Source organism: Ornithinimicrobium carbonis (genome assembly GCF_050703245.1).
Taxonomy (GTDB): domain Bacteria; phylum Actinomycetota; class Actinomycetes; order Actinomycetales; family Dermatophilaceae; genus Ornithinicoccus.
Genome location: NZ_CP192647.1, coordinates 285464 through 342501, shown reverse-complemented (window position 1 = coordinate 342501; position 57038 = coordinate 285464). Strand labels below are relative to the sequence as shown.

At 75.0% G+C, this 57038-nt stretch carries 48 protein-coding genes and 9 pseudogenes (2 of these 57 running past the window's edge); 32 read left to right on the top strand and 25 right to left on the bottom strand.

Annotation, left to right across the window (positions count from 1 at the left end; genetic code table 11):
* A protein-coding gene (locus ACQ95T_RS01735; RefSeq protein ID WP_431473445.1) for a glycosyltransferase crosses the window boundary here: on the bottom strand, window positions 1-2795 show its 5' portion. The gene continues 343 nt to the left of window position 1, outside the view; only the first 2795 of its 3138 coding nucleotides appear in the window; it begins with the start codon at window positions 2793-2795; its stop codon lies beyond the left edge, outside the window.
* Window positions 2796-2858: 63 nt separating this feature from the next.
* On the opposite strand from ACQ95T_RS01735, the gene deoD reads away from it, so the two are divergent.
* Window positions 2859-3581 (top strand): purine-nucleoside phosphorylase, encoded by a 723-nt coding sequence (gene deoD / locus ACQ95T_RS01730; RefSeq protein ID WP_425943081.1) that lies wholly within the window; start codon window positions 2859-2861, stop codon window positions 3579-3581.
* Between the two features lie 747 nt (window positions 3582-4328).
* Here deoD and ACQ95T_RS01725 read toward each other — a convergent pair.
* The 11 genes and pseudogenes from ACQ95T_RS01725 to ACQ95T_RS01675 form a co-directional block, all read right to left on the bottom strand.
* A pseudogene (locus tag ACQ95T_RS01725) lies at window positions 4329-4535 on the bottom strand (alpha/beta fold hydrolase); the annotation flags it as partial.
* A 210-nt stretch (window positions 4536-4745) separates the two neighbouring features.
* On the bottom strand, window positions 4746-5033 hold the full coding sequence (locus ACQ95T_RS01720; RefSeq protein ID WP_431473444.1) for an ASCH domain-containing protein: 288 nt from the start codon (window positions 5031-5033) through the stop codon (window positions 4746-4748).
* A gap of 252 nt (window positions 5034-5285) precedes the next feature.
* Window positions 5286-7028: a substrate-binding domain-containing protein gene (locus ACQ95T_RS01715; RefSeq protein ID WP_425943079.1), complete on the bottom strand. Its 1743-nt coding sequence runs from the start codon at window positions 7026-7028 to the stop codon at window positions 5286-5288.
* Between the two features lie 192 nt (window positions 7029-7220).
* Window positions 7221-8054 (bottom strand): NUDIX hydrolase, encoded by an 834-nt coding sequence (locus tag ACQ95T_RS01710; protein ID WP_431473443.1) that lies wholly within the window; start codon window positions 8052-8054, stop codon window positions 7221-7223.
* Between the two features lie 52 nt (window positions 8055-8106).
* Window positions 8107-8343 carry a hypothetical protein gene (locus tag ACQ95T_RS01705; RefSeq protein WP_431473442.1) on the bottom strand — a complete coding sequence of 79 codons (237 nt, stop codon included), beginning with the start codon at window positions 8341-8343 and terminating at the stop codon, window positions 8107-8109.
* The gene (locus ACQ95T_RS01700) at window positions 8318-9811 is read right to left on the bottom strand and encodes an aldehyde dehydrogenase family protein (RefSeq protein WP_431473441.1); all 1494 of its coding nucleotides are present in this window, start codon (window positions 9809-9811) and stop codon (window positions 8318-8320) included. The genes ACQ95T_RS01705 and ACQ95T_RS01700 overlap by 26 nt, the downstream gene beginning before the upstream one ends.
* A 4-nt stretch (window positions 9812-9815) precedes the next feature.
* The gene (locus ACQ95T_RS01695) at window positions 9816-10493 is read right to left on the bottom strand and encodes a hypothetical protein (RefSeq protein ID WP_425943076.1); all 678 of its coding nucleotides are present in this window, start codon (window positions 10491-10493) and stop codon (window positions 9816-9818) included.
* Window positions 10490-11428 carry an MSMEG_6728 family protein gene (locus tag ACQ95T_RS01690; RefSeq protein WP_431473440.1) on the bottom strand — a complete coding sequence of 313 codons (939 nt, stop codon included), beginning with the start codon at window positions 11426-11428 and terminating at the stop codon, window positions 10490-10492. The genes ACQ95T_RS01695 and ACQ95T_RS01690 overlap by 4 nt, the downstream gene beginning before the upstream one ends.
* Window positions 11429-11507: 79 nt before the next feature.
* Window positions 11508-11981, bottom strand: a complete 474-nt coding sequence (gene paaI / locus ACQ95T_RS01685) for a hydroxyphenylacetyl-CoA thioesterase PaaI (protein ID WP_425943074.1) — start codon at window positions 11979-11981, stop codon at window positions 11508-11510.
* The gene (locus tag ACQ95T_RS01680) at window positions 11978-13306 is read right to left on the bottom strand and encodes a 3-hydroxyacyl-CoA dehydrogenase NAD-binding domain-containing protein (protein ID WP_425943073.1); all 1329 of its coding nucleotides are present in this window, start codon (window positions 13304-13306) and stop codon (window positions 11978-11980) included. Before ACQ95T_RS01680 ends, paaI begins: the two co-directional genes overlap by 4 nt.
* Before the next feature lie 28 nt (window positions 13307-13334).
* On the bottom strand, window positions 13335-13676 hold the full coding sequence (locus ACQ95T_RS01675; protein WP_425943072.1) for a DUF2200 domain-containing protein: 342 nt from the start codon (window positions 13674-13676) through the stop codon (window positions 13335-13337).
* Window positions 13677-13853: 177 nt separating this feature from the next.
* Here ACQ95T_RS01675 and ACQ95T_RS01670 point away from each other — a divergent pair, with 177 nt between their 5' ends.
* From ACQ95T_RS01670 to ACQ95T_RS01555, 24 genes and pseudogenes are all read left to right on the top strand, one after another.
* Window positions 13854-15101, top strand: coding sequence for an AMP-binding protein (locus ACQ95T_RS01670; RefSeq protein WP_431473439.1), 1248 nt, complete (start codon window positions 13854-13856; stop codon window positions 15099-15101).
* Between the two features lie 170 nt (window positions 15102-15271).
* Window positions 15272-17743: a hypothetical protein gene (locus ACQ95T_RS01665; RefSeq protein ID WP_431473438.1), complete on the top strand. Its 2472-nt coding sequence runs from the start codon at window positions 15272-15274 to the stop codon at window positions 17741-17743.
* Window positions 17653-18894 (top strand): FtsX-like permease family protein, encoded by a 1242-nt coding sequence (locus ACQ95T_RS01660; RefSeq protein WP_431473437.1) that lies wholly within the window; start codon window positions 17653-17655, stop codon window positions 18892-18894. Before ACQ95T_RS01665 ends, ACQ95T_RS01660 begins: the two co-directional genes overlap by 91 nt.
* Window positions 18891-21683 (top strand): FtsX-like permease family protein, encoded by a 2793-nt coding sequence (locus ACQ95T_RS01655; RefSeq protein ID WP_425943069.1) that lies wholly within the window; start codon window positions 18891-18893, stop codon window positions 21681-21683. Before ACQ95T_RS01660 ends, ACQ95T_RS01655 begins: the two co-directional genes overlap by 4 nt.
* Window positions 21680-22585 carry an ABC transporter ATP-binding protein gene (locus ACQ95T_RS01650; RefSeq protein WP_425943068.1) on the top strand — a complete coding sequence of 302 codons (906 nt, stop codon included), beginning with the start codon at window positions 21680-21682 and terminating at the stop codon, window positions 22583-22585. Before ACQ95T_RS01655 ends, ACQ95T_RS01650 begins: the two co-directional genes overlap by 4 nt.
* Window positions 22582-23300: pseudogene (locus ACQ95T_RS01645) on the top strand (ABC transporter ATP-binding protein). Before ACQ95T_RS01650 ends, ACQ95T_RS01645 begins: the two are co-directional and overlap by 4 nt.
* Before the next feature lie 97 nt (window positions 23301-23397).
* Window positions 23398-23904 carry a hypothetical protein gene (locus ACQ95T_RS01640; protein ID WP_425943066.1) on the top strand — a complete coding sequence of 169 codons (507 nt, stop codon included), beginning with the start codon at window positions 23398-23400 and terminating at the stop codon, window positions 23902-23904.
* A 9-nt stretch (window positions 23905-23913) separates the two neighbouring features.
* Window positions 23914-24932, top strand: a pseudogene (galE, locus tag ACQ95T_RS01635) (UDP-glucose 4-epimerase GalE).
* Window positions 24933-24966: 34 nt separating this feature from the next.
* Window positions 24967-25347: a BlaI/MecI/CopY family transcriptional regulator gene (locus ACQ95T_RS01630; protein ID WP_425943064.1), complete on the top strand. Its 381-nt coding sequence runs from the start codon at window positions 24967-24969 to the stop codon at window positions 25345-25347.
* A 4-nt stretch (window positions 25348-25351) separates the two neighbouring features.
* Window positions 25352-26284, top strand: coding sequence for a M56 family metallopeptidase (locus ACQ95T_RS01625; RefSeq protein WP_431473436.1), 933 nt, complete (start codon window positions 25352-25354; stop codon window positions 26282-26284).
* A 378-nt stretch (window positions 26285-26662) separates the two neighbouring features.
* Window positions 26663-28126, top strand: coding sequence for a cytochrome ubiquinol oxidase subunit I (locus ACQ95T_RS01620; RefSeq protein WP_431473435.1), 1464 nt, complete (start codon window positions 26663-26665; stop codon window positions 28124-28126).
* A gap of 28 nt (window positions 28127-28154) precedes the next feature.
* Window positions 28155-29249, top strand: coding sequence for a cytochrome d ubiquinol oxidase subunit II (gene cydB, locus ACQ95T_RS01615; RefSeq protein WP_425943061.1), 1095 nt, complete (start codon window positions 28155-28157; stop codon window positions 29247-29249).
* Entirely contained in the window at window positions 29246-29617 is a 372-nt protein-coding gene (locus ACQ95T_RS01610) for a hypothetical protein (protein ID WP_431473434.1), read from the top strand. Before cydB ends, ACQ95T_RS01610 begins: the two co-directional genes overlap by 4 nt.
* On the top strand, window positions 29608-30432 hold the full coding sequence (locus ACQ95T_RS01605) for an ABC transporter transmembrane domain-containing protein (protein ID WP_431473433.1): 825 nt from the start codon (window positions 29608-29610) through the stop codon (window positions 30430-30432). The genes ACQ95T_RS01610 and ACQ95T_RS01605 overlap by 10 nt, the downstream gene beginning before the upstream one ends.
* Window positions 30342-31502: an ATP-binding cassette domain-containing protein gene (locus tag ACQ95T_RS01600; RefSeq protein WP_431473883.1), complete on the top strand. Its 1161-nt coding sequence runs from the start codon at window positions 30342-30344 to the stop codon at window positions 31500-31502. Before ACQ95T_RS01605 ends, ACQ95T_RS01600 begins: the two co-directional genes overlap by 91 nt.
* A complete protein-coding gene (locus tag ACQ95T_RS01595; protein WP_431473432.1) occupies window positions 31459-32922 on the top strand; it encodes an ATP-binding cassette domain-containing protein in 1464 nt (487 codons plus the stop codon). The genes ACQ95T_RS01600 and ACQ95T_RS01595 overlap by 44 nt, the downstream gene beginning before the upstream one ends.
* 10 nt (window positions 32923-32932) lie before the next feature.
* Window positions 32933-33268, top strand: coding sequence for an LPXTG cell wall anchor domain-containing protein (locus ACQ95T_RS01590; RefSeq protein ID WP_425943059.1), 336 nt, complete (start codon window positions 32933-32935; stop codon window positions 33266-33268).
* 148 nt (window positions 33269-33416) lie between these two features.
* A pseudogene (gene purB / locus ACQ95T_RS01585) lies at window positions 33417-34867 on the top strand (adenylosuccinate lyase).
* On the top strand, window positions 34864-35280 hold the full coding sequence (locus ACQ95T_RS01580; RefSeq protein ID WP_425943057.1) for a barstar family protein: 417 nt from the start codon (window positions 34864-34866) through the stop codon (window positions 35278-35280). Before purB ends, ACQ95T_RS01580 begins: the two are co-directional and overlap by 4 nt.
* The gene (locus ACQ95T_RS01575; RefSeq protein ID WP_425943056.1) at window positions 35277-35903 is read left to right on the top strand and encodes a ribonuclease domain-containing protein; all 627 of its coding nucleotides are present in this window, start codon (window positions 35277-35279) and stop codon (window positions 35901-35903) included. The genes ACQ95T_RS01580 and ACQ95T_RS01575 overlap by 4 nt, the downstream gene beginning before the upstream one ends.
* A 166-nt stretch (window positions 35904-36069) precedes the next feature.
* Window positions 36070-36297, top strand: coding sequence for a hypothetical protein (locus ACQ95T_RS01570; protein ID WP_431473431.1), 228 nt, complete (start codon window positions 36070-36072; stop codon window positions 36295-36297).
* A gap of 36 nt (window positions 36298-36333) precedes the next feature.
* Window positions 36334-36625, top strand: a pseudogene (locus ACQ95T_RS01565) (metal-sensitive transcriptional regulator).
* Window positions 36626-36655: 30 nt separating this feature from the next.
* Entirely contained in the window at window positions 36656-36901 is a 246-nt protein-coding gene (locus ACQ95T_RS01560; RefSeq protein WP_425943054.1) for a heavy-metal-associated domain-containing protein, read from the top strand.
* A gap of 121 nt (window positions 36902-37022) precedes the next feature.
* Window positions 37023-39236 (top strand): heavy metal translocating P-type ATPase, encoded by a 2214-nt coding sequence (locus tag ACQ95T_RS01555; protein ID WP_425943053.1) that lies wholly within the window; start codon window positions 37023-37025, stop codon window positions 39234-39236.
* Between the two features lie 366 nt (window positions 39237-39602).
* Here the strand turns inward: ACQ95T_RS01555 and ACQ95T_RS01550 are convergent, their stop codons facing one another.
* The 8 genes and pseudogenes from ACQ95T_RS01550 to ACQ95T_RS01515 all read right to left on the bottom strand — a co-directional run bounded on the left by ACQ95T_RS01550 (window position 39603) and on the right by ACQ95T_RS01515 (window position 46751).
* Window positions 39603-40253, bottom strand: coding sequence for a VOC family protein (locus tag ACQ95T_RS01550; RefSeq protein WP_431473430.1), 651 nt, complete (start codon window positions 40251-40253; stop codon window positions 39603-39605).
* Between the two features lie 30 nt (window positions 40254-40283).
* The gene (locus ACQ95T_RS01545) at window positions 40284-41045 is read right to left on the bottom strand and encodes a TrmH family RNA methyltransferase (RefSeq protein ID WP_431473882.1); all 762 of its coding nucleotides are present in this window, start codon (window positions 41043-41045) and stop codon (window positions 40284-40286) included.
* Between the two features lie 51 nt (window positions 41046-41096).
* On the bottom strand, window positions 41097-41570 hold the full coding sequence (locus tag ACQ95T_RS01540) for an HAD family hydrolase (RefSeq protein ID WP_431473429.1): 474 nt from the start codon (window positions 41568-41570) through the stop codon (window positions 41097-41099).
* Window positions 41571-41743: 173 nt separating this feature from the next.
* Window positions 41744-41827 (bottom strand): annotated as a pseudogene (locus ACQ95T_RS01535) (hypothetical protein); the annotation flags it as partial.
* 178 nt (window positions 41828-42005) lie between these two features.
* Window positions 42006-43115: pseudogene (locus ACQ95T_RS01530) on the bottom strand (ABC transporter permease); the annotation flags it as partial.
* A gap of 188 nt (window positions 43116-43303) precedes the next feature.
* Window positions 43304-44189 (bottom strand): annotated as a pseudogene (locus tag ACQ95T_RS01525) (ABC transporter ATP-binding protein).
* A 223-nt stretch (window positions 44190-44412) separates the two neighbouring features.
* Window positions 44413-45069, bottom strand: a complete 657-nt coding sequence (locus ACQ95T_RS01520; RefSeq protein ID WP_425943114.1) for a response regulator — start codon at window positions 45067-45069, stop codon at window positions 44413-44415.
* Window positions 45070-45122: 53 nt separating this feature from the next.
* Window positions 45123-46751: a sensor histidine kinase gene (locus tag ACQ95T_RS01515; RefSeq protein ID WP_425943047.1), complete on the bottom strand. Its 1629-nt coding sequence runs from the start codon at window positions 46749-46751 to the stop codon at window positions 45123-45125.
* 150 nt (window positions 46752-46901) lie between these two features.
* Here ACQ95T_RS01515 and ACQ95T_RS01510 point away from each other — a divergent pair, with 150 nt between their 5' ends.
* Window positions 46902-47411 carry a hypothetical protein gene (locus tag ACQ95T_RS01510; RefSeq protein WP_425943046.1) on the top strand — a complete coding sequence of 170 codons (510 nt, stop codon included), beginning with the start codon at window positions 46902-46904 and terminating at the stop codon, window positions 47409-47411.
* Here ACQ95T_RS01510 and serS read toward each other — a convergent pair.
* Window positions 47392-48679: pseudogene (gene serS / locus ACQ95T_RS01505) on the bottom strand (serine--tRNA ligase). The gene ACQ95T_RS01510 and the pseudogene serS sit on opposite strands and share 20 nt — an antisense overlap.
* A 54-nt stretch (window positions 48680-48733) precedes the next feature.
* Here serS and ACQ95T_RS01500 point away from each other — a divergent pair.
* Together ACQ95T_RS01500 and ACQ95T_RS01495 are read left to right on the top strand one after the other, a co-directional pair.
* Window positions 48734-48928: a hypothetical protein gene (locus ACQ95T_RS01500; RefSeq protein ID WP_425943044.1), complete on the top strand. Its 195-nt coding sequence runs from the start codon at window positions 48734-48736 to the stop codon at window positions 48926-48928.
* Window positions 48925-50004 carry a diacylglycerol/lipid kinase family protein gene (locus tag ACQ95T_RS01495; RefSeq protein ID WP_425943043.1) on the top strand — a complete coding sequence of 360 codons (1080 nt, stop codon included), beginning with the start codon at window positions 48925-48927 and terminating at the stop codon, window positions 50002-50004. The genes ACQ95T_RS01500 and ACQ95T_RS01495 overlap by 4 nt, the downstream gene beginning before the upstream one ends.
* A gap of 25 nt (window positions 50005-50029) precedes the next feature.
* Here the strand turns inward: ACQ95T_RS01495 and ACQ95T_RS01490 are convergent, their stop codons facing one another.
* Window positions 50030-50479, bottom strand: coding sequence for a DUF4446 family protein (locus tag ACQ95T_RS01490; RefSeq protein WP_425943042.1), 450 nt, complete (start codon window positions 50477-50479; stop codon window positions 50030-50032).
* Window positions 50480-50701: 222 nt separating this feature from the next.
* Between ACQ95T_RS01490 and ACQ95T_RS01485 the strand changes: the two genes are divergently transcribed.
* Both ACQ95T_RS01485 and ACQ95T_RS01480 read left to right on the top strand, forming a co-directional pair.
* Window positions 50702-52111 (top strand): hypothetical protein, encoded by a 1410-nt coding sequence (locus ACQ95T_RS01485; protein ID WP_431473428.1) that lies wholly within the window; start codon window positions 50702-50704, stop codon window positions 52109-52111.
* A complete protein-coding gene (locus ACQ95T_RS01480; RefSeq protein ID WP_431473427.1) occupies window positions 52066-53175 on the top strand; it encodes a hypothetical protein in 1110 nt (369 codons plus the stop codon). The genes ACQ95T_RS01485 and ACQ95T_RS01480 overlap by 46 nt, the downstream gene beginning before the upstream one ends.
* Here the strand turns inward: ACQ95T_RS01480 and ACQ95T_RS01475 are convergent.
* Window positions 53092-54006, bottom strand: coding sequence for a glycosyltransferase (locus ACQ95T_RS01475; RefSeq protein WP_425943040.1), 915 nt, complete (start codon window positions 54004-54006; stop codon window positions 53092-53094). The two genes, ACQ95T_RS01480 and ACQ95T_RS01475, sit on opposite strands and share 84 nt — an antisense overlap.
* Window positions 54007-54036: 30 nt before the next feature.
* Between ACQ95T_RS01475 and ACQ95T_RS01470 the strand changes: the two genes are divergently transcribed.
* Window positions 54037-54237 (top strand): hypothetical protein, encoded by a 201-nt coding sequence (locus ACQ95T_RS01470; protein WP_425943039.1) that lies wholly within the window; start codon window positions 54037-54039, stop codon window positions 54235-54237.
* On the opposite strand, the gene ACQ95T_RS01465 is transcribed toward ACQ95T_RS01470, so the two are convergent.
* Window positions 54224-55126: a DUF5926 family protein gene (locus ACQ95T_RS01465; RefSeq protein WP_431473426.1), complete on the bottom strand. Its 903-nt coding sequence runs from the start codon at window positions 55124-55126 to the stop codon at window positions 54224-54226. The two genes, ACQ95T_RS01470 and ACQ95T_RS01465, sit on opposite strands and share 14 nt — an antisense overlap.
* 37 nt (window positions 55127-55163) lie before the next feature.
* Here ACQ95T_RS01465 and ACQ95T_RS01460 point away from each other — a divergent pair, with 37 nt between their 5' ends.
* On the top strand, window positions 55164-56225 hold the full coding sequence (locus tag ACQ95T_RS01460; protein ID WP_425943037.1) for an enoyl-CoA hydratase/isomerase family protein: 1062 nt from the start codon (window positions 55164-55166) through the stop codon (window positions 56223-56225).
* Window positions 56226-56370: 145 nt separating this feature from the next.
* Here ACQ95T_RS01460 and ACQ95T_RS01455 read toward each other — a convergent pair whose 3' ends face one another.
* Window positions 56371-57038, bottom strand: partial view of a UDP-N-acetylmuramoyl-L-alanyl-D-glutamate--2,6-diaminopimelate ligase gene (locus ACQ95T_RS01455; RefSeq protein ID WP_431473425.1) — the 3' end only. The gene runs 841 nt beyond the window's last position; the window shows 668 of its 1509 coding nt (coding positions 842-1509); the start codon falls outside the window, past its right edge — the gene reads right to left on this strand; the stop codon is at window positions 56371-56373.

Here is a 57038-nt window from a genome sequence, read left to right as displayed (position 1 = left end):
ACCAGGTCCCCGTGCGCCCACGAGACCCGCAGGGTGTCCTCCCGGGCGAGCAGGTCGGCGACAGCGCCGACGACCCGGTCCGGGACGACCCCGGTGTCCACCGTGGCGGTCCACCGGTCGGCCAGCCCCGCACCCCACCGCTGGCGCACGGTGGTGCAGGTCGTCCCGTACCCGGCGTGCAGGCGGGCCAGCGCCGTCAGCAGCTCGGCCGCCCGGGCGTCCAGGGCCCGCGCCCCACCCAGCGGCCGTCCCTCCACGAGCTCCTCCACGAGGTAGCGCACACCCGAGTCCGTCTCCCCGTGCGCGACCAGCCGTGGAGCCAGGCCGGGCACGTGCCGGTCGACCACCTCGTGGGCCCCGACCGACCGGGTGATCCCGCACTGCCCCCGAGGACCTGCCGGCTGGGCCGCCAGGACCAGACCCGCCTGCGGGTATGCCGCCCGCAGCTTGGTCCCGTCCGCCAGGTCCAGCTTGGCGAGCACCACGACGTCGGCCGCGACGGCCACGTCCACCGCGCCCACGGCCGGGTCGTCGACGGTCCAGGCCCCCCGCAGGGGCGCGGGCACCATCGCGGCGACCCGGGGGTCCAGGTCGCAGGTGCGCGCGACCCGGTCGCGCAGCAGCAGCCGGCGCGGCGTCCCGCGGTGGGGCAGCGCCGGGTCGCGGCGCTCGATCTCGGCGACCAGGTCGAGCGCGGCGACGAGCCGCGGGGAGGGCGCCGCCGCACCCCCCCCGACGTCCGGGTCACCCGCCGCACCCACCGGCCCCGTCGTCCCCGTCGTGCCCGTCGTGCCCGTCGTGTCCACGACCGGCGCAGACACCCCCCGGGCCGCCAGCACGTCCGCGAGCAGGGGCAGCCCCCATCCGTCGACGGCCCACGCCGCCTGCTCGGCCACGGTGCGCGCGACCCAGACCGGACCGTGCCCCGAGAGCGCGCGCGCTGCCGCCCCGGCCTGCTCGAGGTCGCGCACGCGTTCGGCCAGCGACGGCGGCACTGCGGCCACGACGACCTCCTCCGCCCGCAGCCGGGGCAGCGGCAGCGCGGGCGGTCCGAGCAGCGCGGGGTCCAGGACGAGCAGGATGCCGGCGGCGACCTCGTCGGCGTCGGTGAGCAGCTCGACCTCCCCCCGGGCCGCGCCACCGAGGAGCTCCGCGTCGTAGGGCGCGGGCTCGGTCCCGGCCCGGGTGAGGTCCTCGCGCACGAGGACGGCCGGGATCGCGGCACCGACGGCCGGCGGCTCCAGCCGCAGCCCGAGCGGGGCGGGGACGGGGCGGGCTGCGTCGGCGAGGAGGACGAGCGGGAGCGCGCAGGGTTCCGGGTCCCGGTCGACCCGGAACCGGCGGGGCACGGCGTAGGGCCGGGAACCCTCGCGCCGGAGGGGCAGCGACGCCTCCCCCTCCCGGACGCGCCGTTGCCAGTCGCGGAAGGCGTTGCGGAAGAGCACGCGGTCCGGGTGGTGCCACCCCCACGCGAAGTCGGCCCGCGAGAGCGACCCCGCCGCCAGGCGGGTGACCGCCAGCGGGGCCACGACGTCCTGGACGGGTCCCACCAGGCGCAGCCGCTCGGCGAACTCGGAGTCGGCCCCCTTGCGGAGGGTGTCGAAGGGGCCCACGCGGTCGAACACCTCGCGGCGGACGAGGAGGGAGCTGGCGTTCATCCGTTCGGGCCGGTAGCCGAACCACTGCCGGGTCAGGTCGGGCCGGGCGCGGACGGCGGCCGAGCGGCTGGCCACCGCCTCCGGGTGGTCCGCCAACGCCGCCACCTGCAGGGCGAGCCGTTCCGGGTGCGACCAGTCGTCGGCGTCCTGGGTGGTGACCAGTGCCCCACGTGCCTGCGACACCGCCCGGTTGCGTGCCACGTAGGCACCCCCGTTGACCTCCTGCCGCAGGACGCGGACCCGGTCGTCGAGCGCGGCGCAGGCCGCGAACACCTCGGCGTGGTCCGGCCCGGAGGCGTCGTCGATGAGGAGCACCTCGAGGTTGCCGTGGGATTGCGCGAGCACCGACCGCACGGAGGCGACCAGCCCGGCGTCCGGCCGGAACGCGGGCACGACGACCGTGACGAGCGGACCGTCCACCACCGAGCGCCCGGGCTCCAGGTGCAGCCCGTCGAAGAGGCAGGCACCGGTCGGGTCGACCTCGGGCCCCTGGAGGTCGCGTGCCCGGAACCGCGAACCGAACGCCTCCACCCAGGCCCGGTGGGCCTCGGCGTCGACCTGGCCGGGCACCACGGCGTCGACCTGGCCGGGTACCACGGGGTCGACCTCACCGGGCACCGCAGGGTCGACCTGACCGCGAGCCGGCGCGTAGGGGTTGAGCAGGTCGGCCCGCAGCCCCTCGGCCACGTCCGCGGTCAGTCCCTCCAGGAGTTCGAGCCCCTCGCGCACGAGCCCGGTGCGGCCGGCGAGGTAGGCGGCCTGCAGGTAGTACCGCTGCTCCACCCCCCTCAGCCCCGTCGGGCCGTGCCGGTCCACCACCTGCCGGAACGCCTCCACGGCCGCGGCGAGAAGGTCTGCCTCCCCCGTCGCGGCCCACGCGGTGGCCAGTGCGACGGTGAACGGCAGGGTCCGTCCCGGCACCGTTGCCGACGTGGGCAGCGGCTCGCCGGCGAGCAGCGCCGGCACCAGCGCTCCGGCCGGACGCCCGACCCCGGCCGCGAGCGCCAGGGCCTCGACGCCGGCGGGGTGCCTTCCCCGCAGCGCCACCGCGAGCAGGCGTGCGGCCCGGTCGCGGGGCGGGCCGTCGTCGTCGCCGCCCAGCAGCAGGTGCGCGGACAGACCGGTCCCCACCTCCACCCGTGCCCACCTCCTCGCGTGCCGACGTCGCCGGTCAGCCTAGTGCCGCATACCCTGGGTCCCGTGAGCACGCACATCGCCGCCCAGCCCGGTCAGATCGCCCCCCGCATCCTGCTGCCGGGGGACCCCCTGCGCGCCCGGTGGATCGCCGAGACCTTCCTCGACGACGCCGAGTGCTACTCCGAGGTGCGGGGGATGCTCGGTTTCACCGGCACCTTCCGCGGGGAGCGGGTCTCGGTGCAGGGGACGGGTATGGGGCAGCCGTCCGCCTCGATCTACGTCAACGAGCTCATCGACGAGTACGACGTGCAGCAGCTGGTGCGGGTGGGGTCCTGCGGGGCCCTGACCGAGCGGCTGCAGGTGCGCGACGTGGTGCTGGCGATGGCCGCGGCGACCGACAGCTCGATGAACACGCTGCGCTTCCAGGGCTACCACTACCCCGCGACGGCGGACTTCGCGCTGCTGCGGGCCGCGGTCGAGGCGGCCGAGACCCACGGGGCGCGACACCTCGTGGGCACGGTGTTCAGCTCGGACAGCTTCTACCACTCCCGCCCGGAGCTGACCGCGAAGGTCGTGGAGTACGGCGTCGCGGCGGTGGAGATGGAGGCGGCCGAGATCTACACGCTCGCAGCCAGGGCCCGGCGGCAGGCGCTGACGGTGTGCACGGTCTCCGACCACATCGTCACGGGTGAGGAGACGAGCGCGTCGGAGCGCGAGCAGACCTTCGGCGACATGGTCACCATCGCCCTCGAGGCGATGCTGGCCACCCCGCTGCCCCAGGCCTGAGCCGCACCCCTCCCCCGCGAGGCGGGGGGCGTTCCCCCTCCCCAGGCCAGGAACCCGCGCACGTCCGCGGCGAACCGTGCCGGGCGCTCCAGGTGCGGCGCGTGCCCGCACCCCTCGTAGACGACCTCGGTGAACGGGCCGGCCGCCTCGAGCACCGCCCGCACCTGGGACACCATCGGCTGGGTGGGGCAGACCTCCTCGCCGGGGTACCCGGGGACGGCGCCGAGCCGGCCCAGCTGCGCGAGGTCGAACATCGAGGTGTCCGAGACGATCTGGTCCAGGTCGCCCCGGACCCACAGCACCGGCGGGGCGGGGTCCAGGCCGGTGAAGGCGCTCTGGTCGAGGTACTTCGGCGACAGGGCGTTGTTCATCCCGGTGGTGCCCGGGGCCACGCCGGGCCAGTTCGAGGACGTGGTGAGGTCGCCGGGGTAGACGTCCTCCCCCACGGAGGTCTTCAGCATCCCGTCCAGGTAGCGCTGCTCGACGTCGGGGTCGAAACGTGAACCCCGGTGCGACGTAGAACTGGCGCAGGGTGGTCAGCGGGCTGGTCGGATCCTCGCCGCGGTCGCCGGCCCCGAGCGCCTGGCAGAACGCCGGGTTGGCTGTGCCACCCCCGGACCCCGCGAAGTCGTCGGCCACCGGACGTCCGTCCAGGCCGGTGGAGCCGCCGAAGCCGTAGGGGCTCCCGGTCGCCTCGAGGACCAGCCGGCGCACGCGGTGCGGGTGGTCGATCGCCAGCTGGAGGACGGCGTTCCCGCCCGCCGACCACCCCAGGGCGTCGACGGGCCCGTCGACGCCGAGGGCGTGGAGCAGGGCGGCCAGGTCGTCGGCGAGGTCGCGCACCCCCCGGGTGGCGTCGATGGGGAGCCGCTCGGAGTCGCCGTACCCACGCAGGTCGGGCGCCACCACGTGGTGGTCGGCGGAGAGGTCCTCCATCAGCTCGTCGAAGAACACCGACGAGCTGACGTTGCCGTGGACGAGGAGCAGGACCGGACGCGCCGGGGTCTCCCGCCCGCCGGACGAAGGTGGACAGGCGGTCGGTCCGGACGGTGCTCGTCTCGATGGTCATGCCGCGCATCCTGCCAGCGCCCGACCACGCCTGTCAGGGGTGTGCAGCAGCAGCGCGGGTCGGCGCCGACCTGCGGGACGCAGGGGCAGGGGGGGTCAGGTCCCGGGGTCGGCGTGCTCGGGCGGCCACACCACGACGAACCGCTCGAGCACGATCTCCTGGTCCTGCGACCAGGACTCGCCGCGCGCCGCGCAGCTGCGCGTCCAGTAGCGCCGGTGCTCGCGCCGCCAGCTCTCCAGCGACAGGTCACCCTCCCCCTCGTCCGCGGCGTAGGCCGGGTCGACACCGTCGAAGGTGCCGATCCGCAGCTCGGTGCTGCGGATGACGATGCGCGGCCTGCCCCGACCGTCGCAGGCGATCCAGTGGGAGCCGACCCGTGGCAACGGCTCGCCCTCGGCGAGGAAGTCGGCGACGAGCGCCGAGGCGCCCGTTTGCCGCCGGCCAGCACCAGGCCGAGCAGCTCGTCGGCCAGCTCCTCGGAGTCACCGAAGTGCTCGACCGTGTGGTCGGGGCAGGCGGCGACGACGTCCGGGTGGGTGGCGGCATACCCCTCCCAGAGCTCCGCCGCGGCGACGAGGTCCGGCGGGCCGGGAGGTGTGCGGTGCTGCCCCGTCACGGCGGTGCCTCTCCCCGCGTCAGGCGGCGCGGCGGGCGACGACGTCGACGAAGACCTGGGGCAGCTCGCGGGGGTCGGTGAGGACCAGGGACTCACCGCCGGCGGCCGTCGCCAGCCGCTCCAGCGCGTCGGCGTCGACGTCCGGACCGACGCCGATGAGGACGACGGTCACCTGCCGGTCCCCCTCCTCACGGGCCTGCTGGAGCAGGGCCACGACCTCGTCCTCCGACAGTCCGCCGGTCGAGTCGTCGTTGATGCCGTCGGTCAGCATGAGCACCGAGCTGATCGCGTCGTCGACGTCCTCGTCCTGCATGGCGCTGTACGCCGCCCAGAGCGAGTCGTGCAGGCCGGTGTCGCCCTGCAGCGTGTCCACCCCGAGCTCCTCGGTGACCCCGAGCAGCACCTCCTGCTGGGTGGCTCCGTCGCCGACCTCGTCGGACAGCGGGCGCAACGGGGCTGCCTCGACGTGGTCCTGGTCCCCGTCGAGCGAGGTCGCGAAGTACCAGACGCCCACGGCGGTCTGCTCGGGGATGACGGCCAGCGCCGTCTGGGCCGCCTGCCGGGTGAGGTCGATGCGGGTGAGGTCATCGTCGACGGGCGCCGCCATCGACCCGGAGATGTCGATGAGCGCCAGGATCCGCGACTGCGGGGCGATGACCGCCCACGTCCCGGCCACCGTGGCGGTAAGCTCCTCGTCCGGGACCTCGGCGGTCGTGCGCACCCGGTCCGGAACGCCGTCGACGCCGGGAGCCTCACCCTCCGTGCCCGGTCGCAGGTGCAGGGCGGCGAGGTCGTCGGCGGCGGTCTCGGAGGTCAGCTCCTCCTGCAGGGCCTCGACCGCCTCGGCGGACCCCTCCTGCCCGACCCGCACGACCGGCATCTGCACGGTGCCCAGGTCCCCGCCGAGCTGCACGCCCTGGAGCTGCTCGCCGTCGGCGACCGCAGCCCCGATCTGCTGCTCGGTGGCCGGGACGAGCGTGTCGGCGTCCGAGCGCAGGGCCGAGAGCGGGTCGCCCTGGACGGCGGTCTGGGCGAGCACGACGAGCAGGCTGCGACCCGGTCCTCCCGGCTCGTCGAGGGCACCCAGCTCGTCGGCGGTGGCCGACAGCAGCGCCATCGTCGCCGGGTCGTTGCGGGGGTCGCCCAGGCGCATGCTCAGCTGGGCGTCCCCGGTGGACGCCTGCTCCTGGTAGACCTGCGCCAGCTCGGCGAAGCTGCTGTCGGGGGTCAGCCCCAGGCTGCCCATGCCGCCGATCGTCTCCGGGGTGCCGGTGAGCAGCACCGGGCTGCTGGCCACCGTCGGGCCGACCTGCAGCTCCACGCCCTCCTGCGCGGCCAGCTGGGCCCACGCCACGGAGCTGGGCAGCCAGACGTCGGGCGCCTCGCCGGAACGGATCTCGGCCTGGGAGGTGGCGGTCTCGCGCTCCTGGACGTCGTAGCTGAAGCAGTCGTCGCCGGCCCGCTCGGCCGCCGCGGTCACGGCCGGCAGCAGCTCGGGGGCCGACCAGACGGTCACCGGGTCGCAGCTGGCCGGGGCGGCTGCGGGGGGCGCGCTGGTGGCCTCCCCGTCGTCGGGAGCAGCGGTGCCCGGGGCGTCCTCGGTCCGGGACGGCGCGTCGGCCGCCGGGTCGTCGGCACCGTCGTCGTCGCCGCCGAGCAGCCAGAAGGCACCCGCTCCCACGGCGGCGACGAGCAGGGCGAGCAGGATCCACAGAAGTCCCCTGCGGTCGTTGTCCTCCGGCGGACGGCTGTGCTTGGCCACCAGCGAAAGGTAGCGCACGACCGCCTGGCGGACACCACGACGGTCCCCCGGGAGGCGGTGGCCGGCTGCCCACGGAAGGCGCCGCGGGCCGCCCACGGAGGGCACCGCGGGCCGCCCGTCGACGGCACCACACGCCGCCCCGGGAAGACACCGTGGGCCGCCCCGGAAGGCACCCCCGGACCGGCCCGCCGGTCAGTCCGGGAGCGTCCCGCGGGGGACGCCGTCCTCCAGGAACAGGGTGCCCGGGCTGCTCCGCATGAGGGCATCGTCGAGCGACCTCAGCAGGCGGGCGACGTACGGGGCGACGTGCTCGGCGGCCTCCTCGAGCGTGCACCAGTGGACGGACCGCAGCTCGGTCCGCTGCAGGACGGCCCGGTCGAGCAGGTCGGCGTGCACGCCCAGGTCGAAGACGAGCAGGAGGGCGTCGGTCCACTGCTTGTAGGGCGGGAGCCAGTCCACGGCGAGCAGGTCCCCGACGGGCAGCTCGACCCCCAGCTCCTCGCAGACCTCGCGCTCGAGGCTGGCCACCGGGGTCTCGTCGGGCTCGGCCACCCCGCCGACCAGGTCCCAGTCGCGCTTGTACGTGAGCTCGCACAGCAGCACGCGGCCCTGGTCGTCCCGGACCAGCCCCTGGACGATGAGCCGCTTGGTGGGCAGCGTCGCGTTGAGCATGCCCAGGAACCCGGCCGGGGTCCCGGGCGAGGGGTCCTCCCGCACCCGACCGAGCCGGAGGGCGTCGCCGGGCGGACCGTCGTCGGCGGCGAGCCGCCCGCGGGCGACCCCCTCCGGCCGGAGCCCGGCGCGCTGCAGCACGCGTCGCCTCCCGTGGTCGTCCGCCCCGACCTCGGCCTCCACCCGGTGGTGGCCGTCGGCGAACGACCGCTCGACCAGCTGGACCACGAGGTCGGTGGCGTCCGTCGGGTCGGCCGGAAGGTGGGTCAGGCCGACCAGCTCGACGACCCCGGGAGCGACGGTCCGGCGCCGGACCCGGCCGGGCAGCCCGGGCTCGACCGGCTCACCGCCCACGGCGCCCGGACCCTCGCGGGGAGCGGCGGCATACCCGTCCCGTGGTCCGTGCTCAGACGTGCCGCCGGCTCGTGATGACCCGGAACCGGTTGGCCACGAACGCCGCGTCCGCGTAGGCGGCGTTGGCCGCCGGGTTGGCCCCCGTCCCGTGCAGGTCGCTGAAGGCCGCCGTCTGGTTGACGAAGATCTGCCCCGTCAGGTTCTCCGACAGGGCGACCCCGGCCTCGACCGCGGCCTCCCGGGCGTCCTGGAGCACCTGCTCGTCAGTGGAGTAGACGGAGGCCGTCATGCCGCCGTGGGTGCGCACCGTCTCGGCGAACCGCCGCAGCGACTCCGGGGTGTCGGCTGTGCGGACGACGAAGGCGACCGGGCCGAAGCACTCCTGGGTGTAGGCCACCTCGTTGCCCGCGTCCGTGGTCACCAGCGCCGGGGTGCGCACGACGGCGTCGGGGTAGAGGGGGTGGGTGACGGGGCGGGAGTCGAGGAGGACGTCGCCGCCCAGACGCTCCGCCAGGGGCGGGGACGTCGGTCGCCCGGCCGCGGACGTCGTCGTTGACGGTGGCGCCGAGCACCTCCACGGCACGGGCGTCGTCGGCGGTGAACCGCTCGATGGCCCCGGCCAGCCTCCGACCGAACTCGTCGGCGTCCAGGTGGCCCTGGTCGGTGTCGACGCCGGTGGCGGGGACGTAGACGTTCTGCGGGGCGGTGCACATCTGCCCGGAGTAGAGGGAGAAGGAGAACGCCAGGTTGCCCAGCAGCCCCTTGAGGTCGTCGGTGGAGTCGACGACCACCGAGTTGAGGCCGGCCTTCTCGGTGTAGACGAGCTTGCCCGCCTTGGCCCCCTCGGTCTCCAGCCAGGCGCCGAACCCCGGGCCTCCGGTGTAGTCGATGATCTTCACGGCCGGGTGCAGGGCCAGGTCCTTGGCGAGGGTGCCGCCGTCGCCCTCGGGCGCCAGCTGGACCAGCGCGGGCTCGAAGCCCGCCTCCAGGAGAACCTCGCGGGCGGTGGCCACGGTGAGCGCCAGCGGCAGGACCGCCCGCGGGTGGGGCTTGACGACGACGGGGTTGCCGGTGGCCAGGCTGGCGAAGATGCCCGGGTAGGCGTTCCAGGTGGGGAAGGTGTTGCAGCCGATGACCAGCGCCACCCCCCGCGGCACGACGCGGTAGTCCTTCTGCATCCGGACCGGCTCGCCCTTGGCCGGCTTCTCCCAGACCACGGAGGCGGGGATGCGGGTCTGCTCCTCGAGGGCGGCCACGACCGCCTCCAGGGCCCGGTCCTGCGCGTGCGGACCACCGGCCTGGAAGCTCATGACGAACGGCTGGCCGCTGGTGTGCATGACGGCGTGGGCCATCTGGTGGGAGCTGGCGTTGATCCGGTCCACGATCTCGGTGCAGACGGCGGCGCGGACCTCGGCGCCGGCGTCCCGCCAGGCCGGCATCGCGGCGAGCGCCGCGTCCATCGCGGCGTCCACGTCCAGCTCGGGGTAGCGCACCCCGAGCGTGGGGCCGTAGGGGCTGACCTCGCTGCCCACCTCGCGGCCGGTCGAGGGCTGGTCCGCGAGCGCGGCGTAGCTGGTGTTCAGGCTGCGCTCGTGGGCGTCCTGGCCGTCCTGGGGGGCGGTCTCCCCGTAGACCCGGGGGCTGGGCGACTCGGGGTAGCGGCTGTAGTAGCTGCGCTCCCGGAGGGCCTGGGCGGCCTCCTCGAGGGTGGTCCGGTGCTTCTCCAGGAGCGGGTGCGTCGTCGCGGTGTCAGGCATGCCGTCAGCCTAACGACACGGGGCGGGGGTGGGCCCTCCCAGCCCGTCGCACCTCGTGCGCGGTGGCCCAGCCCACGAGCGTTCCGCCGACGAGGTTCGCCAGCAGGTCGCGGACGGTGTTGTCGTACCCCCCGACGTTCGTGGACTCCAGGGTCAGCGTCAGCACCCACTCGACGACCTCGTTCACCGCTCCGAACGCACCCGCACCGAGGACCACGACCCACCAGGCCACTGTCGCCCGGTGCTCGGGGACCGGGGCGAGGAGGCGGCCCATCGCCTCCCAGGTGGCCCGGCCGACCACGCCGAAGCCGACCGCGTGCTGCAGGTTGTCGTAGCGCACGACGTCCGGCACCAGCCACCACTGGTAGAGCGTGCCGGAGCCGACCGGGACCATCCCTCCGGCGAGGTGGCCGAGGCCGAAGACGACCAGCCCCCACACCGTCGGTGCGGACAGGCCCACGCGCCGGTGGAGGCGGGCCACGCCGGCGGCCCCCAGCACCAGGACGGTGAGGTAGACCGCCCAGTTGGCCTGGCCGGTCGCGATCCCGAGCGCGAGCAGCGCGGCGGTGCCGAAGAGACCGACGACGAAGGGGAGGGCCAGGTCAGCCGTCCGGCCGCGTGCCCCTGCCGGAACCGTGCCGGCCCGGCCCCCTCCCGCCCGGCGGGAGGGGCTTCCCGTCACCGCGGCCCCGCGTCGACGGGAACGAGCGCCGGGTCGAGCACCACGGAGAACAGCGCCCGGGGGTCCTGCAGCGTCGCCGGCGGCGGGCGGCGGGCGGAGGCCCGCGGCACGACGGCGCGCCAGCGGACCGGTCGGCGGTGCGGGAGCACCTCACGGGGGACGAAGACGTAGTCCCCGACGACCTCGCCGAGCAGCAGCCCGGTGCCGTCCTGCACGGGCAGGCCCACGGGGTCTCCCGGGCGGACCTCGTCCAGGAGCGCGGACAGCTGCCGGAGGTCCTTGGCGGGGCGGCGTCCCGAGCGCTCCCGGGCCAACGAGAGCAGCTCCCCAGGACCTAGACCGTCGGCGTCCACGTCGATGCCGGACCGCGTGCCCAGCCCCATGACGCCGGCGGCCAGGCAGACCCCGAGCTCGGTCTCCGAGGAGGGGCGGACCACCCAGACCCGGGTGCCCTGCGGCTCCGGCGGGGAGGGGAGGTCGTCCGCCCCGGGCCACACGTAGGGCAGGTCGTCCGGCTCGGGGCCGAAGCGCGCGGTGAGCAGCGGGCGGTAGTGGTCGGGGTCCTTGGCGAGCAGGTTGGAGCGGTGGGACCGGTGCAGCGCCTCGTCCCCCAGCCAGGAGGGCAGGAGCCCACCCGCAGCGAGCTGGTCCTGGCTGGTGCCGACGACCTCAGGGGCGAACTCGGCGATGAGCGGCGCCGTGCTGTCGGCGTGCCCCCGCCCGCGCCACTCCTGCACGGTCGCCAACCCGTAGGCCACCAGTGCGGGGATCCGGCCCTGCCACATCCGCACGACCGGGTGGTTGACCCAGCCGTAGTCGGTCAGCTCGAGGGCACGCAGCACCTGCAGCGTCTCGACGCGCTGCTTGCCCAGCCGGGCGTCGTCGAGGAGCCGGGCGCTGTCGTCGAAGCCCGGCACGGGTAGGAAGGTCTGCACCGGACCATCCTGCTGGACCGCGCGTGCAGGCGCACCCGGGCGGCCGGGGAGAGGGCCGGGGCCGGGGCGGCGCCCTCGGTCAGCCGTGGGAGAGCGCGCGGCTGCGGCCGCGGAACTCGGCCACCACCGCACCGTCCTCCCGGGTCACCGTGACGTCGGTGATCCCGCTGCGGCCGTAGGTGATCCGTTCCCGGGCCTCGGCGACGAGGACGTCGTCGAGGCGGCCGGCCGCCACGTAGGTGATGTCGCAGCCGGCCGCGACCGTGGTCCTGCCGGTGGCGTTGCAGGCCAGGGCGAAGGTCGAGTCGGCGAGGGCGAACACGAAGCCGCCGTGGGCGATGTCGTGCCCGTTGACCATGGTCCCGGTCACCCGCATCCGGGTCCGGGCCCGACCCAGGGGTATGCCGTCGCGCGCCTCGACCCCGACGTCGAGCAGCTCGATGCCCAGGTGGGCGGAGGCACGGTCCTGCGCCCACATCCGCCGCACGTGCTCAAGGCCGGGCGGCGTGGCAGGAGCGTCGCCGGCGGTCTCGCCGGTGGCGCCGGCGCTCACAGGGCCTCGCTCGGCCGGTAGCGGCCGCCCGGGTAGACCAGGTCGAGCTCGGCGAGGGTCTCCCGGACCCGGTCGGCGCCCAGCTCGGCCAGCCAGCCGAAGGGCCCCTGGGGGTAGTTGGTCCCCAGCCGCATCGCGGTGTCGACGTCCTCGGCCGAGGCCTCCCCGCGGTGGACCAGGTCGACCCCCTCGTTGACGAGCATCGCCAGGGTGCGGGCGACCGGGTCGGTGACCACGGTCCCGCCGACGAGCCGGGTGGCCAGCTCCTCGTCGGGGTCGGCGTCGACGGCCCGGCCCTCCTCGTCGTAGGTGAACACGCCCCTGCCGGTCTTGCGACCCAGGCGGCCCTCCCGCACGAGGAGGCGCTGGTAGTCGGTCGGTGCGTAGCGCGGATCCTCGTCCGTCTGGTGCCACACCGACTCCCCGACGGCGAGGTTGACGTCCTGGCCGATGAGGTCGGTCAGCTCCATCGGCCCCATCCGGAAGCCGGCCCGCCGCAGGGCCAGGTCGACGGTGGCCGCGTCGACCAGCCCCTCCTGCACCATCCGCTGGGCCTCCCCGTAGAACGGTCGCGCGACCCGGTTGACGATGAACCCGGGGGTCGAGGTGCATTGCACAGGGGTCTTGCCCCAGCGGCGCACCAGCTCGGCCGCTGCTTCGAGCACCGCGGGGTCGGACCGTTCGCCCCGGACGACCTCGACGAGGCGCATCACCGGCGGGGGGTTGAAGAAGTGAAGGCCCAGGACCCGGCCGGGGTGACGGAGCGCGGGCGACCGACCGCCGTGCAGCGCCGCGTCGTGACCGGTCGTGGCCTCCCCGACGATGGCGTCGATCGACAGGCTGGACGTGTTGGTCGCCAGCACCGTGTCCGACGGCTGGGCCTCCTCGAGCTGGCGGAAGATCACCCGCTTGACGTCGAGATGCTCGACGACCGCCTCCACGACGAGCGCGACCGGCGGCACGGTGGTCATGTCGGACGTGGCCACCGTGGTGATGCGCGCGAGCAGCGCGTCGACGTCCGCCTGCTCCGTCCTGCCCCTGGCCACCTGGCGGGCCAGGCCGGCCCCGATGCGGTCCACGGCCTTCGCCGCGGCCCCCTCCTGGGCGTCGACCAGGTGCACGGGGTGCCCGGCCCCGGCGGCGACCTGGGCAATACCGGCTCCCATCGCGCCGGCCCCGATGACCGCTACGGGGGTGTCCGCAGGATCAGCGAGCAGGGGCGAGGCGGGCAGCGGTGCCTGCTCGGTCCCGGGTGCGGCCGGGTCGGTCCCGGGCGGGGGCAGGTCCGTCTCCGCCCGGGTCTCGTCGTCGTGCGGCGTCGTCATGCGCCCACTGTGGCACGACGCCCGGGCCTCACCCGCGCAGCACCTTCTGCATCGCCTTGCCCCTGGCCAGCTCGTCGACGAGCTTGTCCAGGTAGCGGATCTTCTGCATGAGGGGGTCCTCGACGTCCTCGACGCGCACCCCGCAGACCACCCCTGTGATCTGGTCGACCCGCGGATTGAGCTCGGCGGCGGCGAAGAAGTCCTCGAACGTCGTCCCGGCGTCCAGGTGGCGCTGCAGGGCCTGCTCGTCGAACCCGGTGAGCCACTCGACGACCTCGTCCAGCTCGGCCTTCGTGCGTCCCTTGCGCTCCACCTTGGTGACGTAGTGCGGGTAGACCGAGGCGACGCTCGTGGTGAAGATGCGGTGCATCTCTGGAGCGTAGTGCGGCCGGCTCCTGCGCACGCGGTTGCAGGGCTCTCCGCGGGCCTGCTCACCACGGCGGGAAAGGTCACCTGCAGCGGGGAGGAACGCGCTGCGGGTGACGCTTCCCGCTGCCGGTCGGAACGGCATACCCTGCCCTGAGCCGCCCCGACGAAGAGGTGAGGTATGACACTGCCGACGATCGACCCCCGACCGGACCTGCACGACGAGGCCGAGACCTGGTCGGTCGACCAGCTGCGGGCCGTGCAGCTGGAGCGGCTGCAGGGCTGCGTGCGGCGGGCGTACGAGGGGGTGCCGCACTACCGGCGGCAGCTGGAGGAGCGGGGCGTCCATCCCGACGACGTCCGGAGCCTGGAGGACGTCCGGCTGCTGCCCTTCACGACCAAGGCGGACCTGCGCGACAACTACCCGTTCGGGATGCTCGCCGTCCCCCGCGAGGAGTGCGTACGCCTGCACGCGAGCTCGGGGACGACCGGGCGCCCCACCGTCGTGGGCTACACGCGGGGCGACATCGACACCTGGGCCGGCCTCGTCGCCCGGTCGTTGCGCGCCGCGGGGGTCCGCCCCGGGCACCTGGTCCACGTGGCGTACGGGTACGGGCTGTTCACCGGCGGGCTGGGCGCCCACTACGGCGCCGAGCGGCTCGGGTGCACCGTGGTGCCGATGAGCGGCGGGCAGACCGAGAAGCAGATCCAGCTGATCCAGGACTTCCGGCCGGACGTCATCATGGTGACGCCGTCCTACTTCCTGGCCCTGGTCGACCACGTCAGGGAGCTCGGGCTCGACCCGGTCGAGACGTCGCTGCAGATCGGCGTCTTCGGCGCCGAGCCGTGGACCGAGGCGATGCGCGCCGAGATCGAGGGCACCTGCGGCATGCACGCCACCGACATCTTCGGGCTCTCGGAGATGATGGGCCCGGGGGTGGCGCAGGAGTGCGTGGAGACCAAGGACGGGTTGACGCTGTGGGAGGACCACTTCCTGCCCGAGGTCGTGGACCCGCTGACCGACGAGCCGGTGCCGGACGGGGAGGAGGGCGAGCTGGTCCTCACCGCGCTGACCCGCGAGGCGATGCCGGTGCTGCGCTACCGCACCCGCGACCTGACCCGGCTGCTGCCCGGTACGGCCCGCCCGTCGATGCGGCGGATGGCGAAGATCACCGGACGCAGCGACGACCTGATGATCGTGCGCGGCGTCAACGTCTTCCCTACCCAGATCGAGGAGCTGGTGCTGGCCACCGAGGGGCTGACGCCGCACTTCCAGTGCGTGCTCTCCCGGCCGGGCCGGATGGACCAGCTGACGGTCAACGTCGAGGGCGCCCCGGGGCTGGACGAGGCACGTCGGGCCTCGATCGCGCGCGAGCTGGGCCACCAGATCAAGTCGCGGATCGGACCAGCGCCCAGGTCGTCGTGCTGACCGAGGGCGGCATCGAGCGGTCGGTCGGCAAGGCGCGCCGGATCGTGGACCTGCGGGAGAAGGGCTGACCACGGTCCTGCACGGATGGCCGTGGACGGTCCCGGAGCGGAGACCGAGGGGGGCGAGACCTGCCGGAGGAGACGTCGGTGGCCGCGTCTAGTGTTCGGCCCATGACGACGTGGTGGGGGTGGGCGATCCGTCGCGCCCGCGCGTCCACCGGTCTGCTGCTGACCCTCCTCGTCCTCGTCACCGCCACCACCGCGATCCTCGCCGGGACGGTCGGGTACTCGGGCGCGGCGGCGACGACCGCCGCCCGGGCCTCGCTGACCGGGGCCGTGCCGCAGGAGGCCGGGATCCGGGTGCAGACCCGCCAGGCCGAGGACCCGCAGGCCCAGGACGCGGCCGCCCGCCGTCTCGTCGACGAGGCGTTCTCCCCCCCCGCCCCCGTCAGCGTCCAGCGCACGGTCGTCAGCGAGCCGCGCCCGGTCGGCCTCGGGGGGACCGGCCTGGAGGGCAGGCTCGTCGTCCTGGGCAGCGCCTCCCTCACGCCGCAGGACGCCTCCGCGCAGGAGCGGGTCGAGATCGTCGTAGGGAACTGGCCCGCCCCGGACGCCGAGCCGGTCCAGGGCATGCTGCACGCCGCGGCGGCCGAGAGCTGGGGCGTGCAGGTCGGGGACACCCTCGACGTCGGCGGCGGCGTCGTCGAGGTGGTCGGGATGTGGCGCCCCGTGGACGCCGACGACGCCTTCTGGTTCGGCGACCCGCTCGTGGCCGCCGGTCGGGACGGGGACGACCGCGGGCCGCTGGTCGTGCCGCCGGACGGCGTGGTCCGCGTCGTGGAGGCCCCCTTCGTCCGGTGGACCGTCCAGCCCGACGCGAGCAGGATCCAGCCGGACGACCTGGCCCACCTGGCCTCCGCTGCCGCCAGCCTGCGGTCGTCGATGAAGACGCCCGAGGTGGACGTCCGCGGCGTGACCGTCGACGGCGACCTGGCCCCCACCGCCGGCACGGCCGCGACCAACCTGGCCACGGCCCGGGCCCTGGGCGTCGTCCCGCTCTCGGTGCTCGTCCTGGTGACGATGCTGTCCGTGGTCCAGCTGGCCAGGCTCCTGGCGACCACCCGGGAGCCGCAGCACCAGCTGCTGCTGGCCCGCGGGGCGACCGGCGCCCAGGTGATGGGCAGCACCGTCGTCGAGTCCGCCGTCGTCGCGCTGGTCGGCACCGCCCTCGGCGGCGCTGCCGCGTGGGGAGTCCTGCAGGCCGTGCCCGCCGGGGACGGCCAGGGGTCCACGGTGGTGCGGGTCGCTCTGCTGACCGGCACCGCGGTCCTCGCCGTGCTCGTCGCCGTCGCAGGGCTGCAGGTGCGCCGGCTCACCGCGGGAGGTCGGGCCGACGTGTCCGGGCGCACCCGGGCCGCGACCGCGCTGGCCACCGTGGTGCTGGTCCTCGGCGCGGCGGCCGTGGCCTGGTGGCAGCTGCGTCGGCACGGGTCCCCCGTCGTGACCCGGGAGGACGGTTCCCTCGGCACCGACCTGGTCGCCGGCGCCGCACCGGCGCTGCTGCTGGCCGCCGCCGCGGTCGTGGCGATGGCCCTGCTGGGCCCGGTCGGCCGGCTGGTCGAGGTCCTCACCCGCCCGGGCCGGGGCGCCACCGGTCACCTGGCCGCCGCCCAGGTCTCCCGCCGGCTGCCGGTCTACGCCGTGCCCGCCGTCCTCACGGTCCTCGCCGTCGGGGCCACGACCCTGTCGGGGCTCTACGCCGGCACCTCGGCCCAGCTGCGGGACGACCTGCGCTCGGTGGCCCAGGGCGCCCCCGTCCGGGCCGTGCTGGCGGAGCCCCCGGCCACCGTCGATCCGGGGGTGGTGGCTCCGCCCCCGCCGACCCTTCAGGGCACACCGGGTGTCCTGCGGTCCGCACCCGTGTGGGTCGACGACGGTGCCCGGCTCGGCGACGCGCAGGTCCGGCTCACCGTCTCCCCCGTCGCCGACCTGGCGGCCGTGGCGACCCGGCCGCAGCTGGCCGGCACCTCGACGAGGGAGGCGGAGCCGGACGGGGGCGGGGGCGGGGGCGGGGGCGGGGCCATCCACCCGCTCGTGCCCGTCGTGGCCCTCACGACGGAGGGCCCGACCGCGGACGGCATTCCTCTCCCCGACGGCACGACCACCCTCGAGGCGACCCTGGACGTCGAGCTCACCGTCGAGGAGGAGTCCCTGCGCACCCTCCAGGAGGGGTATGAGCAGGACGTCCAGAACTACGTCGACGGGGCGTACGGCGGCGGACCGCTCCCCGAGGAGGATGCCAGGTCGCTGGCCCGTCAGGTCGTCGACGACCAGCTCCGCGCCGCCGCGGACGACCGGAGGGTCACCTGGACCGTGTCGCTGACCCTCCTCGACCCGACCAGCGGGACGCTCGACGTCGTGGACGGCCCACCGCTCACCGTCCAGCGGCCGGTGGTCACGCCGCAGGAGGGCGTCCCTACACCGAGGCCGAGGTCGAGCCCGGTGGCGGTGCCGGCACGCTCACCTTCACCCTTCCCGAGGGCAGCACCCAGGTGCTCCTGGACGTCCGCCTCGAGGCCCCGCTCACGCCGCAGGACCGGTGGGACCCCGTGCCCGCGCAGGTGGACGCGCGACTCTCGGTGACCACCGGCGACGGCGACCACGTGCTCGGCCCGGCCACCGACGACTGGGGGGCTGAGCAGCTGGCCCCGCCGGACGTGGCACGGGCCGCGCAGGACGACGCCGAGCGCCTGGCGGCCGAGGCGCAGGCCGAGGGCCGCGACCTCGTGGAGACGAGGGTGGACGCGGTCACCGGCGACATCTGGGTCTTCGACGACGCGGCCTTCGTGCCCGCGTCCCTCGACACGTCGCAGAGCACCTGGACCCTGCGCGGGGCGGGCCGCCGCAACTGGCCCGAGGAGACTGTCGTCGTGGGTCCCGGTCGCAGCTACCGCCCTCCCCCGGCCGAAGGACCGCTCGCCCCGCCGGGCACGGCCGGCAGCACCGACGCCGCCGTCGAGCCGGTGCCGGTGGCCCTCACCCCCGAGGCGGCCCGCGCCGCCGAGCTCGGCGTCGGCGACGCCGCCCTGGTCGAGGCGTTCGGGACCGACGTGCCGGTCACCGTCGCCGCCCTGGTGCCGGCGGTTCCCGGCACCCTCTCCCCCCGCGCCGCCCTGCTCGACCGCGACGGCCTGGTCCGGGCGCTGGCCGTCGACGACCGCGGGCTCCCCTTCCCGACCGAGCTGTGGGCCGCGACCGCCCCCGGTGAGGAGACGGCCGTGATCGAGGCGCTCGCCGGTCGTGACGACGTGGTCTCCGCCGCCGGGCCCGCCTCTCGCGCCGCGCTCGTCACCGACGCGACCGGCGCCGCCCGTCGGGTCTTCTGGGTGGCCTCGGCCGGGGCCGTCCTGCTGGCGGCCACCGGCATCGGCGCGGTCGCGGCGACCCTGCTGGGTGGGCGTCGGCCCGAGGTGGCGGTGCTGCGGGCGCTGGGCATGCCGCCGGCCGCCCAGGCGCGATCCCGGGCCCTCGAGCTCGGCGGCGTGGTGGCCGCCTCGGTCGCCCTCGGGCTGGGCGCGGGCCTGCTCGTCGCCCGGGCCGTCGTGCCCGAGCTGGCGCGCTCCACCACGGCCGCCGACCAGGTCGCCCTGGCCGCTCCGTTGCACCTGGAGGTCCTGCCGTGGGCCTCCCTGATGAGCGTCGGCGCGGTCGCCGTCGCCGCGGTCGTGCTCGCCCAGGCGACCCGGGTGCGCCGGCAGGCGCTGGACACCGGCTACCGGGAGGAGATCCGGTGAGCGGGCGCCACCGCGGGACGCGACGGCATACCGGAGCAGGTATGGCGTGGCGCCAGTTCGCCGCCGACCCGTGGGTCTCCGTGGGGCTGGCCCTGCTGGTGGCTGTGGTCTCCCTGCTGCTCACCGCGGTGCCGCGCGCCCTGCAGGACGTCAACGACCGTCAGCTCGCCCAGGACGTCGGCGGCCTGTCCGCCCTGCAGCGGGACGTCACCGGCCGGTGGAGCAGCACGGTGGAGGTGCCGGCCCCGCCGGGGGTCGACCCGTGGGCGCCGTTCGAGGAGGGCGCGACGCGCATCCGGGCCGCCCAGCCCGAGCCGTTGCGGTCGATGCTGCAGGAGGCGCAGATGTACGCCCGCGCCACCACCGCGGTCGAGCACGTCCCGGACGTGGAGAGCGGCTACTACGGCGCGGACGTGGCCGTCCACGCGGACCCGGACCTGGCCGAGCACGTGGAGGTCGTCGACGGCACGCTCCCGGGCCCGTGGGGCGGGCCCGGGGTCGACGCGTCCGACGACGCCGGGGGTGGAGGAGGCGACGTCGGAGCGGACGGAGGACGACGCGACGTCGGAGCGGACGGGGGACCCGGTGACGGGGTGCCGGTGGTCGTCCTCGAGGAGGCCGCGGAGGAGCTGCTGTGGGAGGTCGGCGACCGGGTCGGTCCGCTGGTGGTCGCCGGCACGTACCGGCCGCTCGACCCGCAGGACCCGCGATGGCAGCACGTCGACAACGGCGTCCGGATGGGGGTGCTCTTCGACCCCAACCGCGGGCAGGCCGCCCTGGTCACCGCGTTCGTGGACCCCGGCAGCCGCGGCTACCTCGGTCAGCCGACCGCGGTCCGGCACGAGCTGTGGTTCCCCGTCGACCCGGCGGCCGTGTCCGGGACGGGCGTGGACGTGGGTCTGGTCCGCCGGCAGCTCACCGGCATGCTCGCCCAGCAGCACACGCTCGTGGAGGCCGGCGACCCCGCGCTGGGTCCGATCGAGGCCGACCAGACGCCCGCGTTCGCGACCGGGCTGACCGGCACCCTCGACCAGGTGGTCCGCCAGCAGCGGGCGACGTCCTCGCTGCTCGCGGTGGTCGCCGCCGGGCCCCTCGGGGTCGCGCTGGCGGTCGTCGGCCTTGCCGCCCGGCTGGTGGTCCAGCGGCGCCGTCCGTCCGTGGCGCTCGTGCTGGCCCGGGGGGCCGGCCCTCGGCAGCTGCGGTGGATCGCGATGGTCGAGGGGCTTGCCGTCGGGGTCCCGGCGGCCCTCCTCGGCCACGTCCTGGCCCGGGCGCTGCTGCCCGGGGGCGGGCGCTGGCAGGAGTGGTTGGTCACGGCGGCGGTGGCCGCCGCCCCGGCGGTCGCGCTGGCCGCGTCCGTCGACGACGCCTCCCTCCTGCAGACCCGGCGCGACCTCTCCCGCCGCAGCAGCTCGCGGTGGCGGTGGGTCGTGGAGGCGGCCGTCGTCGCCCTGGCCGGGCTGGCCACCTGGCGGCTGCTGGACCGCAGCTCGCGGGGCGACGACCCGGGGACCTCCGGCGTCGACCTGCTCGCGGCCGCCACCCCGGTACTGCTGGCGCTGGCCGCGTGCGTCGTGGCCCTGCGGCTCTACCCGGTCCCGCTCGCCGCCCTCACCCGGGTGCTCCGCGACCGCCGGGGGCTGACGCCCTTCCTCGGCGCGGCCCGTGCCCTGCGCGACCCCGCCGGAGGACTCGTCCCCACCCTGGCCGTCGTCCTGGGGACCACCGTCGCGCTGGTCAGCGCGGTGCTGCTGACGACGGTGACCCGCGGGGCCGAGGCCGCAGCGTGGCAGGCCAACGGTGCCGCCGTCCGCGTCAACGGCCCGGTGATGACGGACGCGCTGGTCGAGCAGCTCGCCGGCGTCGAGGGGGTGGCGGCGGTCGCCCGGGTCGCGGACGTCGGCACCACCCAGGAGCTCTTCGTCGACGGTGACCGCACGCCGCTGCGGATCCTCGTCGTGGACCCCGCGCTGGAGCAGGTGGTCGGCCCCGGGTCGCCCGCCCCCGGTCCGTCGTCGCGGCTGTACGCCGACGGCGGCCCCATCCCCCTGGTCACCGGGGGCGACGCCCCCGACCGGGTGGGCGCGGCGACCCTGCGGGGCGTGGACGGGCCGGTCGAGGTCGTCGGGCACCTTCCCGAGCTGCCCGGCGTGCAGACGCCCGGCAGCTGGGCGCTCATCGACGCCGACCGGTGGACCGACCTCGGACGCCGGATGCCCACGGCCCGGGCGGCGCTGGTCTCGACCACCCAGGAAGCGGACACCGGTGCGGTCGCGGACGCGGTGCAGAAGCTCGTCGGCCCAGGGGTGGTCACCACCGTCCAGGAGGAGCTGGACTCCTTCACCTCGGCCCCTGTCACGACCGGGCTCACCCGGGCCTTCGTCGGGGCCACCGTGCTGACGGGGCTGCTCACCGTGCTCGCCGTCCTCGTCGTCCAGCTCATGGGGACCGCGGCTCGCTCCCAGCTGCTCGCCGTCCTGCGCACCCTGGGGCTTCGCCCCGGCCAGACCCGTGCGCTGACCGCCTGGGAGCTGGGTCCGGTGCTGGCCACCTCGCTCCTGGTCGGCGCGGTCCTCGGGCTGGCGGTGCCCTGGGTGCTCGTCCGGGCCCTCGACCTCACCGGTCTGACCGGCGGGCGGTCCCAGCCGCCCCTGGCCGTCGACCCGCTCGTCGTCGGCGCCGTCCTGGCCGCCGTCGTCCTGACCGTCCTGACCGCCGTCACCGTCAGCGCCCGGCTCGCCGGGCGCACCAACCTCGCGCAGGCCCTGCGCGTCGGGGAGGACCGATGAACGCCACACCCGCACGACCCGACATCTGGTGCGAGGACCTCGTGCGCATCTACTCCACCGAGGGCGTGGAGGTGCAGGCCCTGCAGGGGCTCAACCTCGTCGTCGACCCCGGTGACGTCGTCGCCCTCGTCGGCGCCTCCGGCTCGGGCAAGTCGACCCTGCTCACCATCCTCTCCGGGCTGGACCGTCCCACCGGTGGCCGCGCCCGGGTCGCCGGGGTCGACCTGATGGCCATGAGCCGGGCGCAGCGGGTGGACTACCAGCGCTCCGTCGTCGGCTTCGTCTGGCAGCAGACCTCGCGCAACCTGCTGCCCTTCCTCACCGCGGCCGACAACGTGGCGCTGCCGATGGTCATCAGCGGGCGGAAGGAACGGGCCGCCCGGGTCGAGGAGCTGCTTGGCCTGCTGGGCGTGGCCGACTGCGCCGGCCGGCGTCCGGCCCAGCTCTCCGGCGGCCAGCAGCAGCGGGTGGCGATCGCCACCGCCCTGGCCAACTCCCCCTCCGTGCTGCTCGCCGACGAGCCGACCGGCGAGCTGGACGACGCCGCCTCCGAGCAGGTGCTCGGGGCGATGCGCTCGGCGGCCGAGGAGCTGGGCACCACCGTCCTCGTCGTCACCCACGACCCCACCGTCTCCGACCACGTGCGGCGCACGGTCCAGATCCGGGACGGGCGCACCTCCACCGAGGTGCTGCGCCAGAGGGTCGTGGACGCCGACGGCGTGGAGCGGACGGTCGCCCGGGAGTACACCGTCATCGACCGGGCCGGCCGCATCCAGCTGCCCCGTGCCCACGTCGAGGAGCTCGGGCTGCACGACCGGGTCCGGATCGAGAAGGAGAGCAGCCACGTGCAGGTCTGGCCGGACGACGAGACGCACGGCACCGAGGGGACGGAGAAGCGGTGAGCGGGCAGGAGCGGCCGACCGGAGGGCACCCGGTCGTCGTCCTGGCGGCGCGGGGCCTGCACCGGACGTTCGGCACCGGTCCGACGCAGGTGTACGCACTGTCGGGCGTCGACCTGGACGTGCCGGGCGGGCGGCTGACCGTGGTGCGCGGACCGTCGGGGTCGGGCAAGACGACCCTGCTCAACCTGCTCGGCGGGCTGGACCGGCCCACCTCCGGGCAGGTTCTCCTCGACGACGGCAGGGTGCTGTCGGAGCTGCCCGAGAGGGAGGTCCTCGCCGTCCGGCGCGAGCGGATCGGCTACGTGTTCCAGAGCTTCGGCCTCGTCCCGGTGCTCTCCGCCGAGGAGAACGTCGAGGTGCCGCTGCGGTTGCGGCAGGTCCCCGCGGGCGAGCGCTCCGCCCGGGTCGCCGAGGCACTGGCGATGGTGGGGCTGGACCGGCACGCGCGGCAGCGCCCCTACGAGCTCTCCGGGGGCAGCAGCAGCGGGTCGGCATCGCCCGGGCTCTTGTCGGGCGACCGGACATCCTGATCGCCGACGAGCCCACGGGCCAGCTGGACTCCGACACCGCCGCCACGATCATGGACCTGCTCGTCGACCTCACCCACGCCCGGGGCATCGCCAGCGTCGTCTCCACCCACGACCCCGTCCTCATGGGCCGGGCCGACCAGGTCGTGGAGCTGCACGACGGTCGCCGGGCGGGCGGGAACGCCTGATCCACCGACCCGGGCCGGGCGGGTGGGGACGCCTGATCCTCCGACCCGGGCCGGGCACCGACGAGCGGGCGAGACGCCAGGGTGGCACCATCGGAGGATGAGCACCGAGGACACCACCGGAGACCTGCAGCCGCTGCCCTCCGACGAGCGCCCCACGGCCGCGGTCCCCCCGGGCGTGCACGAGGACATGCTGCCCGTGGCCGAGGACCTTCCCATGACGAGGATGCGGCGCGGCTACGACACCGAGCAGGTCGACGCCCTGGTCGAGGACGTCTTCGACGCCGTCCGCTCCGGCGGGCGCGCCCCGGTGATCGCCGAGACCCGCTTCCGGGGGACCACCGGACTGCGCAGCGGCTACGAGGAGAGGGCGGTCGACGACTACCTCGACGCGCTGGCCGAGGCCGTGGGGCAGCAGGCCACGCCGGAGCCCTCGGCCGGGGCGCCCCGCCACCCCGGTGCGGAGCAGAACCCCGATGACGCCGGACGACTCGGACGCCCCGAGACGCGCGGTGCCGACCCGACGGGCGAGCCCGCAGGCTCACCGCTCGACGAGGCGACCTACCGCGCTGACGACGGCCAGCCTGGGGACCACCCCCGCCCGTAGGGTGGGGTCATGCGCGTCCTGGTCACCGGCGGAGCCGGGTACATCGGCTCCCACACGGTGCTGCACCTGCTCGCGGCCGAGCACGAGGTCGTCGTGGTCGACGACTTCTCGAACGCCCGCCCGGCGGTCGTCGACCGGCTCGCCGAGCTCGCCGGCCGTCCCGTCGAGGTGCACCGGCTCGACGTCACCGACCGCGAGGGTCTCGACCGGGTCGTCGACGGCGCGGGCTTCGGGGCGGTCGTGCACTTCGCGGCCTACAAGGCCGTCGGGGAGTCCGTGGCCCGACCGCTGGACTACTACCGGAACAACCTGGGCGCCACGATCGCGGTCGCCGAGGCGATGGTGCGTCACGGCATACCCCACCTGGTGTTCTCCTCCTCGGCCACCGTCTACGGCGCGGACGCGCCCGTGCCGATGACCGAGGACCTGCCGACGTCGGCGACCAACCCCTACGGGTGGACCAAGGTGATGAACGAGCAGATCCTCCGGGACGCCGTCGCCGCCCACCCCGGGCTGCGGGTGGCGCTGCTGCGCTACTTCAACCCGGTCGGCGCCCACCCGTCGGGGCGGATCGGCGAGGATCCGGCGGACGTGCCGAACAACCTGATGCCCTACGTCGCGCAGGTGGCGGTGGGCCGGCGGGAGAGCCTGGCCGTCTTCGGAACGACTACGACACGGTCGACGGGACCGGGGTGCGCGACTACATCCACGTCGAGGACCTGGCCGCCGGGCACGTCGCGGCGCTCGGGCGGATCGCCGCCCACGACCAGCCCCTGTCCGTGTGGAACCTGGGCACCGGCCGCGGCACCTCCGTGCTGGAGCTGGTGCACGCGTTCGAGCAGGCCAGCGGGCGGTCCGTGCCCTACGAGGTGGTCGACCGCCGACCGGGCGACGTCGCCTCCTCCTACGCCGACCCCTCCCTCGCCGAGCGCGAGCTGGGCTGGCGGGCGACCCGGACGGTCGCGGACATGTGCGCCGACACCTGGCGGTGGCAGCAGGCCAACCCGCAGGGATACCCCGCCGGGTAGGGTCAAAGCCGACGCGCCGTCGTAGACTGGACCCATGCCTCGTCGTCAAGCTGCCCTGGGAGACCTGGAGCGCGTCGTCATGGACGCCCTGTGGACCCACGGCCCCGACCTCACCGTCCGCGACGTCATGGAGCGGATGGAGGGCACCAAGGAGCTGGCCTACACCACGATCATGACCGTCCTGGACCGGCTGGCCAAGAAGGGCCTGGCGCAGCGCACCCGGGACGGGCGGGCGTGGCGCTACACCGCCGCCTCCTCGCGCGAGGCGCTCGCCGCGACGGCGCTGCGCTCGACGCTGGAGAACGTCCAGGCCGACCGCACGCTGGCGATGATGCACTTCCTGGACGACGCCTCCCCGGCCGAGCTGGACGACCTGCGGGCCGCCCTCGCCGAGGTCGAGCGCCGCCACACCTGACGCCGTGACGGGGGTCGTCGTCACCGCAGCGCTGATCCTCGGCGCCCTCCTGCTGACCCTCGTCGCCCCCCACCTGCTCGCCGGCCGCACCGGCCTGCGGGCGGCGCCGGGACCGGCCCTGCTCCTGTGGCAGGCGGTCAGCCTGGCCGGCGTGGCCAGCGCGCTGCTCGCGGCCCCGGTCGCCGCGCTCGTCCTGCCGACCGACCGCCCGTGGCTGCTGGCCGCGGCGGTCGCCGCGGCGGTCGTCCTGTCCGGCCTGATGCTCGCCCGGCTGCTCTGGTCGGGCCACCGGGTCGGCACCGACCTGCGCCGGCGGCGTGCCCGCCACCGTGAGCTGGTCGACCTCGTCGGGGACCGGCTGGGCCCGGGCGTCGACGGCACCCCGACGGGGGTGGACCGGGCGGGCGCCGCGCACCGGCCGTCGGGCCCGCACGTGCCGCGACGCCACCCGGTCGCCGTCGTGGCCCATGCCAGCCCGACCGCCTACTGCCTACCCGGTCGCGACGACCGCATCGTGCTGAGCAGCGCCGCCGTCGACCGGCTGGACGACGACCAGCTGGGAGCCGTCCTCTCCCACGAGCTCGCCCACCTGACCCAGCGCCACGACCTGCTCCTGGAGCTGTTCACCGTGCTGCACGAGGCCGTGCCCGCCCGGGTCCGGGCCGACCGCGCGCTCGGGGAGGTCCACCTGCTGGCCGAGATGCTGGCCGACCGCACCGCGGCCCGGTCCACCGGCCCGACGGCCCTCGCCAGGGCGCTCGTGGCGATGGCCGTGCCGGCCGGGGACGCCCCCGGGCGCACGGGCGAACCCCTCGGCGCGGGTGCGGGCACCGCATACCTGGTCGACCCGGGCCGGCCGTCGGGTCCGGTCAGGTCGCGGTCCGGGTCCGGGCCCTGGCGGCGCCTCCCCGGCCGCGCGGGATGCGCACCGGCCTGATCACCGCCTCGCTCGTGGTGCTGCTGCTGCCGCCGGCGCTGGCCCTCCTGGCCGTCGCCGGCTGAGCCACCCGCCGCAGCCGGCGGCGACGCCCGGCCCGCACGTCCAGGCAGCAGACCTGTCACAGATCGGGTGATATGTCCGCCGATCGCGCAGCGTCTCGCTGCATCGACGCCCGGCCGACGGTGAGGGCGACGGTGACGGCAGGGCCCCCCCCTGTGAGCGACCCCACGGTGTCTGGTGCGTCACAGTTCCTCTAAATTCCCTCTCCCGGCCCTGACGGCGGAGTAGGTTACGACCGTAGGTAGTACGTGCCCGCACCCAGCGGGCCGTCCGCACGCCGCGCCCCGGGGGCGCCGGTTCCGTCAGGGAGAGGCCATGGACGCACTGGACCTTGCACGGTGGCAGTTCGGGATCACCACCGTCTACCACTTCTTCTTCGTGCCGATCACGATCGGGCTGAGCCTGCTCGTGGCGATCATGCAGACGCAGTGGATGCGCACCCGCAACCCGCAGTGGCTGCGGCTGACCAAGTTCTTCGGCAAGCTGTTCACGATCAACTTCGCGCTCGGCCTGGTCACCGGCATCGTCCAGGAGTTCCAGTTCGGGATGAACTGGTCGGACTACTCCCGCTTCGTCGGCGACATCTTCGGAGCACCGCTGGCGATCGAGGCGCTGCTGGCGTTCTTCCTCGAGTCGACCTTCCTGGGCCTGTGGATCTTCGGGTGGGGACGGATCCCGGAGAAGCTGCACGCCTCGTTCATGTGGCTGGTGCACGTCGGCACCGTGCTGTCGGCCTACTTCATCCTCGCGGCCAACTCGTTCATGCAGAACCCGGTCGGCTACTGGATCAACCCCGACACCGGCCGCGCCGAGCTGACCGACTTCCTGGCCGTGCTGACCAACCCGGTGCAGCTGGTGACCTTCCCGCACGTGGTCGCCGCGGCCTACATGACCGGAGGTGCGTTCGTGCTGGCCTTCGCGCTGTGGCACCTGTGGCGCAGCCAGACCCCCGGCGGCGACCTGCCGATGTACCGCAGGGCCGCGCGCCTGGGCGCCTGGGCCCTCCTGGTCGCCGGCGTGGCCGTCGTCGGCACCGGCGACGTGCAGGGCAAGATCATGACCGAGGTGCAGCCGATGAAGATGGCGGCCGCCGAGGGACTCTACGAGGACGTCCCCGAGGGTGAGGGCGCCCCCTTCTCGATCATCACCGTGGGCACGCTCGACGGGACCGAGGAGGTCTGGGCGCTCACCGTGCCCAAGCTGCTGTCCTACCTGGCCACCGGCGACCTGGAGGGCGCGGTCGAGGGGATCGACCACATCCAGGAGCGCTACGAGCAGACCTACGCCGGCAGCGAGCTGACCGAGGTCGAGGACTACCGCCCGCTCATCCCGGTGACCTACTGGTCCTTCCGGCTGATGATGGGCCTGGGCTTCGCCGGGATGGCGGTCGGCGCCGCGGTGCTGTGGCGGCTGCGCGCCCGCGACGGCGAGCACGGACACCGCCTCACCTCCCCCTGGTGGGGCTGGGCCGGGGCACTGGTGCTGTTCATGCCGCTGCTGGCGAACAGCTTCGGCTGGATCTTCACCGAGATGGGCCGCCAGCCGTGGCTGGTCATGGGCCTGATGACCACCCAGACCGGGGTCTCCCCCGGGACCACGACCGGCGAGGTGCTCACCTCGATGCTCGTCTTCACCCTGCTCTACGGCGCGCTGGCGGTCGTCGAGGTCGCCCTGATCCTGCGCTACGGCCGGGCCGGCGCCGAGCAGGTCCCCGAGGACGCGTCGTCCTACGACCCGCGGGACCGGTCCGACGACGACGCCTACGTCTTCACCTACTGAGAACACGGCATACCCAAGGAAACGGATCATGGAACTCACCACCGTCTGGTTCATCCTCATCGCCGTGCTGTGGGTCGGCTACTTCGTCCTGGAGGGGTTCGACTACGGCGTGGGCACCCTGCTGCCGGTCCTCGGTCGGGACGAGACGTCCGGCACGGGCACCGACGCGGTCCGGCACACCGGCGAGACCCGGCGCCGGCAGATGCTGTCCTCGATCGGCCCGTTCTGGGACGGCAACGAGGTGTGGCTGCTCACCGCCGGCGGCGCGACGTTCGCCGCGTTCCCGCACTGGTACGCCACCCTGTTCTCCGGCTTCTACCTGCCTCTGCTGCTCATCCTCGTCGCGCTCATCGTGCGCGGGATCGGCCTGGAGTACCGCGGCAAGGTCGACTCGACCAGCTGGCGCGCCCGGATGGACGCGATGATCGTCGTCGGCTCGTTCCTGCCGGCGCTGCTGTGGGGCGTGGCGTTCACCAACATCGTCGTCGGCGTTCCGATCGACCAGGACATGGAGTACGTCGGGGGCTTCTTCAACCTGCTCAACCCGCTCGCCCTGCTCGGCGGCCTGGTCACGCTGACCCTCTTCGTCACCCACGGCGCGCTGTTCGTGGCGCTGAAGACCGACGGCCGGCTGCGCCACGACGCCCGGGCCCTGGGTCTGAGGGTCGGCGTCGTCTCCGCCGTCCTCGCGGTGGTCTGGCTGGGCCTGGTGCACGCCCGCACCGGCGGCCTGCTGTCCTGGGTGGCCGCGGCGCTGGCCGCGGCGGCCCTCGTCGCCGCGCTGCTCATGGCCTGGCGCGGCCGCGAGGGCTGGGCCTTCGCCGGGACCTTCGGCGCGATCGCGCTGGCGACGGTCTCGCTGTTCCTGGCGCTGTTCCCCGACGTCATGCCCTCCAGCCTCGACCCCGCGTGGTCGCTGACGGTGGAGAACGCCTCCTCCAGCCAGAAGACGCTGGGCATCATGACCGTCGTCGCGGTGATCTTCACCCCGATCGTGCTGCTCTACCAGTCGTGGACCTACTGGACCTTCCGCAGACGGATCTCGGGGCACCACATCCCGACCGACGTCCACCACGCCGCCGTCACCGGGGAGACCCGGCCCACGGTGGCCGGGCGGCGGTGAGCCGCCGCAGCGACGACCCGAGGGGCCGGTCCGCGCGCCCCTTCGACCCCCGCCTGCTGCGGGCCCTCCCCGCCACGCGCGGACCGGTGGCGCTGCTGTCGGTGCTCGGCGTGCTGGGTGGGGTCACCGCGGTCGCGCAGGCGGTCGTCCTGGCCCTGCTCGTCGCGCAGGTGGTCGGGGGCGGGCCCCTCGGACCGGTCCTCGCGGGCCTGGTCGCGCTGCTCATCCTCCGCGGGGCGCTGGCCGGGGCCGGGGAGTATGTCGCGCGCCGGGCCGGGCAGCGGGTGTCCGGCCAGGTGCGCCTCGCCGTGCTGCGCCGCTGGTCGGCCGCCCCGAGGAGGAGCGTCCGCCGACGGACGTGGCGCTGACGCGGGCCACCGACGGGGTGTCGGCCCTGGAGCCCTACGTCGCCCGCTACCTGCCCGCGCTGGTCACCGCAGCGGTCGTGCCGGTGCTGGCCGTCGTCGTGCTGGCCGTCGTGGACGTGTGGAGCGCGCTCATCGTCGTGCTCACCCTGCCGCTCCTGCCGGTCTTCGCCGCGCTCGTGGGTCAGCACACCCAGGAGCAGACCGAGCGACGGTGGGGGGCGATGGCCCAGCTGGCCGGGCACTTCCTCGACGTGGTCCGGGGACTGCCCACGCTGGTGGCCTACAGCCGGGCCCGCCACCAGGTCGCGGTGGTGCGCGAGGTCGGTGAACGGCACCGTGCCGCCACGACGGCGACGCTGCGGACCGCGTTCCTGTCCACCGCGGCCCTGGAGCTGCTGGCCACGATCTCGGTCGCGCTCGTCGCCGTGGCGGTGGGGCGGCTGGCTGGCTACGGCGCGATGGACCTCAGCGTCGGCCTCGTGGCCATCCTGCTGGCCCCCGAGGCCTACTGGCCCGTGCGCCGGGTCGGTGCCGAGTTCCACAACGCCGCCGACGGGTCGACCGCGCTCGCCGAGCTGGCTGCCGACGGGGGGTGCTGGACGTCGACCCCGCACCGGCCGAGGACGGGCGGGAGGTCGACGCTGCACCGGCCGAGAACGGGCGGGAGACCGACGCGCAGCAGGAGGGCACCGGGGGCACGCAGGAGCAGGGCCCGGCCGAGCGCGTGGGGCTGCACGCGCTGTCCTACGCCCACCGGGGCCGCAGCCGCACGCTGGTGGATGTGGACCTGTCCACCACGGTCGCACCCGGCCTGACCGCGCTCACCGGACCGTCGGGGGCCGGCAAGACGACCGTGCTGGAGCTGCTGGCCGGCCTGCGGGTCCCCACCGCGGGCTCGGTCACCGCCCCCCGCGCCCACCTGGCGAGCCAGCGGCCGGTCCTGCTGCCGGGCACCGTGCGTGACAACCTGCTGCTCGTGGCGCCCGGCCTGCCGACGTCCGGGCCGTCCGGGCTCCAGGCCGGTCCCCGCGTCGACGACCGGGACGGGGTCACCGACGACGCCCTCGTCGACGCCCTTCGCCGGGTCGGTCTCTGGGACGACCTCGCGGACCGCGACGGGCTCAACACCGACCTGGGCGAGGACGGCTTCGGCCTCTCCGCCGGCCAGCGCGCCCGGCTGGCGCTGGCCCGGGCGCTGCTGTCCGACGGGCCCCTCGTCCTGCTCGATGAGCCGACCGCCAACGTCGCCGCCGGCTCCGTGCCCCTGCTGCACGGGGTCGTGCTCGACCTCGCCGCGCACCGGCGGGTGGTCGCGGTCACCCACGACCCCGACCTCGTGGCCCTGGCGGACGACCACTGGCACCTGGAGCCCGCACCCCTCGAGGACCGGGGGACGGCACCCAGGCTGCACACCACCCGGGCCGCACCGGTCGCCGCGACCGCCCGGGGAGCCCGGACCGCCCGTGACCGGTCCGGCAGCACCTCGACGGACCGCACCCTGCCCGTCCCCGACGCAGGGAGCGCCTCGGCGGACGGGCCCGCCGACGACCACGACCGCATACCCCTGCTGAGGGCACCCCGGGGCCGCGCCGGCCTGGCCGCCGCCTGCCTCCTCGGCGGCCTGTCGGTCGGGGCCGGCGTGGCACTGACGGCCACGTCCGGGTGGCTCATCGTGCAGGCCTCGACGCAGCCGGTCGTGCTCACCCTCATGGTCGCCATCGTGGGGGTGCGGGCGTTCGGGCTGGCGCGGCCGGTGCTGCGCTACGCCGAGCGGGTCCTGTCCCACGACGTGGCGCTGGCCGACCTGGCCGACCGGCGGGCGGAGGTGTTTCGCGCGGCTCGTGCCGCTGACCCCCGCCCGGCTGGGGCGGAGGAGCCGGGGTGAGCTGCTCACCGCGGTCGTGCGCGACCTGGACGACGTCGTCGACGAGCAGGTCCGGGTGACGGTGCCGGCCTGGTCGACCGTGATCGCCACCGTCGTGGGCGCCCTCGTCGCCGGGTGGCACCTGCCCGTGGCTGGGCTGGTGGTCACCCTCGGCGGGCTGCTCGTCCTCGGCGTGGGTGCGACCGGGTATGCCGCTGAGCGGGCCGCGCAGGGGTCCGTCGTCGCGGCACGTGGTCGGGTGCGGCACACCGTGACCGCACTGGTCTCGCGGCTGCTGCAGGTGCAGGCCACGACGGGGCTGCACGCCGACCGGACCCGTCTGCTCCTCCCGGTGGTGGACGGCGAGCGCGACCAGCTGCGGGCCGAGAGCAGGTTGGCGGCCGCCCGGGGCGGGACGATGGCGGCCCTGTGGCTCGTCGTGGCCGGGACCACCGCGGCGGTCGCGGTGCTCGTCACCGCCGCGCACTCCGGCGGTGACCTGAGCGGCCCGTACGCCGCGCTCGTCGCCCTGGTCCCGATGGCCCTGGCCGACGCCTGGGTAGGGCTCGCCGACGTGGCCGGAGCCCGGGCCGGGCCCGGGCGGCCGCCCGCCCGGTTGGACCGGGTGCTGGACCAGGAGCCCGCCGTCGCCGGGCGGGGACGGGAGCGGCTGCCGGCCGGTGCACCGACGGAGGTGCGGTGGGACGGCGTGGGGGCGCGCTGGCCGGCGCATGTCGCCCGTGCCGGGCACGAGTGCGGCGTTCCGGCGCCCGGCGTGGCCGCCGAGGCCACGGCCCCCGGCGTGCACGTCCGGCTGGACCTGCCGCCGACCGACCTCGATCTGCCCGCCGGGGAGCGGATGAGCCTGACCGGCCCCAACGGCACCGGGAAGTCGACCGCTCTGGCCGTGCTGGCCCGCCACCTCGACCCGGAGGTCGGTCGGGCGACGGTGGCCGGGACCGACCTGCTGGACCTCGACCTCGAGCAGACCCGCTCCCGGATCGCGCTCGTGGACGACGAGCCGCACGCCTTCGCCGGCAGCGTCCGGGCCAACCTCGCGCTCGCCGCCCCTCACGTCGACGATGCGGCGATGAGGACGGCGCTGCGCACCGTCGACCTGGGCCACTGGTTCTCCACCCTCCCCCAGGGCCTGGACACCCCGCTGACCGGGCTGTCGGGCGGCGAGCGCGCCCGGCTGTCGATGGCGCGGGCCCTGCTGGCCGACCGTCCGCTCGTGCTGCTGGACGAGCCGACGGCGCACCTGGACGACGCCACCGCCGAGCGGGCGCTCACCGGCCTGGACAGGCAGGTGGGCGCCGCGGCCACCGTCGTCGCCGTCAGCCACCGCCCGGTCGGTCCGGCGCGCGACTGGCCGCAGGTCCGCCCGGGTGGTGACCGGCTCCTCGCTGCTGCGCAGGACGGGGGGCGTCCGGTCCACTAGCGTGAGCGCCATGTCCGACATCGACCCGATCTGGTGGATCGTCCTGGGGCTGGTGGTGCTGGCCGCGCTCCTGGCGTGGTTCTTCATCTCCCGCCGCAAGAAGCAGGAGCAGGCCCGCACCGAGGCCTCCCACCTGCGCGAGCGCGCCCAGGGCGGGGAGACCTACGTGGCCGGCGCCGAGGACCGCGCCCGTGAGCTCCGGGAGAAGGCCCAGGACGCCGAGCAGCGCGCCCGGCGGATGCAGGACGAGGCGGACGAGGCGACCAGGGTGGCCCGCGAGCACCGGGACCGGGTGACCGACGACTACCTGCGCGCCGACGACATCGACCCGGACGCCAAGCAGTGACCGAACCGGCCTGACGACCGGACGGCTGCCCGGCCTGACGGCCTCACGGCCTCACGGCCTGACGACCTGACGACCGGACGACCGGACGGTAGAGCCCGTCACGACCAGGCTGCACCACCCCAGTCCGTCGGGCTGAGAAGATGGGCCCATGCCGCTGCCTGCCGCCCGCACGCCCCTGTCCGAGCTGACCCCGCCGATCGCGCTGGGGGCCCTCGACGGCCGCTACCGCGGCGCGGTCGCCCCCCTCGTCGACCACCTCTCCGAGGCCGCGCTCAACCGGGCCCGGCTGCACGTCGAGGTCGAGTGGCTCCTCCACCTCGTCGGGCAGCAGGTCGTCCCGGGGGCCCCGTCGCTGAGCGACGAGGAGCAGGCGGCCCTGCGGGCCGTCGTCACCGGTTTCGACGCCGCCGCGATCGAGGAGCTGCGGGCGATCGAGGCCGAGACCGTCCACGACGTCAAGGCCGTCGAGTACTTCCTGCGCCGTCGCCTGACGCAGATCCTGGCCCGCAGCGACGGCGACGACACCTCACGGGCCGACGCGTTCGGCGAGCTGGTCCACTTCGCCTGCACCAGCGAGGACGTCAACAACACCTCCTACGCCCTCATGGTGCAGGGGGCGGTCACCCAGGTCTGGCTGCCCCGCGCGACGGCGCTCGTCGACCAGCTGTCCACGATGGCGCGGGAGCTCGCGGACGTCCCCCTGCTGGCCCACACCCACGGCCAGCCGGCCACCCCCACGACGATGGGCAAGGAGCTGGCGGTCCTTGCCTGGCGCCTCAGGCGCCAGCTGCGCCGGGTGGAGGAGCGGCATACCTGGGCAAGCTCAACGGGGCCACCGGCACCTACGGCGCGCACGTCGTGGCGGTGCCCGACGCCGACTGGCAGCAGGTCAGCCGCACCTTCGTCCAGCACCTGGGGCTGACCTGGAACCCGCTGACCACGCAGATCGAGAGCCATGACTGGCAGGCCGAGCTCTACGCCGACGTGGCCCGGTTCAACCGGATCCTGCACAACCTGGCGACCGACGCATGGACCTACATCTCGATGGGTTACTTCGCCCAGGTCCGCGGCCAGGGCACCGTCGGGTCCAGCACGATGCCGCACAAGGTCAACCCGATCCGGTTCGAGAACGCCGAGGCCAACCTCGAGGTGTCCAACGCCCTGCTCGACGTGCTCGCGACCACGCTGGTGACCAGCCGCCTTCAGCGCGACCTCACCGACTCCTCGATGCAGCGCAACATCGGCACCGCGCTGGGGCACGGCCTGCTCGCGCTGGACAACGTCTCGCGCGGGCTCGCGGGTCTGGACGCGGTGCCGGAGGCGATGGCCCGCGACCTCGACGCCAACTGGGAGGTGCTCGCCGAACCGGTCCAGTCCGTCATGCGGGCGCTCGCCGCGCGCGGGGTCGAGGGGATGACCAACCCCTACGAGCGGCTCAAGGAGCTGACCCGCGGCCGTCGCATCGGTCAGGCCGAGCTGGTGGAGTTCGTCCGGGGGCTGGGCCTGCCCGCCGAGGAGGAGGAGCGGCTCGTCGCGCTGACCCCGGCCACCTACACCGGCCTGGCGGCCGAGCTCGTCGAGCACCTGGCGGACGCATGATCCTCGTGCCCGCCGAGCGTCTCGACGGGGTGCGCACGCACCTGGCCGACGCGGGGTATGCCGTGGTCGAGGCGACCACGCCCGTGGACGCCGACCTGCGCAGGACCCAGGCGGAGCTGGCCGCCGCCCTGCGGCTGCCGTCCCCCGCGGAGCGCAACCTGGACGCGATGGCCGACACCCTGCGCGACCTGCACCAGATCTGGGACGGCCGGATGGTCGCGCTGCTGTGGAAGGACGCCGAGCGGCTGGCCTGTGCGGACGGTCGGGGCTGGTGGATCCTCGGGGAGATCCTCGACGACGTCGACGCCCTGACGGTGGTGGCCTTCGGCGAGGCGAGGATCGGCAGGCCGCCGGCCGGGTCGGACGTCGGGCCCGAGCGCGGCCGGGACAGGGACGCAGGAGGGGACCGGTGAGGCTGAGCCGGCCGGTGGCGGCCGTGCTGCTGGTGCTGGTCGTCCTGCTGCTCGTCTGGCTGATGCTCGGCCAGGGCGGGGCCGGGGAGGGCCCCGGCGCCGACGCCCCCCGGCCCGGCCCCACGACGCAGGACCAGGGCCAGACTCCTGTCGAGGACGGCACGCCCGGGGAGCCGGACGAGGGAACGGCGGACGACGGGTTCGCGCCGTTCGACGCGGACGCCGAGGACGAGTCCCCCGTCGGCGCGTCGGGCGACGGCACGGCGGGCGACGGCGGCGACGCCGCGGGTGCGGACGAGCCGCGGGGGGTGGACACCCGCGACTGGGACGGCATCGACGCGTGCTGGGACGACGTGCTGCCCGACGAGCTCGACGAGGTGGCCGACGACGTCGAGGACGGCGGCCCCTTCTCCTATCCAGGCAAGGACGGGTCGACGTTCGGCAACTTCGAGGGCTTCCTGCCCGACGAGTCGCGCGGCTACTACCGCGAGTACACGGTGGAGACGCCCGGACTGGACCACCGCGGCGCCCGACGGATCGTCACCGGCGGCGGTGCGGCCGACCCGGAGGTCTGGTACTACACCGACGACCACTACGAGAGCTTCTGCGAGTTCGCACCGTGACCACGACCCTGGACGGGCTCGGGGAGCCGGGCGCCACCTTCCTCGCCGAGCGGCACCTGGCGACGCTCTCGACGTTCGGCCCGGGCGGCCTCATCCACGTCGTCGCCGTCGGGTTCACCTGCTGGGACGGCGTCGTGCGCGTCATCACCAGCGACGGGAGCCAGAGGTGCGCAACGTCGAGCGCGACGCGCGCGCCACCGTCGCCCAGGTCGACGGGAGGCGCTGGCTGAGCATCGCCGGCCGGGCGGTCGTCGAGCGCGACCCCGAGGCGGTGGCCCTGGCGGAGGAGCTGTACGCCAGCCGCTACCGGCCGCCCCGGGTCAACCCGCGGCGGGTGGTGATCCGGCTGACGCCGGAGCGCCTGCTGGGCTCGCGGTCGCTGCTGACGTCCTGACGGAATACCCCAGAGGGGTATGCTGTTGGCATGGCTGTGCACGGATACACCGGATCGAAGGACGACTACCTCAAGCGGCTGCGCCGCATCGAGGGACAGGTCCGCGGCATCGCCCGTATGGTCGAGGAGGACACCTACTGCATCGACGTGCTCACCCAGGTGAGCGCGGTGACCAAGGCCCTCCAGGCGGTCAGTCTCGGCCTGCTGGAGGACCACATCGGCCATTGCGTCGTCGACGCGGCCAAGGAGTCCGACGAGGCCGGGCAGGCCAGGTCCGCGAGGCGTCCGCGAGGCGTCCGACGCGATCGCCCGCCTCGTGCGCAGCTGACCCCATCACCCACCGACGAAGGAGCAGCCCATGACCAGCCCCGACACCCCCGTCCAGAACCAGACCACCAAGATCGTCGTCAGCGGCATGACCTGCGGCCACTGCGTCTCCTCGGTCACCGAGGAGCTCAAGGAGGTCGACGGCGTCCTCGACGTCCGGATCGAGGACCTCGTCAAGGGCGGCGACACGGACGTCTTCGTCGAGTCCGACGGCCCGCTCGACCTCCCGGCGGCCCGCGCGGCCGTCGAGGAGGCCGGCTACACCGCCTCCGTCTGAGTCGCCCGTCGACCCGACCGGGCGCCCGCCACCGGGCGTCCGGTCGACCCGGGCCGCACCCGGGCCGGCCGCATCAGACCGGCCCACCGGCACCACCCCGCACCCCTCCCGAGCAGGAGCCATGAGCACCAGCACGAAGCCCACCACCGACACCGCCGCCCAGCACGTCGACCTGGCGATCACCGGGATGACCTGCGCCTCGTGCTCGTCGCGCATCGAGCGCAAGCTGAACAAGCTCGACGGCGTCGAGGCCAGCGTCAACCTGGCCACGGAGAAGGCGAGCATCAGCTTCCCCTCGGCGCTGTCGGTCGCCGACATCGTCGCCACGGTCGAGAAGACCGGCTACGGCGCCACCCCGCTGGAGGACGAGCGCGGTGTGCGGGCCCCGGCGATGACCCACGACGTCGTCAGCAAGGACTCCCTGCGGGCGCGGATGATCACCGCCAGCGTCCTCGCCGCCGTCGTGGCCGTCCTGCACATGGTGCCGCCCGTCCGGGAGTCGCTGGGCACGACGGGGCACTGGTTGCAGTTCGTGCTGACCCTGCCGGTCTACCTCTGGGCGGCCTACCCCTTCCACCGCGCCGCCGCGATCAACGCGCGCCACCTCTCCTCGACCATGGACACCCTCGTCTCGGTGGGGACCACCGCGGCGATGGGATGGTCCGTCGTCGCGCTGTTCACGGGCTTCACCCACGACCTCTACTTCGAGGTCGTCGCGGTCGTCACGGCGTTCCTGCTCGTCGGCCGGTACATCGAGGCGCGGGCCAAGGCCCAGGGGCGCTCGGCCCTGGCCTCGCTCATGGAGCTGGGCGCCAAGGACGTGGCCGTCCTGCGTCATGAGGCCGGCAGCGGTGCCTGGACCGAGTCCCGCATCCCGGTCGAGGACCTCACCGAGGGGATGCGCTTCGTCGTCCGTCCCGGCGAGAAGATCGCCACCGACGGCCGGGTCGTCGACGGGGCGAGCACCGTGGACGCCAGCATGGTCACCGGCGAGTCGATGCCGGTGGAGGTGGCGACCGGTGACGAGGTCACCGGAGCCACCGTCAACGGGCACGGGCGGCTGGTCGTCGAGGCCACCCGCGTCGGTCGGGAGACCACCCTGGCCAGGATCACCGAGCTCGTCGAGCAGGCCCAGACCGGCAAGGCCCCGGTGCAGCGCCTCGCCGACCGGATCTCGGCCGTGTTCGTCCCCGTCGTTCTGGTCCTGGCCGCGCTGACCTTCCTGGTCTGGCTGGTCGTCGGCGGCTCCGTCGCCGGGGCGCTGGCGCCCGCCGTGGCCGTGCTGATCATCGCCTGCCCCTGCGCCCTGGGTCTGGCCACGCCCACCGCCCTGCTCACCGGGACCGGCCGCGGCGCCGAGATGGGCATCCTCATCAAGGGCCCGCAGATCCTGGAGTCCACCCGCCGGGTGGACACCGTCGTGCTCGACAAGACCGGCACGCTGACCACCGGCGAGCCCGTCCTGGGCGACATCGTCACCACCGGCGCGCTCTCCGAGGAGGCGGCGCTCAAGGCCGCGGCCGCCGTCGAGTCCGGCAGCGAGCACCCGGTCGCCCGGGCGATCGTCGAGGGCGCCCGGGAGCGGGGCGTCGACGTCGTGCCCACGACCGCCTTCACCAGTCTGCCCGGCCAGGGTGCCCGCGCGACCATCAAGGACACGCAGGTCACCGTCGGCAAGGCGGACCTCTTCGAGGAGGTGCCCGCCGAGCTGCGGGCCGCGCTCGACGCCGGTACCGGGACCACCGTCCTCGTCGGCTGGGGCGGCGTGGCCCGCGCGGCCCTCACCGTCACCGACACCCCTCGCCCGACGAGCGCCGCCGCGGTGGAGCGCCTGCGCGAGCTGGGCCTCACGCCATACCTGCTGACCGGGGACAACGAGCACACCGCGCGCGCGATCGCCCGCGAGGTCGGCATCGACGAGGGCAACGTCGACGCCGGGGTGCTGCCGCAGGACAAGTTCGCGCACGTCAAGGCCCTCCAGGAACGGGGCCGGGTCGTGGCGATGGTCGGCGACGGGGTCAACGACGCCGCGGCCCTCGCCCAGGCGGACCTGGGCATGGCCATGGGATCGGGCACCGACGTGGCCGCCGAGTCGGCCGACATCGTGCTCATGCGCTCCGACGTCGAGGCGGTCGCCGACGCGATCGGCCTGTCCCGCAAGACGCTGCGCATCATCAAGGAGAACCTTGTCTGGGCGTTCGGCTACAACACCCTGGCGATCCCGCTGGCCGCGTTCGGGATGCTCACCCCGATGATCGCCGGCGGTGCGATGGCGATGTCGTCGGTGCTCGTGGTCCTCAACAGCCTGCGGCTGCGGGGCTACGGCAAGGGCTGACCTGCCCGCCGCCCGGGCGCGACGGACCCTTCGCGATTCGTGCAGTCGATCGATGCCCCGCCAGGGGCCACGGGCGACTGCGCGGCCGAACGGCACGTGCCCGGGCCGCCGACGGATGGCGGGCCGAGACTCACGTGCCCGGGGGCCCGCCGATCAGCGGCCTGGAACCACCGACGCAGCCACTCTGTCGTCCGTGCAGTCGATCGAGGCCCCGCCAGGGGCCGCAGGCGACTGCACAGGAGTAGTGGGCGCCGGTACTGGCCAGCCCTGCCAGCCCACCAGCCGGCCCTACGACGCACAACCCCACATCCTGCCGTCGCGGCCATCCAGCGCCGAAACCTTCACCGGCGCGGCCGGGCGGCGGCCTCAGACGACGACGCGTCCCTCGGGCGTCTCGAAGGTGACCTCGTAGAGGCACGGGCAGGCGTCGTCCTCGACGAAGCCGAACTCCACCTGCGACTCGAAGGCCCCCTCCGGGGCGTCGCCCAGCCCGAGCCAGGCGCGGACGATCGGCGGCTCGCCGCCGATCGTCAGACCGGCCAGCCGGGCGCGAGACTCGGCGAGCTGGCTCGGGTGGTCCTGCGCCGGCGACTCCCACCGGACGAAGAACGGCAGGTTGCCGTTGTCGATGACGTTCTTGACGCCGATCTGGCGCCAGCGCAGGTCAATGCCCTGGGGGGTGTGCCGGTTGCCCTCGACCGAACCACGGCCCAGCCGCTCCTCGACCGGACCGAGGTCGTCGACCGCGACGACCCACGCCATCCAGCCGCCGCCGCGGGCGGACCGTGCCTTGACGGCCTGGCCGAACGGCGCCTTGTCCGAGGCCGGGTGGTCCAGGCAGGCGACGACGACCTCGAGGTAGCGCTGCTCCGCCAGCGGCAGGATGACGTTGCGGGTGCCGAACCGCGGGTGGACCCCACCGTCGACCGGCGAGACCCCGAGCTGCTCCCCCAACCGTTCCGCCGTCTCCTGCAGACCCTCAGGACCGGCGGCGTAGCTCACGTGGTCGATGCGCATGTCGTCATCGTGGCACACGCCACAGGACGGTCAGGAGCCGCCCCGGTCCCGCCGTTGGCGGACGGCCTCGTACAGCAGGATCGCGGCCGACGTCGAGACGTTGAGCGAGTCGGCCCGCCCGACCATCGGGATCCGGACCCGGTGGTCGGCGGCGTCCAGGACCTCCCGGGTCAGCCCCTCCTTCTCGGTGCCCACCGCCACGGCCACCGCCCCGGTCCAGTCGACCGCGGTGTGCTCCGTCTCGGTGTCCGGGGTGGCGGCGACGAGGGGTATGCCGTGCGCGCGCAGCCAGGCGAGCGTGGTCGCCGTGTTGTCCGAGGCGACGGGCACCGCGAAGACCGTCCCCTTGGAGGCCCGCACGGTGTTCGGGTTGCCCCAGTCCGTCACCGGGTCGGCCGCGACCACCGCGTCCACCCCGGCGGCGTCGGCCGTGCGCAGCATCGCCCCCAGGTTGCCCGGCTTCTCCACCGACTGGCACACCAGGACCAGCGGGTCCGCCGGCAGGTCCAGGTCGGCGCAGCGGCGGTCCACGGTGGGCACGACGGCCAGGAAGCCGTCCGGCCCCTCGCGGTAGGCAGCCTTCTCGAAGGCCGCGCGGGACAGCTCCACCAGCTCGGTCCCCAGGCGACCCGCACGCTCCAGCACGTCGGAGGCCCGCGCCCGGTCCCCCATGAGCTCGGGGCAGACGTAGAGCGCCTCGGGCACGACCCCGGCCGACAGCGCGAGGTCGAGCTCCTCGTAGCCCTCGACGAGCGTGCGCCGCTCCGCGTCCCGGGTGCGGCGGCGGCGCAGGCCGGCGAGCGCCTTGACCCGGGGGTTGGCGGGCGGGTGATGACCAGAGGATCAGGCAAGCTCGGCCAGGACCTCCTCGAGCGCGTCCACCAGGCCGTCCTCCTCGACGGGACCGGTGACGCGGTCGGCGGCCGCCAGGACCTCCGGCGGGCCCTGGCCCATGGCATAGCTGCACGCGGCCCAGACGAGCATCTCGCAGTCGTTGCGCTGGTCGCCGACGGCGACCGTGCGGTAGGGCTCGACGTGCAGGTGACGGCGGACCTGCTCCAGGGCCGAGGCCTTGGACACGCCCTCGGGCGCCAGGTCCAGCCAGGCGCTCCAGCCGACGGCGTAGCTGACCCCGTGCAGGCCCATCCGCTCGACGAGCTCGCTGAACTCCTCGGAGGTGGAGCTGGGGTCGCGGAAGGTGACGCGGGTGACCGGCTCGGCCAGCAGCTCCTCCAGCGGCACGACCGTCTCGTCGCCCCACAGCTCCCCGTCGGGGAAGGGGGTGCTGACCTTGAAGCCGACGCCGATGTCCTCCACCGCGATGAGGCCCCGGGCAGCTCGCGCCGGACGAGGGAGACCGCGGGGGCCGGGTCGAAGGTGACGACGTCGACGAGGCGGAAGCCGCGCTCCGACCCCAGGTCGACCTCGACCGTGACGGCTCCGTTGGAGCAGACCGTCAGCCGCCCCTCGGTGAGCAGGCCCAGCTGCTCCATCACCGGCAGGGTGGCCACGACCGACCGGCCGGTGGCGATGACCACCTCGACGTGCTCCAGCGCGTCCAGGCGGCGGACCACCTCCACCACGCGGGGCGAGAGCGTCCCGTCGTGGTGCAGGACGGTCCCGTCGACGTCCAGGCCGACGAGCAGCCGCTGGTCACGGACGGGGTGACGGGGCTCGGCCGTGGTGCCGGCGGGCTCGGGGCTGCTCACCCTGGCACCCTAACGCGGCCCGACGGCAGCGGGCCGCCGGCGCTCACTCCGAGAGCCGCAGCGCCTTGCGCCAGCTGAGGCTGCCCGAGGTGTGCAGCAGGGCCCGCTGGTAGAGCGGGGTCCCCACGAGGATGGTCACCAGGCAGAACAGGGCCACGAGCACGAGCGCGAGGACCGGCTCCCACCAGGCGGCGTCCCCCTCCAGGATCCGCAGCGGCATCAGGAGGGTCGACAGGAGCGGCACGAAGGAGGCGACCTCACGCCATACCCCCTGCAGGTTCAGGGCGGCGATGAAGGCGACCACGAGGACCATCGTCAGCGGCATCGTCGTGGACTGCAGGTCCTCGGTCCGGGAGGCCAGCGCCCCCGCCGCGGCCCAGATGCAGGCCAGGGCCACGAAGCCGAGGAGGAAGAAGGGCAGGTACCAGCCGATCGCCTCCGCCAGCCCGGGCAGCGCCACGTCGAGGTCGGTGAAGGTCAGCCCCACGAGGGCGGTGGCGACCAGCAGGGCCATCTGCCCGAACGCCAGCAGGGTGTTGCCGGCGACCTTGCCCATGAGCAGCTGGCGGACCGGGATCGCCGCGGCCAGGATCTCCACGATCCGCGACTGCTTCTCCTCGACCACCGAGCTGGCGATCTGCATGCCGAACATGATCGCCGCCATGTAGAAGAGGAAGGCGAAGCCGAAGCCGAGCAGGAAGCTCACCTGCTCCGACATGCCCTCGTCGTCGGTGGCCTCGGCCAGGTCGGTCAGCCGGACCTCGGTGCCGGCGGTCAGCTCGGTCACGCTGGTCCCGGCCGCCTCCGCGTTGGCGGCCAGGGCGTCGGTGCGCACGACGTCGGACACCGCGCTCATGAGCGAGGACGGGGGCCCGCCGTCGACGAGCACCTCCCACTCCCCCGGGGCGCCGACCAGCGCCATGTCCACGTCGCCCGCCAGGACGGCCTCCTCGGCCGCCGCCCGGTCCGCGACCTCCTCGGCCGCGACCGTCGGCTCCTCGCCGTCGAAGGACAGCGCGCCCATGGCCGCGGGGTCCACCCGCTCCACGACGGAGGTGGCCCCGGGACCGGAGGTGGCGACCCGGTAGTCGGTCCCGCCGCCGGCGAAGAGGGCCGGCACGACCATCGCGCCGAGGATGAGCACGACGGTGAAGACCGTCGACAGCAGGAAGGTCCGGTCGGTGAGCCGCACCTGCACCTCGCGGGCGGCCACGAGGGTCCAGGGTGCGCGGCGCGTCGCCCGCCCGGCGTCGGCCGCCGGGGACCTCCCGGCGGCACCGGCACCGGCGGGGGTGCCGGCCGGGTCCGTGCCGAGCGTGCTGCTGGTCGTCTGCGTGGTGCTCATACGGAGGCCACCTCCCGGTAGATCTCGGACAGGGTCGGGACGATGCGGGCGAACTCGCGCACGCCGCCGCGGGCGACGGCGTCGACGAGGAGCCGTTCGGCGACCTGCTCGTCGGCCGGGGCGAGCACGGCCGACGGCCCGTCGACGTCGAGGACCTCGACCCCGGGCACGCCCCGCACCCAGCCCGTGTCGCCGGACATGGTGAGCCGGTAGCGCAGCGGGGCGCCGGCCCGCAGCTGCTCCGCGGAGCCGTGCGCGACCACCCGTCCCCTGGTGCAGCACGACGATGGAGTCGCAGAGCCGGTCGACCAGCTCGAGCTGGTGGGAGCTGAAGAGCACCGGCACCCCCCGCGCGGTGTGCTCGCGCAGCAGCTCGCTCATCTGGTCCACCGCGGAGGGGTCCAGGCCGGAGAACGGCTCGTCGAGGACGAGCAGGGTCGGGTCGCCCAGCACCGAGGCGATGATCTGGGCCCGCTGCTGGTTGCCCAGCGAGAGGGTCTCCAGCTTGTCCTTGACCCGCTCCCCGAGGCCGAACCGCTCCAGCAGCTCGCGGGAGCGCTCCCGGGCGGCCGGGGCGCTCATCCCGTGCAGCTGGCCCAGGTAGGTCAGCTGGGGCAGCACCGGCTGCTTGGGGTACAGGCCCCGCTCCTCCGGCATGTAACCGAACCGGGCCCGGTCGGCGGCGGTGACCGGACGGCCCTGCCAGCTCACCTCCCCCGCGGTCGGGGCCAGCACCCCCATGACCATCCGCATCGTCGTGGTCTTGCCGGCACCGTTGCCGCCGACGAAGCCGACCATCGCGCCGCGCGGCACGGTGAAGCCCACCTCGTCGACGGCCAGCACGTCGCCGTACCGCCGGGTCAGTCCCCTGAGCTCGAGCACTCGTCCGCCCTCCTGTGGTCGGGGTCCGGGCGGCGTGGCCCGGTCGTCCCGTGTCGTCGTGTCCTGCTCGACGCTAGTCCGGCTCCGGCCCCTGCACATCGCCCGTGCGGGCGAGATCCGCGTCCGTCCGGGGTCGCACCCCCTGGTCGCGGCTCCCTCCTGGGAGGGGGTCGGGGCCCCGGCGCGACCAGCCCCGCCGCACGGTTCCCTCCTGGGGAGCTGGTCAGGCCCCCGGTGCGACCAGCCCCGCCTCGTAGGCGGCCACGACCGCCTGCACCCGGTCGCGCACCCCGAGCTTGGCGAGCACGTTGGACACGTGCGTCTTCACGGTCGCCTCGCTGACGTAGGCCTCGCGGGCGATCTCGGCGTTCGAGAGCCCCCGCGCGACGAGGACGAGCACCTCCCGCTCGCGCTGGGTCAACGACGGAAGGGGTATGGCGTCGCGCGCCGCCGGGGCGCCGTCCCCCGCCGCGGACGGCCCGCCCGGGGCACCCCCGGCGGCCTCCCCCGCGCCGTTCCCGGTGCTGCGCTCGATGACCCGCCGGGTCACCTCCGGGGCCAGCAGCGCGTGCCCGTGCGCGGCCGCCCGGACGGCGTCGACGAGGTCGTCGGGGTCGGCGTTCTTGAGCAGGAAGCCGCTCGCCCCGGCCGTGAGCGCGTCGAAGAGGTAGTCGTCCCGGTCGAAGGTGGTGAGGATGACCACCCGCACCCCCGGATGGTCGGCCACGATCCGGCGGGTGGCCTCGATGCCGTCGAGCCGCGGCATCTGCACGTCCATGAGGACCACGTCCGGCTCCAGCTCGGCGACGGCGGCCACCGCCCGCTCGCCGTCGGTCGCCTGCCCGACGACCTCCAGGTCGTCCTCGACGGACAGGATCATCGAGAAGCCCTGCAGCAGCAGGGGCTGGTCGTCGACCAGCAGCACGCGGACGCTCACCGGACGGCCCCGGCCCGACCGGACCCGGTCCGGACGGCCACGGTCCGCACCGCCCCGGCCGGAGCAGCGTCGTCTCCCGCACCCTCGGCCCTCGCGACGAGGCTCTGCCCAGCCTCGGCCCGCACGGCCCCGGTCCTCTCGTCCCCGGTCCGCCCGCCTGCCGGAACGGCGCACCCCGGCCCGTCCGGCCCGGGGGTCCCGGAGAGCGGGACCCGCACGAACACCCGCCAGCCGGGCCGTCCGCGGCGCGGGCCTGCCTCGACCCGGCCACCGAGGTGGGAGGCCCGCTCCCGCATCCCCATCAGGCCCAGGCCGGTGCCGGCGGTGCCTCCGCGGGCCGTCCCGTCGTCGACGACCTCGACCTCCAGGCATCCCGCGGCCTCGTCGACCCGCACCACGGCCCGGGCCGAGCGCGCCGTGGAATGCCGGTGCACGTTGGCCAGCGCCTCCTGCACCACCCGGTAGGCGGTGAGCTGCAGCGGGGGCGCGACCCGCGCCGCCGCGCCGTCCGCAGCCTCGACCACGTCGACGACGACCTCGCAGGTGGGGGTGCTCGCGCGCCGGGCCAGCTCGGGAAGGTCGGCCAGCGTGGGCTGGGGGGTGCGGTCCTCGGCCGCCGTCCCGGGGCCGCCCGCCGCCGGCTCACCGGCGCTCCCGCCTCCGACACCCCCCTCTCCGGCGCTCCCGCCACCGGCACTCCCCCCGGCGTCCCCGACGCCGACCGTTCCGTCACCCTCCCCGTCGCTGCGCAGCGTGCCGAGCAGGCCCCGCATCTGGGACACGGCGTCGCGGGAGGACTGCTCGACGGAGGACAACGAGGCCGCCGCGGCGTCCGGGTCCTTGCCCATCACCCGTCGGGCGGCCGCCGCCTGAACCCCCATGACCGAGACGTGGTGGGCCACGACGTCGTGCAGCTCCCGGGCGATCCGCAGCCGCTCCGCGACGACCGCCTGGTCGCGCAGCCGACGGGCCTGGGCCGCGATCGTGCTGGCCTGCTCCACCACCTGGGCGGTGCGTCGCGCACCCTCCCAGGCGACCTGCCCCAGGACGATGGCCCCGCCGAAGAAGATCGCGTTCACGAGGAGGGTGTAGCCGACCATGCCGGTCACCGGCGTGAACAACCCCGCCCCCGGTTCCGTCTCGGACCCGAACGAGCTGAGCATCTGCTCCAGGCCCCGGCCCAGGGCGAAGGTCCATGCCAGCCAGGCGGCCATGAGCGTCAGCATGAGACCGACGGCCGCGAGCAGCGCCCGGCGGTCCTTGGCCCAGGCCACCCCGGAGAAGATGAGGAAGAAGTAGAGCGCCTGCATCGGCAGGGTGCTCATCGTCATCGGCACGAGCAGTCCCAGGACCAGCATGTGCACCCCGGCGAGGGCGGTGACCAGCACGGGATGGCTGCGGCGGATCGCCACGAGCGCGGCCGCGGTGACCATCCCTACGTACTGCCAGCCCACCCCCAGCCGCTCGTCCTCGAACGCGCCCAGGCTGCGCAGCAGCTCGGCACCCAGGACGCTCACGACGAGGGCCAGGACCGCCAGCCACACGTCCCGCACGACCGCGCGTCGATCCGGAGAGGGCCGCTCCCACTCCACGTCCACGCCGAACCACCGGGCCACCCGCATCATCCGGCCAGGGTATGCCGCAGCCGCCCGCCTCCGCCTCGGCCGCACGGCGGAGACCCCACCGGGCCGGGCCTCCGCCGCGGGTCGGAGACGCACGGACCAGAAGCGGGTCGAGCCCTGGCCCTCCTGCCGGTCCGGGGGCACGCTGGACCCATGGACTGGCTCCCGGACGACTGGCGGCACCCTGACCGGCTGGACCTGCGGACCGGCCACCACCTCCGGCCGATCCGCGCCGCCGACGTCGAGATCGACCATCCCGCCGTCATGGGGTCGCGCGAGCGCCTGTGGGAGATGTACGGGCAGGTCTGGGGCTGGCCCCCGGCGACCATGACGCTCGAGCAGGACCGCGAGGACCTGGCGCGGCACGAGCGCGAGATCGCCGAGCACCGGTCGTTCAACTACGCCCTCTTCCCCGACGAGGCGGAGTCGGCGCTGCTGGGCTGCGTCTACGTGGACCCGCCGGAGAAGGTCGGCGCCGACGCCGACGTCTCCTGGTGGGTCGTCGACGACCTGGTCGGCACGCCCGCCGAGGCCGCGCTGGACGAGGCGGTCCCGGTCTGGCTGGCCGCGCGGTGGCCCTTCGACCGGGTGCGCTACCCCGGCCGCGAGCTGTCCTGGGCCGAGTGGGAGGCCCTGCCCGAGGTCAGTCCCCCGCGGGGGTGAGCGATTCCATACCTGAAAGGAAGGGGCGCAGCGCCTCCGGGACGTGCACGGACCCGTCGGCCTGCTGGTGGTTCTCCAGGAGGGCGATGATCGGGCGGGTGCTCGTCAGTGCGGTGCCGTTGAGCGTGGCCACGGTCCGGGTGCCGCCGCCCTGGGGGTCGCGCTCACGGATCGCCAGCCGCCGGGCCTGGAAGGTCGTGCAGTTGGACGTCGACGTCAGCTCGCGGTAGCGGCCCTGGGTGGGGATCCACGCCTCGCAGTCGTACTTGCGCGCGGCCGCCCCGCCGAGGTCGCCGGCGGCGACGTCGATGACCCGGTAGGGCAGCTCGAGGGCGTCGAGGATGCGCCGCTCGATCCGCAGCAGGTTGGCATGCTCGGCCACGGCGTCCTCGGGGCGGCAGTGGACGAACATCTCGGTCTTGGTGAACTGGTGCACCCGGAAGATGCCGCGGGTGTCCTTGCCGTAGGACCCTGCCTCACGCCGGTAGCAGGTGGAGGTGGCGGCATACCGCAGCGGCCCGTCGGACAGGTCGACGATCTCGTCGGCGTGCAGGCCCGCGAGCGCCACCTCGGAGGTGCCGGTGAGGTAGAGGTCGTCGGCCTCGAGCCGGTAGACCTCGTCGGCGTGCGCGTCCAGGAAGCCGGCCCCGTCCATCGTCGCCGGGCGCACGAGGGTCGGCGGCACGACGGGGACGAAGCCCTCCTCCTGGGTGATCTGCTGGGCCAGGCCCATGAGGGCGTGCTCGAGCCGGGCGCCGATCCCGAGGAGGAAGTAGAACCGGGCGCCGGAGACCTTGGCCCCCCGGGCGGTGTCGATGGCGCGCAGCGCCTCCCCGAGCTCGAGGTGGTCGCGCGGCTCGAAGCCCTCGGCGGAGAAGTCCCGCGGAGCGCCGACCTCCTCCAGCACGACGAAGTCGTCCTCCCCGCCGGCGGGGGGACACCGTCGATGATGAGGTTGCCGATCCGCCGCATCTGGGTCGCGCGCTCGGTGGCGGCCTCGTCGGCCTCGGCCTGCAGCTGCTTGACCCGGGCGGACAGCTCCTGGGCCCGGGCGACCAGCGCCTGCTTCTCCTCCCCCTTGGCCTGGGCCACCTGCTTGCCGAAGCTCTTCTGCTCCGCGCGAGCGGACTCGAAGGCCGCCAGCGCGGAGCGGTGCCGCTCGTCGGCGGCGAGAGCGCGGCGTCGACCGCGCCGGGGTCCTCGCCCCGCGCGGTCTGGGAGGCACGCGCACGGTCCGGGTCGGCGCGCAGGTCGCGGATGTCGATCATGGGCCCAGCCTAGCCACGGTCGGACCACCCCCCGGGGGCCGATACCGTGGAGGTATGCAGAGCGAACCGAGCTGGGTCATGCTCGCCGTCGCCGTCCTCCTCGTCGCCGGGCTCACGGCCCTGGCGGCCTGGCTCGCGGTGACCGAGGCGAGGGCGGTCCGGCCGGTTCCGGCCGGGCGGGGGCGCCGGTCCGTTCCGGACCCGCCGAGCACGTCCCCGACGACCGACTCCGAGAAGGGCACGAAGTGAGCGAGCACGAGCAGGGGGGTGGCCGCCGCGCGGCCATCGTCGTCAACCCGACCAAGTTCGAGGACGTGGACAAGGTCCGGGCCCTGGTGACGAAGATCTGCCACGAGGAGGGGTGGGCCGACCCGCTGTGGCTGGAGACCACCCCCGAGGACACCGGGACCGGCCAGACCCGGCAGGCCGTCGAGGAGGGCGTCGACCTCGTCTGCCCGCTGGGCGGTGACGGGACGGTCCGCACCGTCGGTGCCGAGCTGGCCGGCACCGACGTCGCGATGGGCCTGCTGCCGGGAGGGACGGGCAACCTGCTGGCCCGCAACCTGGACCTGCCGGTCGACTCCCTGGAGAAGTGCCTGCGGATCGCCCTCACCGGGCACGACGCCCGGATCGACACCTGCCACCTGGACCTCGTGCGCCCGACGTCGGCGCAGATCGCCGCCCGGGTCGCGGACGAGACCGACCCGGCGAAGACGCTGGACTTCTCCGACGCCGTCGACGACCGCTCGAGCGAGGACGTCCGCGAGGAGCACGTCTTCCTCGTCATGGCCGGCCTCGGCTTCGACGCCGAGGTGATGGCCGCGGCGCCGGAGAAGCTCAAGGCGAGGGTGGGCTGGCTGGCCTACCTGGTCGCCGGTCTGCAGCACCTCAAGGGCCCGCAGTTCACGGTGGCCGTCAAGCTCGACGGCGGCCCGCCCCTGCGGCGCAAGGTGCGCAGCGTCGTGGTGGGCAACGTCGGCCGGTTGCAGGGCGGGATGGAGCTGCTGCCCGACGCCGTCGCCGACGACGGCAGCGTGGACGCCGTGCTGCTCTCCCCCGAGGGGATCGTCGGCTGGGGCGCCACCTTCGCCCAGCTGGTGACCCGTCAGCGGGTCGGGCACAGCCGGGTCGACCACCTGCAGGCCAAGGAGGTGCGCGTCGTCTCCGACAAGCCCGTCGAGATCGAGATCGACGGCGACACCCTCGGTGAGGCGATCGCCATGCGGGTGCTCACCCAGCCGGGCAGCCTCGTGGTCCGCCTGCCCGCGCAGGAGCGGTCCCACCGGCGCTCCCACGGCCACCGGAAGGCCGCGGCGCTGAGCTGAGGCCAGGGGTCGGTGCCGGCGCGGATCAGTCCGGCGACCCGGTCCGGGCAGCGTCGATCGCCTGCCGCTCCTCAGGTGTCAGCACCACCTCGGACCCCCCGTCGACGATGCCCTTCGCGTAGGTCCGGCTCTCCCCCCGCGCGTGGATCGAACTGATCACCAGGCCGTCGCCGGTGTCGTCGAGGACGGCCGCGCTGAAGGACAGCCGCCCGCCCATGTCCCCGAAGGCGTCGTAGCGCACGACCGCCACGTGCCGCAGCGCCTGGGAGGCCTCCGCGCCCAGCCGGGCCGTCTCCTCCTCGACCGCCGTCAGCCGATCCCCCTCCGGCGTCGAGGGGACCCCGGCCGCCACCAGCCTGCGCACCTGACGGTCGAGCACCCGCAGGCGCCGCCAGGCGACCGCGGCGAGCAGCAGCGCCAGCACTGCGACGGCAGCGGCGATCCAGGCCAGCGTCTCGGGGTCGGGTCGGTCCACGGACTGAGGGTATGCCGTCCTCCTCACCCACCCACCGGCGTGTCGCGCACCGTGCGCTGCCGCTGCGGCGTGTCCCGCGTGCTGGGCCGGCCCGTGCAGCACGCGACACGCAACAACGGGGACTCAGCGCCCGTCGGCCACCACCGAGCCGGAGCGACCGTCGTCAGGTCCTGCCCGGGCGGGCCGTGGGACGATGCGGTCGACGACCGAGGAGGTGGTGGCGTGGCACGCAGCGGGCAGGGCCGGGGGGCGACCGGCCTGGCGCTGGGCGTCCTTCTCGTGTGGCTGCTCGCCGCCGTGCTGGCGGCCGTCGGGGTGGCACCCAGAGCCCAGGCTCCGCCGGCAGCACCGCCGCCGGCACCGGGGCCGGTGGTCGTCGTCGGGGTCCCCGGCCTGACCTGGGACCTGGTTCCTGCCCTCCAGGACGGGAACGGGGACGGCCCTGCCCCGTCGGCGGCCTCCGCGCTCCCGACGCTCGCCGCCGAGGGCGGTGCCGCCGCCCTCGTGCTGCGTGGCATCCACGAGACGACCTGCGCCGCGGACGCCTGGCTGACGCTGGGCGCCGGCCAGCGGGCCGCCACGGACGTGGACGGTTGCGTCGACGCCGAGCTGCGCGACGGAGCCGGGACCGACGGTTCGGTCCCGGTGCTGCCCGAGGACCTCGTGGAACCGCAGGGCGACGGGGCCGTCGTCGACGCCGCCTCCTGGGCGCGGTGGACCAACCAGGCCGCACGCCGCTCGCTGGGGACCGAGCTCGGAACCCTCGCCGACCAGATGCTCGGCGACGGTTCCTGCGTGGCCGCCTACGACCCGCTCGCCGCGCTCGCGGCGGCCGACGCGGACGGCCGCGTGTCGGCATACCGGACGGGGGCAGGAGGGCAGGGCGACGACGCGAGCCCGTCCCCCGACCTGGTCGCGGACTGCTCCGTCCACCTCCTGTCGACCGCACCGGCGGACACCGAGGCCGTGGCCGAGATCGTGGAGGGGTTGCCGGACGACGCCACGGTCGTCGTCGCCGGCCTCGGTCACGTCGAGGAGCGGGCCGAGGCGATGGCCCTGGTCGTCCACGCGGCCGGGTCGTCGGAGGGCGGATCGGCGCTCACGTCGGGCTCCACCCAGCAACGCAGCCTGGTCCAGCTCACCGACCTCACCGCGACCGTGCTGCACCTGGCGGGCGTGGAGGAGCCCTTCCCCGACGCCGTCGCCGGTCAGCCGGCCGTGGCGGTCGAGGAGGGGTCGCGGGACGCCGCGGACGTCCCCGACCCCGGCCACGTCGAGGACGCGAGGGCCCTGGCGGCGGGGATCACGCTGGCGAAGGCAGGGGCGCCGTGGGTGCTGGGGGCTGTTGCCGCCGTGCTGCTCGTCCTGCTGGTCGTGAGCGTCGTCCGGGGGCGTCGGCAGCGGACCGGATCCCGCACGCGGATTCCCGGTACGGCGGTCGTGGCGACGGCGGTGATGGCGATCCCGGTCGCCACGTTCCTGACCGGTCCGGTGCCGTGGTGGGAGCTCCCCCTCCCGGTCACCGCCCTCGCCGTCGGCGTGCTCGTCATGGTCGGCCTGCTGACGGCGCTGTCCTGGGCCGGCCCGTGGCGGTGGTACCCCTGGGCCCGGCGTCCGTCGTGGCCGCGGTGACCCTCGCCGTGGTCGGCACGGACCTGCTCTGGTCGGCCCGGCTGGGGCTGGTGTCGGTGCTCGGGCTGCAACCGGTGTCGGCCGGCCGGTTCTACGGGCAGGGGAACGTGGGGTTCGGCATCGTCCTGGGCTCCTACCTCGTGCTGGCCGCCGCGGTGATCGGGCCGGGACCCCGCCCGAGCGGGACGGACGGAACGGGACCCGCCGCAGCCGCGACCGGTGGTGGACGATTCGCGGCGACCAGGAAAGACGATGTCGGATCCGCGGCGGCCAGGAGGGACGGTGTCCGAGCCGCGGCGGCCAGGCCGGACGGTGGCCGACCGGGCACCGCCCGGTCCGACGGGAGCCGACGCGCCGCGGCCGTCGTCCTGGCCCTCGGTGCGGCGGCCGTGGTCCTGAACGCCGCCCCCCAGGCCGGTGCAGACTTCGGGGGTGTCCCGGCGCTCGTCGTCGCGACCGGTCTGATGGCGCTGGCGGCGCTGCGGGTCCGGTGGTCCGTCGGGGTGCTGGCTCTGCTCGGGCTGGCCGGCCTCGGCGTCGCCGCCACGGTCATGCTGCTGGACTGGACCCGCGGCCCGGGGCGGCGGACGCACCTGGGGGACTTCGTGCAGCGGGTGCTCGACGGCACCGCGCTGGAGGTGGTCACCCGCAAGCTGGAGCAGTCCCTGGGCATCCTGCTGGCCTACCCCCTGTCCTGGCTGGCGGTGCTCGCCCTCGTGCTGCTCGCCGTCGCGGTGCGGCGGCGGCCCGGGTGGGCGGCGGCGCTGTGGCGGCACGAGGGGATGTACCGGGCGCTCGTGGCCGGGGTCGTCACCATGGTGCTGGGGTGGGTGCTCAACGACTCCGGCATCGCCGTCGTGGCGCTCGCGCTGACGGTGCTGCTGGCGGGCGCGCTCAGCCTCCTCGGCGTCGGTGTCGACCCCGACGACCTGGCCGGTCGTGCCGGACCTCCCGATCCGGCCGGTGGGACCGGCGAGGACCTACAGCTCGTGCCAGGTGCCGTCGCGCCGGGGCGGGCGGGGAAGGGCGCGTCGGCCGCGGTCGACCCTCGACGCCACGGTTGAGGCTGCGGAGGACACCGCCGACCGAGCGGACGTCCGGGCCGCCCGGGCGCGCGCCGCACCGGCGGACCGGGTCCCGGCGATGCGCCGGGCCCCGGCGTCCCGCAGCTCCTCGACCTGCTCCTTCGCCCGCTCGGCGGGTCCGGTGCGCTCGGCGAGGGCCCGGGTGACGTCGGCCAGCTGGCGGGCGCGGTGCACCTGCGAGCTCCAGTCCGTGCCGGTGACCCGGTGGTGCAGCTCGCACGGCACCTCCATGACCCGTCCCCCCGCGCGCAGGACGTCCACGGTCAGCCCGACCTCGACCCCCCAGCCGTGGGCCAGCGGCAGAGCGTCGTCGAGCGCCTCTCGGGTCAGGCACCGCTGACCGGAGAGCGGTTGGGTCGGTGCCCAGCCGGTCAGCCGGCGGATCCCCTCCCGGGCGGTGCGCACCACGACCCCGAAGCCGCCCCCGGGCCGGTCCTGCGGCGGCAGGACGGCGATCGTCATGTCCGCGGTCCCGTCCAGCACGACCGCGACGAGCGGGCCGAGGTTGCCGGCGGACGTGGTCAGGTCGGCGTCCACGAAGAGCACCGGGGCTCCGGGGACGAGCCTGCCGGCTGCCTGCGCCCCCGTCGTCATGGCGGCCGCCTTGCCCCGGTTGCGGTCGTGCCGGACCACCTCGACCCCACCGGTCCACTCGGCCACGGCCGCGGTCTGGTCGATGGACCCGTCGTCGACGACGACCACGTGCAGGACCCCCGGCACCCGGCGAAGGGCCTCGACGGTGGCCGCGACCCGCTCCTCCTCGTCCTTGGCGGGCACGACGGCGACCACCCCGACAGGGAGGCCGGTCACGTCGGACGGACCCTGCGGTTCCGGGAGGAGATGTGGGTCCTGCGCGTCGACGATGCCCGGGGCATCGAGGCCCAGCGCGTCGACGAGGCCCGGGTCATCGAGGAGGCCCGGGGCATCGGACAGGTCCTGCGCCTGCGGGACGGGAGCCGTCACGCGCGGGGCAGGCTCCTGCCCGGGCCCCGTCGACGCCGTTCCCGGCCCCACGTCATACCCCGTCTCAGCGGAGGGTGACCTGCCGGGAGACGAGGCCGTCGCGGGCCTTGCGCTCCGGCAGCGTCAGCGGCTCGTCGGAGGCGGCCGCCTTCTCGTAACGGCCCTGCAGCGCGGCCAGCGCCTCGGCGTGGGAGGACGGCTCGGCCTGCGGGTCGACCTCGATGACGGGCACGAGCAGCCCGTTGGCGCGGAACGCCCCCAGCAGCTTGGTGTCCTCCCCCAGCGTGTGCTCACCGGCCGCCTGCAGCCGTGCGACGGCGCGGGTGGCGGTGTCCTCGTCCTCGCCGAGGATCCACCGGACGTAGGCGCGGCCGGTCATCAGGCACCAGTACGCCGACGGCGCCCCCTCGACCCGCTCCATCGGCACGGCGTTCTCGTTCATCTGCTCCAGGGCGGCCCGCTGCTCCTCGGTGGCGTCCTCGCCGAGCCAGAAGCCGAAGTCCTCCTGCACCTGCACCTCCAGGCGCTGCCCCTCGGCCACCAGGTCCTGCATCCGGGGGGTGTCGGCGGTGGCCGGTCGCACCGAGGTGACCGAGCTGCCCGGCGCGGAGACCAGGGCGGTGAGCAGGGACTGCGCGACGTCGCGGGAGGCGTCGCCGCTGGAGGTGCGCGACTGCATCGCCACGAGGACGTCGCCGTTGTCGCGGTGCACGGCGGGCATCGCCCCCGGGAGCACCGTCACCAGCGTCACCTCGCGCTTCCCGGAGGGCACCGCCGTCCCGTCGACCTCGAGTCCCTCGGGCGCGACGACGGTGATCGTCGCCGTGGCGGCGGGCAGGATCTCCCGCATCGCGACCCAGTCGGCCTCGTCGGCCAGCCCCTCGAACGGGCGCGCGACGAACGGTGCCCGCTTCGTCGTCTTCGGTGCGCCGTCGGTCTGCCGCTTCCTGCGTGATGCCTTGCCCATGCCGGGGAGTCTACGTGCGTGGCTACAGTGGGCCGGCATGAGCCACGGCGAGGAGCAGCTGTCCTGGGAGCCCGCACCCGGCCAGGGGGCGGAGGTGCTGTATGCCGTGGACGGCCCCCTCGGGCGCGCCCGCCTCAACCGGCCGCGGGCGATCAACGCCCTGGACCGGGCCTCGATCGACTCCCTGCACCAGCAGCTGACCGCCTGGGCCCACGACGACCGGATCGCCGCCGTCGTGCTGGACGGGGCCGGCGAGCGCGGGTTGTGCGCCGGGGGCGACGTCCGGGCCCTGCGCGAGGCGGTGCTGGCCGGACAGCAGGAGGAGGCGGTCGACTACTGGCGGGCGGAGTACGCGGTGAACGCCCTCGTCGCCTCCTATCCCAAGCCCTACGTCGCCTGGATGGACGGGATCGTCATGGGCGGGGGTGTCGGGGTCTCCGCGCACGGGTCGCTGCGCCTGGCCACCGAACGGACCCGGCTGGCGATGCCGGAGGTGGTCATCGGCTTCTTCCCCGACGTGGGCGGGCTCCACCCGCTGGCCCAGGCCCCCGGGGAGACCGGCACCCACGTGGCCCTCACGGGTGAGCCGGTCGGCGGGGCCGACGCCCTCGTCCTCGGGATGGCGGACGCGCTCGTGCCCTCGCACGCCCAGGACAGCGTGCTGGAGGTCCTACGGGAGCGGCCCGGTGCGACCGCCGCGCAGGTGGCGGAGGCGGTCGGGCAGCCCGAGGAGACCTCCTGGCTCGCGGAGAACCGCGCCTGGATCGACCGGTGCTACGCCGGTAACGACGCGGCCGCGATCGTCCAGCGCCTGCGCGAGGACCCCGACCCGGCCGCCCAGGAGGCCGCCCGGACGGTCAGCGCCCGGTCACCGTTCTCGGTCGCGGTCACCCTGGAGGCGCTGCGCCGGGCGGCGTCGATGACGCTGGAGGAGGTGCTCGCCCAGGACCTGCGGCTCGGGGCGACCTTCGCCGGGCACCCCGACTTCGCCGAGGGCGTGCGCGCCCAGCTGGTCGACAAGGACCGCACCCCGCGCTGGACGCACGGCTCGGTCGCCGAGGTCCCCCGCGAGGAGGTCCTGGCGGCCTTCGACGGCTGAGGTCGGCCGAGGGCGACAGGGGCGACAGGGGCGACGGGAGCGACCCGCCCCGACGACCTACAGCGGGAAACGGCTCCTGCAGCGGGTTGCAACCCGCTGCAGGAGCCATGTCCTGCTGTCGGTCACGCCGCCCAGGACGGCTGCCTCAGACGCCTCTGCGCAGCCGCAGCGCCTCGCGGGCCTCCTCGATCTCGGCCCAGGGGATCGTCGTGGTGTCCCGCTCCAAGGTCTCCTCCGGACCCTTGCCCGCGAGGAGCACGGTGTCCTGCGCGGAAGCCTCGCGCACGGCATACCGGATCGCCTCCCGCCGGTCCCCGACGGAGACGAAGTTCTCCCGCGGAGGGGTGGCCTCGCGGGCGCCGCGCTCCATCTCCGCCAGGATGTCCCGCAGCGGGGTGTCCCGGTGGTCCTCCTCGGTGAAGACGACCCGGTCGGCGCGCAGCGTGGCGACCGCCCCCAGAGGCGCACGCTTGGAGGGGTCCCGCGGTCCCCCGGCGGAACCGATGACCACCCACAGGTCCCCCTCCGTCGTCACGCGGACGGTCTCCAGGGCCTTGTCCAGGCTCGGCGGCGTGTGCGCGAAGTCCACGATCACCCGCGGATCACCATCCTGGCGCTCGAGCATCTCCATCCGACCCGCGACCCCGCCGAACGAGGCCAGCGCCTCCACCACGGCCCGCTGGGGGACGCCGGTGGCCGCCACCCCGGCCATGGCCGCGAGGGCGTTGGCGACGTTGAAGCGGCCGATCATCGGCAGCCGCGCCGGCATCTCCCCCTCGGGCCCGTGGACGGTGAAGGTGATCTCCGACGCCC

What these genes read in the sequence shown, in the direction of transcription:
- ACQ95T_RS01700 (WP_431473441.1), bottom strand. Translation starts at nt 9,811, where the DNA reads ATGCCTGACACCGCGACGACGCACCCGCTCCTGGAGAAGCACCGGACC.
- ACQ95T_RS01500 (WP_425943044.1), top strand. Translation starts at nt 48,734, where the DNA reads ATGCAGAGCGAACCGAGCTGGGTCATGCTCGCCGTCGCCGTCCTCCTC.
- ACQ95T_RS01650 (WP_425943068.1), top strand. Translation starts at nt 21,680, where the DNA reads ATGAACGCCACACCCGCACGACCCGACATCTGGTGCGAGGACCTCGTG.
- ACQ95T_RS01510 (WP_425943046.1), top strand. Translation starts at nt 46,902, where the DNA reads ATGGACTGGCTCCCGGACGACTGGCGGCACCCTGACCGGCTGGACCTG.
- ACQ95T_RS01515 (WP_425943047.1), bottom strand. Translation starts at nt 46,751, where the DNA reads ATGATGCGGGTGGCCCGGTGGTTCGGCGTGGACGTGGAGTGGGAGCGG.
- cydB (WP_425943061.1), top strand. Translation starts at nt 28,155, where the DNA reads ATGGAACTCACCACCGTCTGGTTCATCCTCATCGCCGTGCTGTGGGTC.
- ACQ95T_RS01620 (WP_431473435.1), top strand. Translation starts at nt 26,663, where the DNA reads ATGGACGCACTGGACCTTGCACGGTGGCAGTTCGGGATCACCACCGTC.
- ACQ95T_RS01665 (WP_431473438.1), top strand. Translation starts at nt 15,272, where the DNA reads ATGACGACGTGGTGGGGGTGGGCGATCCGTCGCGCCCGCGCGTCCACC.
- ACQ95T_RS01630 (WP_425943064.1), top strand. Translation starts at nt 24,967, where the DNA reads ATGCCTCGTCGTCAAGCTGCCCTGGGAGACCTGGAGCGCGTCGTCATG.
- ACQ95T_RS01640 (WP_425943066.1), top strand. Translation starts at nt 23,398, where the DNA reads ATGAGCACCGAGGACACCACCGGAGACCTGCAGCCGCTGCCCTCCGAC.
- ACQ95T_RS01470 (WP_425943039.1), top strand. Translation starts at nt 54,037, where the DNA reads ATGTGGGTCCTGCGCGTCGACGATGCCCGGGGCATCGAGGCCCAGCGC.
- ACQ95T_RS01705 (WP_431473442.1), bottom strand. Translation starts at nt 8,343, where the DNA reads ATGACGGCCTCCGTCTACTCCACTGACGAGCAGGTGCTCCAGGACGCC.
- ACQ95T_RS01590 (WP_425943059.1), top strand. Translation starts at nt 32,933, where the DNA reads ATGTCCGACATCGACCCGATCTGGTGGATCGTCCTGGGGCTGGTGGTG.
- ACQ95T_RS01520 (WP_425943114.1), bottom strand. Translation starts at nt 45,069, where the DNA reads ATGATCCTGTCCGTCGAGGACGACCTGGAGGTCGTCGGGCAGGCGACC.
- ACQ95T_RS01580 (WP_425943057.1), top strand. Translation starts at nt 34,864, where the DNA reads ATGATCCTCGTGCCCGCCGAGCGTCTCGACGGGGTGCGCACGCACCTG.
- ACQ95T_RS01675 (WP_425943072.1), bottom strand. Translation starts at nt 13,676, where the DNA reads ATGCACCGCATCTTCACCACGAGCGTCGCCTCGGTCTACCCGCACTAC.
- ACQ95T_RS01670 (WP_431473439.1), top strand. Translation starts at nt 13,854, where the DNA reads ATGACACTGCCGACGATCGACCCCCGACCGGACCTGCACGACGAGGCC.
- ACQ95T_RS01460 (WP_425943037.1), top strand. Translation starts at nt 55,164, where the DNA reads ATGAGCCACGGCGAGGAGCAGCTGTCCTGGGAGCCCGCACCCGGCCAG.
- ACQ95T_RS01560 (WP_425943054.1), top strand. Translation starts at nt 36,656, where the DNA reads ATGACCAGCCCCGACACCCCCGTCCAGAACCAGACCACCAAGATCGTC.
- ACQ95T_RS01550 (WP_431473430.1), bottom strand. Translation starts at nt 40,253, where the DNA reads ATGCGCATCGACCACGTGAGCTACGCCGCCGGTCCTGAGGGTCTGCAG.
- ACQ95T_RS01465 (WP_431473426.1), bottom strand. Translation starts at nt 55,126, where the DNA reads ATGGGCAAGGCATCACGCAGGAAGCGGCAGACCGACGGCGCACCGAAG.
- ACQ95T_RS01555 (WP_425943053.1), top strand. Translation starts at nt 37,023, where the DNA reads ATGAGCACCAGCACGAAGCCCACCACCGACACCGCCGCCCAGCACGTC.
- ACQ95T_RS01680 (WP_425943073.1), bottom strand. Translation starts at nt 13,306, where the DNA reads ATGACGACGCCGCACGACGACGAGACCCGGGCGGAGACGGACCTGCCC.